56 protein-coding genes (2 of these 56 only partly in view) are annotated in these 56076 nt (G+C 58.9%); 30 read left to right on the top strand and 26 right to left on the bottom strand.

From position 1 onward, the window contains the following. On the bottom strand, positions 1-159 hold the beginning of the coding sequence (locus tag GA0061103_RS19835) for a hypothetical protein (protein ID WP_141694451.1). The gene continues 387 nt to the left of window position 1, outside the view; only the first 159 of its 546 coding nucleotides appear in the window; the start codon lies at positions 157-159; its stop codon lies beyond the left edge, outside the window. A 427-nt stretch (positions 160-586) separates the two neighbouring features. Here GA0061103_RS19835 and GA0061103_RS19830 point away from each other — a divergent pair, with 427 nt between their 5' ends. The 10 genes from GA0061103_RS19830 (at position 587) to GA0061103_RS19785 (ending at position 9433) form a co-directional block, all read left to right on the top strand. Next, positions 587-1633: a LacI family DNA-binding transcriptional regulator gene (locus GA0061103_RS19830; RefSeq protein ID WP_092714083.1), complete on the top strand. Its 1047-nt coding sequence runs from the start codon at positions 587-589 to the stop codon at positions 1631-1633. An 82-nt stretch (positions 1634-1715) separates the two neighbouring features. After that, positions 1716-3323 (top strand): ABC transporter substrate-binding protein, encoded by a 1608-nt coding sequence (locus GA0061103_RS19825; RefSeq protein ID WP_092714082.1) that lies wholly within the window; start codon positions 1716-1718, stop codon positions 3321-3323. 11 nt (positions 3324-3334) lie between these two features. After that, positions 3335-4303, top strand: a complete 969-nt coding sequence (locus GA0061103_RS19820) for an ABC transporter ATP-binding protein (protein ID WP_092714080.1) — start codon at positions 3335-3337, stop codon at positions 4301-4303. Continuing rightward, a complete protein-coding gene (locus GA0061103_RS19815; protein ID WP_092714078.1) occupies positions 4296-5162 on the top strand; it encodes an ABC transporter ATP-binding protein in 867 nt (288 codons plus the stop codon). The genes GA0061103_RS19820 and GA0061103_RS19815 overlap by 8 nt, the downstream gene beginning before the upstream one ends. 11 nt (positions 5163-5173) lie before the next feature. Further along, the gene (locus tag GA0061103_RS19810) at positions 5174-6100 is read left to right on the top strand and encodes an ABC transporter permease (RefSeq protein ID WP_092714076.1); all 927 of its coding nucleotides are present in this window, start codon (positions 5174-5176) and stop codon (positions 6098-6100) included. Positions 6101-6125: 25 nt separating this feature from the next. Further along, on the top strand, positions 6126-7016 hold the full coding sequence (locus GA0061103_RS19805) for an ABC transporter permease (protein ID WP_092714074.1): 891 nt from the start codon (positions 6126-6128) through the stop codon (positions 7014-7016). Between the two features lie 37 nt (positions 7017-7053). Then, a complete protein-coding gene (locus tag GA0061103_RS19800) occupies positions 7054-7851 on the top strand; it encodes a glycerophosphodiester phosphodiesterase (RefSeq protein ID WP_092714072.1) in 798 nt (265 codons plus the stop codon). Between the two features lie 83 nt (positions 7852-7934). Beyond that, entirely contained in the window at positions 7935-8258 is a 324-nt protein-coding gene (locus tag GA0061103_RS19795; protein WP_092714070.1) for an ArsR/SmtB family transcription factor, read from the top strand. After that, positions 8255-8686, top strand: coding sequence for an SRPBCC family protein (locus GA0061103_RS19790; protein ID WP_092714068.1), 432 nt, complete (start codon positions 8255-8257; stop codon positions 8684-8686). The genes GA0061103_RS19795 and GA0061103_RS19790 overlap by 4 nt, the downstream gene beginning before the upstream one ends. A gap of 126 nt (positions 8687-8812) precedes the next feature. Then, on the top strand, positions 8813-9433 hold the full coding sequence (locus GA0061103_RS19785) for a YdeI/OmpD-associated family protein (protein WP_092714066.1): 621 nt from the start codon (positions 8813-8815) through the stop codon (positions 9431-9433). Between the two features lie 182 nt (positions 9434-9615). Here the strand turns inward: GA0061103_RS19785 and GA0061103_RS19780 are convergent, their stop codons facing one another. After that, positions 9616-11175 carry a glycosyltransferase family 39 protein gene (locus GA0061103_RS19780; RefSeq protein ID WP_092714064.1) on the bottom strand — a complete coding sequence of 520 codons (1560 nt, stop codon included), beginning with the start codon at positions 11173-11175 and terminating at the stop codon, positions 9616-9618. A 929-nt stretch (positions 11176-12104) separates the two neighbouring features. Between GA0061103_RS19780 and GA0061103_RS19775 the strand changes: the two genes are divergently transcribed. Further along, complete coding sequence (locus GA0061103_RS19775) at positions 12105-13397, top strand: MFS transporter (protein WP_092714062.1); 1293 nt, start codon at positions 12105-12107, stop codon at positions 13395-13397. A gap of 62 nt (positions 13398-13459) precedes the next feature. Here the strand turns inward: GA0061103_RS19775 and GA0061103_RS19770 are convergent, their stop codons facing one another. Both GA0061103_RS19770 and GA0061103_RS19765 read right to left on the bottom strand, forming a co-directional pair. Next, positions 13460-14044 carry an IMPACT family protein gene (locus tag GA0061103_RS19770; RefSeq protein WP_167376618.1) on the bottom strand — a complete coding sequence of 195 codons (585 nt, stop codon included), beginning with the start codon at positions 14042-14044 and terminating at the stop codon, positions 13460-13462. Between the two features lie 532 nt (positions 14045-14576). Then, on the bottom strand, positions 14577-16673 hold the full coding sequence (locus GA0061103_RS19765) for a carboxy terminal-processing peptidase (RefSeq protein ID WP_092714058.1): 2097 nt from the start codon (positions 16671-16673) through the stop codon (positions 14577-14579). A gap of 282 nt (positions 16674-16955) precedes the next feature. Here GA0061103_RS19765 and GA0061103_RS19760 point away from each other — a divergent pair, with 282 nt between their 5' ends. Then, positions 16956-17156: a hypothetical protein gene (locus GA0061103_RS19760; RefSeq protein ID WP_141694450.1), complete on the top strand. Its 201-nt coding sequence runs from the start codon at positions 16956-16958 to the stop codon at positions 17154-17156. A gap of 66 nt (positions 17157-17222) precedes the next feature. Here the strand turns inward: GA0061103_RS19760 and GA0061103_RS19755 are convergent, their stop codons facing one another. Together GA0061103_RS19755 and GA0061103_RS19750 are read right to left on the bottom strand one after the other, a co-directional pair. Then, positions 17223-18272, bottom strand: a complete 1050-nt coding sequence (locus tag GA0061103_RS19755; protein ID WP_092714055.1) for a porin — start codon at positions 18270-18272, stop codon at positions 17223-17225. Positions 18273-18926: 654 nt separating this feature from the next. After that, the gene (locus tag GA0061103_RS19750; RefSeq protein WP_425349520.1) at positions 18927-20399 is read right to left on the bottom strand and encodes a nucleobase:cation symporter-2 family protein; all 1473 of its coding nucleotides are present in this window, start codon (positions 20397-20399) and stop codon (positions 18927-18929) included. Between the two features lie 343 nt (positions 20400-20742). Between GA0061103_RS19750 and GA0061103_RS19745 the strand changes: the two genes are divergently transcribed. From GA0061103_RS19745 to GA0061103_RS19735, 3 genes are all read left to right on the top strand, one after another. Then, positions 20743-21075, top strand: coding sequence for a hypothetical protein (locus GA0061103_RS19745; protein WP_245304807.1), 333 nt, complete (start codon positions 20743-20745; stop codon positions 21073-21075). Positions 21076-21367: 292 nt separating this feature from the next. After that, positions 21368-22996, top strand: a complete 1629-nt coding sequence (locus GA0061103_RS19740; RefSeq protein WP_092714051.1) for a thiamine pyrophosphate-binding protein — start codon at positions 21368-21370, stop codon at positions 22994-22996. 238 nt (positions 22997-23234) lie between these two features. Beyond that, the gene (locus GA0061103_RS19735) at positions 23235-23675 is read left to right on the top strand and encodes a Fur family transcriptional regulator (RefSeq protein WP_092714050.1); all 441 of its coding nucleotides are present in this window, start codon (positions 23235-23237) and stop codon (positions 23673-23675) included. 1 nt (position 23676) lies between these two features. Here GA0061103_RS19735 and GA0061103_RS19730 read toward each other — a convergent pair whose 3' ends face one another. Genes GA0061103_RS19730 through GA0061103_RS19715 form a run of 4 tightly spaced genes read right to left on the bottom strand, consistent with a single transcriptional unit; the run spans position 23677 to position 27195 of the window. Next, complete coding sequence (locus GA0061103_RS19730) at positions 23677-24522, bottom strand: metal ABC transporter permease (RefSeq protein ID WP_092714048.1); 846 nt, start codon at positions 24520-24522, stop codon at positions 23677-23679. After that, the gene (locus GA0061103_RS19725; RefSeq protein WP_092714046.1) at positions 24519-25376 is read right to left on the bottom strand and encodes a metal ABC transporter permease; all 858 of its coding nucleotides are present in this window, start codon (positions 25374-25376) and stop codon (positions 24519-24521) included. The genes GA0061103_RS19730 and GA0061103_RS19725 overlap by 4 nt, the downstream gene beginning before the upstream one ends. Then, a complete protein-coding gene (locus GA0061103_RS19720) occupies positions 25376-26281 on the bottom strand; it encodes a manganese/iron ABC transporter ATP-binding protein (RefSeq protein ID WP_092714044.1) in 906 nt (301 codons plus the stop codon). The genes GA0061103_RS19725 and GA0061103_RS19720 overlap by 1 nt, the downstream gene beginning before the upstream one ends. Then, positions 26278-27195 carry a metal ABC transporter substrate-binding protein gene (locus GA0061103_RS19715; RefSeq protein ID WP_092714042.1) on the bottom strand — a complete coding sequence of 306 codons (918 nt, stop codon included), beginning with the start codon at positions 27193-27195 and terminating at the stop codon, positions 26278-26280. Before GA0061103_RS19715 ends, GA0061103_RS19720 begins: the two co-directional genes overlap by 4 nt. Positions 27196-27368: 173 nt before the next feature. Here GA0061103_RS19715 and GA0061103_RS19710 point away from each other — a divergent pair, with 173 nt between their 5' ends. Next, entirely contained in the window at positions 27369-28673 is a 1305-nt protein-coding gene (locus GA0061103_RS19710) for an Nramp family divalent metal transporter (protein WP_092714040.1), read from the top strand. A 132-nt stretch (positions 28674-28805) separates the two neighbouring features. Here GA0061103_RS19710 and GA0061103_RS19705 read toward each other — a convergent pair whose 3' ends face one another. Further along, positions 28806-29090 carry an acyl carrier protein gene (locus GA0061103_RS19705; protein ID WP_092714038.1) on the bottom strand — a complete coding sequence of 95 codons (285 nt, stop codon included), beginning with the start codon at positions 29088-29090 and terminating at the stop codon, positions 28806-28808. Positions 29091-29188: 98 nt separating this feature from the next. Here GA0061103_RS19705 and GA0061103_RS19700 point away from each other — a divergent pair, with 98 nt between their 5' ends. Both GA0061103_RS19700 and GA0061103_RS19695 read left to right on the top strand, forming a co-directional pair. Continuing rightward, the gene (locus GA0061103_RS19700) at positions 29189-30403 is read left to right on the top strand and encodes a beta-ketoacyl-[acyl-carrier-protein] synthase family protein (RefSeq protein WP_092714036.1); all 1215 of its coding nucleotides are present in this window, start codon (positions 29189-29191) and stop codon (positions 30401-30403) included. A gap of 140 nt (positions 30404-30543) precedes the next feature. Further along, positions 30544-31185 carry a Pr6Pr family membrane protein gene (locus GA0061103_RS19695; protein WP_245304806.1) on the top strand — a complete coding sequence of 214 codons (642 nt, stop codon included), beginning with the start codon at positions 30544-30546 and terminating at the stop codon, positions 31183-31185. Positions 31186-31262: 77 nt separating this feature from the next. Here GA0061103_RS19695 and GA0061103_RS19690 read toward each other — a convergent pair whose 3' ends face one another. Beyond that, a complete protein-coding gene (locus GA0061103_RS19690) occupies positions 31263-32486 on the bottom strand; it encodes an MFS transporter (RefSeq protein ID WP_092714034.1) in 1224 nt (407 codons plus the stop codon). A gap of 135 nt (positions 32487-32621) precedes the next feature. Between GA0061103_RS19690 and GA0061103_RS19685 the strand changes: the two genes are divergently transcribed. Next, a complete protein-coding gene (locus GA0061103_RS19685) occupies positions 32622-33215 on the top strand; it encodes a TetR/AcrR family transcriptional regulator (RefSeq protein WP_167376617.1) in 594 nt (197 codons plus the stop codon). 16 nt (positions 33216-33231) lie between these two features. On the opposite strand, the gene GA0061103_RS19680 is transcribed toward GA0061103_RS19685, so the two are convergent. Both GA0061103_RS19680 and GA0061103_RS19675 read right to left on the bottom strand, forming a co-directional pair. Then, complete coding sequence (locus GA0061103_RS19680) at positions 33232-33882, bottom strand: glutathione S-transferase family protein (RefSeq protein ID WP_092714032.1); 651 nt, start codon at positions 33880-33882, stop codon at positions 33232-33234. 142 nt (positions 33883-34024) lie between these two features. Then, positions 34025-34948: a LysR family transcriptional regulator gene (locus GA0061103_RS19675; RefSeq protein ID WP_092714417.1), complete on the bottom strand. Its 924-nt coding sequence runs from the start codon at positions 34946-34948 to the stop codon at positions 34025-34027. Between the two features lie 131 nt (positions 34949-35079). Between GA0061103_RS19675 and GA0061103_RS19670 the strand changes: the two genes are divergently transcribed. After that, positions 35080-35790, top strand: coding sequence for an SDR family NAD(P)-dependent oxidoreductase (locus tag GA0061103_RS19670; protein ID WP_092714030.1), 711 nt, complete (start codon positions 35080-35082; stop codon positions 35788-35790). A 175-nt stretch (positions 35791-35965) separates the two neighbouring features. Then, positions 35966-36232, top strand: a complete 267-nt coding sequence (locus GA0061103_RS19665; protein ID WP_092714415.1) for a WGR domain-containing protein — start codon at positions 35966-35968, stop codon at positions 36230-36232. A 58-nt stretch (positions 36233-36290) separates the two neighbouring features. On the opposite strand, the gene GA0061103_RS19660 is transcribed toward GA0061103_RS19665, so the two are convergent. Next, complete coding sequence (locus GA0061103_RS19660; protein ID WP_047631453.1) at positions 36291-36494, bottom strand: cold-shock protein; 204 nt, start codon at positions 36492-36494, stop codon at positions 36291-36293. 141 nt (positions 36495-36635) lie between these two features. Further along, positions 36636-37751: a Fic family protein gene (locus tag GA0061103_RS19655; RefSeq protein ID WP_092714028.1), complete on the bottom strand. Its 1116-nt coding sequence runs from the start codon at positions 37749-37751 to the stop codon at positions 36636-36638. A 248-nt stretch (positions 37752-37999) separates the two neighbouring features. On the opposite strand from GA0061103_RS19655, the gene GA0061103_RS19650 reads away from it, so the two are divergent. Together GA0061103_RS19650 and GA0061103_RS19645 are read left to right on the top strand one after the other, a co-directional pair. Next, positions 38000-39658 carry an acetolactate synthase large subunit gene (locus GA0061103_RS19650; RefSeq protein ID WP_092714026.1) on the top strand — a complete coding sequence of 553 codons (1659 nt, stop codon included), beginning with the start codon at positions 38000-38002 and terminating at the stop codon, positions 39656-39658. Further along, positions 39648-41039 carry an aldehyde dehydrogenase family protein gene (locus GA0061103_RS19645; protein ID WP_092714024.1) on the top strand — a complete coding sequence of 464 codons (1392 nt, stop codon included), beginning with the start codon at positions 39648-39650 and terminating at the stop codon, positions 41037-41039. Before GA0061103_RS19650 ends, GA0061103_RS19645 begins: the two co-directional genes overlap by 11 nt. A 289-nt stretch (positions 41040-41328) precedes the next feature. On the opposite strand, the gene GA0061103_RS19640 is transcribed toward GA0061103_RS19645, so the two are convergent. Beyond that, positions 41329-42225 carry an MBL fold metallo-hydrolase gene (locus GA0061103_RS19640; protein WP_092714022.1) on the bottom strand — a complete coding sequence of 299 codons (897 nt, stop codon included), beginning with the start codon at positions 42223-42225 and terminating at the stop codon, positions 41329-41331. Positions 42226-42250: 25 nt separating this feature from the next. Further along, positions 42251-42889: a DsbA family protein gene (locus GA0061103_RS19635; RefSeq protein WP_092714020.1), complete on the bottom strand. Its 639-nt coding sequence runs from the start codon at positions 42887-42889 to the stop codon at positions 42251-42253. A 101-nt stretch (positions 42890-42990) separates the two neighbouring features. Between GA0061103_RS19635 and GA0061103_RS19630 the strand changes: the two genes are divergently transcribed. After that, positions 42991-43905 (top strand): LysR family transcriptional regulator, encoded by a 915-nt coding sequence (locus tag GA0061103_RS19630; RefSeq protein ID WP_092714018.1) that lies wholly within the window; start codon positions 42991-42993, stop codon positions 43903-43905. Between the two features lie 172 nt (positions 43906-44077). Here the strand turns inward: GA0061103_RS19630 and GA0061103_RS19625 are convergent, their stop codons facing one another. Together GA0061103_RS19625 and GA0061103_RS19620 are read right to left on the bottom strand one after the other, a co-directional pair. Beyond that, positions 44078-44821, bottom strand: a complete 744-nt coding sequence (locus GA0061103_RS19625) for an SDR family NAD(P)-dependent oxidoreductase (RefSeq protein WP_092714017.1) — start codon at positions 44819-44821, stop codon at positions 44078-44080. A gap of 24 nt (positions 44822-44845) precedes the next feature. Then, complete coding sequence (locus GA0061103_RS19620; protein ID WP_092714015.1) at positions 44846-45235, bottom strand: DoxX family protein; 390 nt, start codon at positions 45233-45235, stop codon at positions 44846-44848. Positions 45236-45387: 152 nt separating this feature from the next. Between GA0061103_RS19620 and GA0061103_RS19615 the strand changes: the two genes are divergently transcribed. Beyond that, complete coding sequence (locus GA0061103_RS19615; RefSeq protein ID WP_092714013.1) at positions 45388-45771, top strand: winged helix-turn-helix transcriptional regulator; 384 nt, start codon at positions 45388-45390, stop codon at positions 45769-45771. 108 nt (positions 45772-45879) lie between these two features. Here GA0061103_RS19615 and GA0061103_RS19610 read toward each other — a convergent pair whose 3' ends face one another. From GA0061103_RS19610 to GA0061103_RS19600, 3 genes are all read right to left on the bottom strand, one after another. Further along, positions 45880-46989, bottom strand: a complete 1110-nt coding sequence (locus GA0061103_RS19610) for an alpha/beta hydrolase (RefSeq protein WP_113349179.1) — start codon at positions 46987-46989, stop codon at positions 45880-45882. A gap of 98 nt (positions 46990-47087) precedes the next feature. Further along, the gene (locus tag GA0061103_RS19605) at positions 47088-47498 is read right to left on the bottom strand and encodes a cyclophilin-like fold protein (protein WP_092714411.1); all 411 of its coding nucleotides are present in this window, start codon (positions 47496-47498) and stop codon (positions 47088-47090) included. A 50-nt stretch (positions 47499-47548) separates the two neighbouring features. Continuing rightward, a complete protein-coding gene (locus tag GA0061103_RS19600; protein ID WP_425349519.1) occupies positions 47549-47953 on the bottom strand; it encodes a hypothetical protein in 405 nt (134 codons plus the stop codon). Positions 47954-48054: 101 nt separating this feature from the next. Here GA0061103_RS19600 and GA0061103_RS19595 point away from each other — a divergent pair, with 101 nt between their 5' ends. Then, the gene (locus tag GA0061103_RS19595) at positions 48055-48945 is read left to right on the top strand and encodes a LysR family transcriptional regulator (protein ID WP_092714011.1); all 891 of its coding nucleotides are present in this window, start codon (positions 48055-48057) and stop codon (positions 48943-48945) included. Positions 48946-48957: 12 nt separating this feature from the next. Here the strand turns inward: GA0061103_RS19595 and GA0061103_RS19590 are convergent, their stop codons facing one another. Continuing rightward, positions 48958-49530 carry a TetR/AcrR family transcriptional regulator gene (locus GA0061103_RS19590; RefSeq protein ID WP_092714009.1) on the bottom strand — a complete coding sequence of 191 codons (573 nt, stop codon included), beginning with the start codon at positions 49528-49530 and terminating at the stop codon, positions 48958-48960. A 144-nt stretch (positions 49531-49674) separates the two neighbouring features. On the opposite strand from GA0061103_RS19590, the gene GA0061103_RS19585 reads away from it, so the two are divergent. Both GA0061103_RS19585 and GA0061103_RS19580 read left to right on the top strand, forming a co-directional pair. Continuing rightward, positions 49675-50037 carry a DoxX family protein gene (locus GA0061103_RS19585; protein ID WP_092714007.1) on the top strand — a complete coding sequence of 121 codons (363 nt, stop codon included), beginning with the start codon at positions 49675-49677 and terminating at the stop codon, positions 50035-50037. 191 nt (positions 50038-50228) lie between these two features. Continuing rightward, on the top strand, positions 50229-50807 hold the full coding sequence (locus GA0061103_RS19580) for a flavodoxin family protein (RefSeq protein WP_162747808.1): 579 nt from the start codon (positions 50229-50231) through the stop codon (positions 50805-50807). 43 nt (positions 50808-50850) lie between these two features. On the opposite strand, the gene GA0061103_RS19575 is transcribed toward GA0061103_RS19580, so the two are convergent. After that, positions 50851-52023 carry an ROK family transcriptional regulator gene (locus GA0061103_RS19575; protein ID WP_092714005.1) on the bottom strand — a complete coding sequence of 391 codons (1173 nt, stop codon included), beginning with the start codon at positions 52021-52023 and terminating at the stop codon, positions 50851-50853. Between the two features lie 374 nt (positions 52024-52397). On the opposite strand from GA0061103_RS19575, the gene GA0061103_RS19570 reads away from it, so the two are divergent. After that, positions 52398-54152 (top strand): glucosidase family protein, encoded by a 1755-nt coding sequence (locus tag GA0061103_RS19570; RefSeq protein ID WP_425349524.1) that lies wholly within the window; start codon positions 52398-52400, stop codon positions 54150-54152. 23 nt (positions 54153-54175) lie between these two features. On the opposite strand, the gene GA0061103_RS19565 is transcribed toward GA0061103_RS19570, so the two are convergent. After that, positions 54176-54799, bottom strand: coding sequence for a GNAT family N-acetyltransferase (locus GA0061103_RS19565; RefSeq protein ID WP_092714003.1), 624 nt, complete (start codon positions 54797-54799; stop codon positions 54176-54178). A 236-nt stretch (positions 54800-55035) separates the two neighbouring features. Here GA0061103_RS19565 and GA0061103_RS19560 point away from each other — a divergent pair, with 236 nt between their 5' ends. Next, positions 55036-56076: the 5' portion of an extracellular solute-binding protein gene (locus GA0061103_RS19560; RefSeq protein ID WP_092714001.1), read on the top strand. The gene runs 294 nt beyond the window's last position; only the first 1041 of its 1335 coding nucleotides appear in the window; it begins with the start codon at positions 55036-55038; its stop codon lies off the right edge, out of view.

Below are 56076 nucleotides of genomic sequence, written 5' to 3'. Positions count from 1 at the left end.
GAGCGGGCTGAACCGTCGAACCAAAGCGCCGGCCCGCTGCCATCCTCTGACGGTCAGGAAATTTTCGTTCGGCGTGCCCTCTAGCCGGACGCCCTGGTCCTTGCCGCCGTCCACCGGACGTTCGGCATGGCGAATGATCATGATCTTATGTGGTGCCAAGGAAGTGCCCTCAAGAAAATTCGGATTTCGATGAAGTTTGATAGGCCTGGACGCTTTGTTGTCGATCGTCGACGCAGTTTTGGGAAGGCCAAATTTTGCAGCTTCGCTATGGGCATCACCAAGACAAATTGCCACCGCATCGGGAGCCGCAGCTTAGATCCAGAATGGAAAGGTCGGCAAAAGCCCGCACTTCGGTTTCCATCTTTGGTTGATCTTACGGCAATTTTCTTCTCGTTGTCAGCGTCCATTTTTAACATCGGCGGTTCGGCAAGTCTGAGACAGAGGCTTCCCATCTCGCTCTGTCAGTTTCCCCATCAAATTTCCCCCTGGAGCCCGAATGCGGCCTTGCGTCTCGAAGCAAGTGAGGCAAGAGTTCCGGAACCTCCTGGCGCCGGTGCGGCGCGGCGCGAAAATTTCGGCAGACCGTATGAAAGCACCCAAAAGAATCGGCATTCTCGACGTCGCCCGGCTGGCCGGCGTGTCCGCGACGACGGTGTCCCGCGTCCTGAACGGCCAGGCTGACAGCCGCATCAGTCCGGAGACGCAGGAGCGTGTCAGGGTAACGGCAAGCAGCGTCGGTTATGTCGTCAACCGTCTGGCAACATCGCTGAGGACCCATAGGACCGGCGTCTTCGGTGCTATCGTCAACAGCCTGTCGGGCCATTATCAGCCGCATCTGACAAGCCGCCTCCAAATCGTGGCGCAACGCCGTGGTGTGGAACTGCTGGTCGCGCAGGCCAAAGGAGAGGCTGGCGAGATCGCCGGCCAGCTGCGCCTGTTTCAGCAGGATTTCTTCGATGGCGTCATCATGGTCAGCGACCTTCCGGGCCAGCAGGCGCTCTGCGATCATCTCGATCTCATGGGCAAAGCGCATGTGACGCTTGGCGCAGGGCTGACAGGGCCGCTTCCCGCGGTTCTCACGGACGACCGACAGGGCATAAGACTGCTGTTCGATCACCTGGTGGAGCTCGGCCACCGCCGCATTTCTTTCGTCTACCGCGTCAGCCGCAGCGCGCTTCGCGATCGGCTGTCGATTTTCCAGGACGCCGTTGCCGGCAGCGCGGGCTTGGTCCTCGGCGACGTCATTTCCTTTGAGAAGGGCGAGCGCGACCGCAAGCTCTTTGCGGATCTCCTGGCATCGCCGCAACCCCCGACGGCGCTGATCTGCGGCAGCGACGGGCTTGCCATCGAAGTCGTCGCCTTCCTGCGCGATCTCGGCCTTCAGATCCCTGCCGATATTTCGGTTGTCGGCTATGACAACGTACCCGACACCGCCTATTGGACCCCGCCTCTGACGACAGTCGCACAGCCGACGGATGCGCTGTGCGAAGCATCGCTTGACCTTCTGATTGAGCTTTCGAATCTCCCGGCGGATCTGCGCGTTGAAAAGCGTCCGATCCGGTTCGTTACTCCCGAACTTGTCATACGTGCGTCATCGAGCTCGCCTAGCTTGCGGCCATTCTCCCTTGCGTAAAAGAAACGATGGTTCTGAACGTAAGTGGTCGTTTTTCATTTGCGCAAACGTTTGTGCAAAGCTTTAACAGGAAAGTGTGCCGATGTCCGAATATCTGCTCAGCGGCTTCAACAGCCCGGTTACCCGCCGCACGACCCTTCTGATGGGAGCCGCTGCCAGCCTAGCGGCTTTCGTCCCGGCATTGCCTGCCTCAGCTGATGACAACGCCGATAAAAGGCCGGAGCTTCGCATCGCCGTTCAGATGAATCCGGTCTCGCAGGAGCCTGTCGATGCCGCCAGCAACGTCGCCTTCCGCAACAACTATTCCATCCACGAAACAGTGCTCGCGCTCGACATGCGCGGGGATTTCTCGGTGAAGCCCAATCTCGCCACCTCCTGGACCTGGATTTCGCCGACAGTGCTCGAAATGAAACTGCGCCCCGGCGTGATCTTCCATGATGGCCGCGAGATGACCGCCGAGGACGTCGCTTTCTCCTTCGGCCCTGAGCGGCTCCTGAACAAGGACGCACCGGGCTATCCGACCTATCGCACCAATTTCACCAGCCTCGACCATGTCGAAGTGGTCGATCCGCTGACGGTCCGCTTCGTCACCAAGTTCCAGGACCCGATCTTCCTGCAGCGTCTTGCATCTTATGCGGCCGTTGTCATCAGCAAGGATGCCTGGCAGAAAAACGGCGGCAACTGGACGACCTGGCGGCAGAAACCGGTCGGCGCCGGCCCCTACAAGGTCGAAAGCTATACGGCCAATGAGAGCGTTGTTCTCGCCGCTCACGATCAGGCCTATCGCGGCAAACCGGCCGTCAAGCGCGTGACCTTGCGCATCGTGCCGGAGGTTTCCTCGCGCATTGCCGGCCTGCTGGCCGGCGACTACGACATTGCCACGGACCTGCCGCCGGATCAGCTTTCGGTCGTCACCGCCAGCACTGATCACGAGATCGTCGGCGGTCCGGTTCCGAACAACCGCATCCTGTTCTTCGACAAGAACAATCCGGCGCTGAAGGACCCGCGCGTCCGTCAGGCACTCATTCTCGCCATCGACCGTCAGGCGATCGTTGACACGATCTGGAATGGCCGCACGAGGGTGCCGAACGGGCTGCAGTTCGAGCTCTATGGTCCTGTCTATCTCAAGGATTATCCGGCCTACAAATATGATCCGGACCAGGCGATGCAGCTCCTGAAGGATGCCGGCTACAACGGCGAGGAGATCGAAGTCCGCTCGCAGAACAATTATTACACGGCGGAAAATCCGGTCACCCAGGCCGTCGTCGCCATGTGGCAGGCTGTCGGCGTCAATGCCAAGATGAAGTTCGTCGAATCGGGCAAGCTGTTTGACAACTCGCCAACCCGCGCCACCGGCAACTGGTCGAGCACCGGGCAGATCCCCGACCCCTATATCTCCTTCTTCACGCAGTTCAGCGCGGCCGGCTCGCTCACCTCGTTCAAGATCTGGCAGAACGCCGATTTCGATGCGCTCGGTGCGAAAATGGAAACGGCGGTCGATCCCGCCGACCGTGCCAAGATATTCCGCGACATGCTGCATCTGATCGAGTGGGAAGATCCGGGCGTGACCGTCCTCCACCAGAACGCCGTCTTCTTCGGCATCCGCAAGGGCATCAAGTGGCAGCCTCTGCCGGCCTTCCAGATGGATCTTGGCGCCGGCAGCCTTTCCTTCGAAGAGCAGAAGAGCTGAGCTGCGTCGCGATGGGCGTTCCCGTTCTTTCCGTCGACAATCTGAGTGTCTCGTTCAGAACGGGCGCCGGGCGGTTTCATCCGGTCAACAACGTGTCTTTCGACCTTGCCGAGGGTGAGATCCTTGGCATCGTCGGCGAGAGCGGATCGGGAAAGAGCCTCACCTGCCTGGCGCTTGCGGGTCTTCTGGGGCCGAGCGCCAGTGCCATGGGCTATATTTCCTTCCAGGATGCCATGTATGACGCAGCCGAACTCGGTCCGCGGTCGCGGGTAAAGCTGCCGCCGATCGGGCTGATCTTTCAGGAGCCCGTCTCCTGCCTCGATCCGGTCCGCACCATCGGCTCCCAGATCGCCGAGGCCGCGGTCAGCGCCGGCATGTCGGCAAAGGAAGCAAGGGACGAAGCGCTCCGGCTTCTGGCGGAGGTCGCCATTCCGCAACCCGAGACGCGCTACAATGCCTATCCCGCGCAATTCTCCGGCGGCATGTGCCAGCGCGTGATGATCGCCACGGCGCTTGCCATGCAGCCGCGATTGATCATTGCCGACGAGCCGACGACGGCGCTTGACGTGACGGTGCAGGCGCAGGTCGTCGCTCTTCTGGTCAAGGCGGTGCGCGAACGTGGCATCCCCATGATCTTCATCAGCCACGATCTCGATCTCGTCTCGGAGGTCTGCGACCGTATCGCGGTCATGTATGCGGGGTCGCTGGTCGAGATCAATCGCACGGACGATCTCTACGACAATCCGCGTCATCCCTATACAAGGTTGCTGCTGGAGGCCATGCCTGGACGGGGCAGGCCGCTGGAGAGGCTCGCGGACATCCCCGGCGAGCTGAAGCTGCATGACGACCTGCCGCAGGCCTGCGCCTTTGCGCCCCGTTGTCCGCGGGCGGAGCCGAATTGTGCAACGATGGTCCCGCCGTTGATTGCCGGTGCGGCAGCGCTTGCCTGCTTCAATCCATGGAGCTCCCATAATGCCTGACAAGCAGATGCCACCCGATGCGCAGATTGCTGGTGCGGCGCTTGCTGCCCGCGATCTGCAATTTTCCTATGCTCCGGGCTTTTCCCTTTGGCCGGGACGCGCGAAGGGATTTCATGCGATCAAGGATGTGAGCCTGGAATTGAGACCCGGCGAAACACTGGGTCTTGTCGGCGAGTCCGGCTGCGGCAAGTCCACTCTCGCCTCGCTGCTCTGCGGCGACCGCGAGCCGACATCAGGCGAAATCACGCTGTTCGGTCAGCCCTTCAAAAGCCTGATGAAGCCGAACCGGCGTGGTTTGGCAAAACATCTGCAGGTTATCTCGCAGGATACGATGGGCGCGCTCGATCCGCGCCGGAGCGTCGGTCATCAGATGGTGGAGACGCTGACAATTCACGGCATAGGCTATCCGGCAAGCAGGCTCGATCGCGCGGCAGAGGCATTTAAGGCCGTCAGCCTGCCGGTCTCCGCCTTGCAGAAATTTCCGCATCAGCTCTCCGGCGGCCAGCGCCAGCGTGTCGCGATTGCCCGTGCCCTCGTGGTCGAGCCGCAAATTCTATTGTGCGACGAGCCGGTCTCGGCGCTCGACGTTTCCGTGCAGGCGCAGGTGCTCAATCTCCTGCTCGAATTGCAGCGGGCACGCGGCCTGTCTTTGCTTTTTATCAGCCACGACGTGCGCGTGGTCCGGCACGTCTCGCATCGCGTGGCGATCATGGAGGCAGGACAGATCGTGGAAACCGGTCCCACGGAGGATGTCTTCGCAAACCCGGCTCACCCCTATACCGCCAAGCTCCTTTCTGCCGTTCCCCACGGGCGGCGCAGCAGGATGCGGCAGGCAACGGTCATGCTCGAAACGCTCTGAAGGAACAGGCAATGCTTCAATCCATCCTGCGGGCGTTTCTGCGAGCACTTGTGACCCTGTTCCTGGCGATGACCTTCACCTTCGTCATTCTGCGCGTCAGCGGCGATCCGCTGCATTCCCTGTTGCCCATCGAGACGCCGCCGGAAGTGGTAGCGCTGATGCGGCAGCAATGGGGTCTCGATCAGCCGCTCTACATCCAGTATTTTTCCTATCTCGGGCATCTCCTGCGCGGCGATTTCGGCACGTCGCTATTGAATGGGCAGGACGCGCTGACACTGGTCCTGTCGAAGGTTCCGGCGACGCTGGAATTGATGGGCGCTGCCTTGATATTAGCCTTCGGCGCCGGCGTGCCTTTCGGTATTCTCGCTGCACGCAACCGCGGCGGACTGATCGACCGCTTTGTCATGGCGCTTGCGGTGCTGATGCATTCGCTGCCGAATTTCCTGATCGCCATCCTGCTCATCCAGCTTTTCGCCGTCTCCTTGCGGATCTTGCCGAGCGGCGGGGGATCGACAATGGCACATCTCGTCATGCCCGTTCTGGTCATCGGTCTCTACAACGCCGGCATCATCGCCCGCTTCGTCCGCTCAAGCGTGCTGGAGGTGTTGGGCCAGCGTTTCATATTGGCAGCGCGCGCCAAGCGCATCGGCGAAAGCGCCCTTCTCTGGCGACACATCATGCCGAATGCAGCCCTGCCGCTTCTCACCATGCTCGGCTTCCTTGTTGGTGGCATGATTGGCGGCGCAGCCGTGGTCGAGAGCGTCTACGCCTGGCCGGGTGTCGGCCGCTTTCTTGTCTCCTCCGTCGCGCAGCGCGATCTGAACATCGTGCAGACCATCGTGCTGCTCATCACGGCAACGATGGTGACGGCCAATCTCATGATCGATTGTCTCTACATTCTCGCCGATCCGCGTCTGCGGCATCGCGCATCGGCCTGATCGGCCGCCTCGAAAGGTATCAGCCATGGCGAATGCAGCGACCGGCGCTGACGTTTCCCAAAAGACCAGATCAGAGAAAGCCTTCCGGCCCCACCTCCGGTTCGATTTGATGACGGCCATTTGCGCCATCGTGCTCGTGATCTTCATCATGGTCGCGATCTTTGCCAATGTGCTTGCGCCCCATGGTTTTGCACAGATCGATCTTCATGCCCGCAAGGCGCCGCCGATCCTGTTCGGCGGCTCATTCAAGCATATTCTCGGCACGGACGAGCTTGGCCGCGATATTCTGAGCCGCATCTTCTACGGCTTGCGCACCAGCCTGCTGATCGCGCTCGGCGCATCGGCGATCAGCCTGGCGCTCGGTACGGTGCTTGGGCTGCTGGCTGCTTTCGGCCGCGGATTTGCCGATATGGTGATCCGCGTCGCGGTAGACTTTCAGGCATCGATGCCGTTCCTCATCATTGCGCTCGCCGTTCTCGCCTTCTTCGGCGACAATCTCTGGCTCTTCATGGCGTTGCTCGGCCTCTACGGCTGGGAACGTTACGCGCGGTTGGTGCGCACCATGGCCGGGCTGGAGCTGGAGCGGGGCTATGTCGCGGCGTTGAGACGAAATGGTGCAGGAACAGGGCGCATCGCCTTTCTGCACGTGCTGCCCAACATTCTCTCCGTCGTCCTCGTCAACCTGACGATCGTCCTGCCGGAAATCCTGCTGCAGGAATCGGCGCTGAGCTTTCTCGGCCTCGGCATCCAGCCGCCGCTCGTCAGCCTCGGCAGCATGGTCGGTGCAGGCCGCGACTATGTGATGACCGAGTGGTGGATCGCGATCTTGCCGGGCATCGTGATCTTCATCCTGTCGCTGTCGATCAGCCTGATCGGCGACTATTTGCGCGACGTTCTCGATCCGACACTTCACTAGGTTGCTCCGTAAAGAACCGACTCCAAGGAGACTTGCATTGCCTTTGCCCCTTCATGCCGCTCGTCATGGTTCGCTCCGCATTGCCGCTCACCGCGGTTTCAGCCGACGTTTCCCGGAAAACACTATTCTCGCCTTCCAGGAGGGGGTGAATGCAGGCGCCAACGAGTGCGAAATCGACCTTATGCTGACGCGTGACGAACAGATCGTTGTGATTCACGACAGAACGCTTGATCGCACGACCAACGGCTTCGGCTTCGTTGCCGATCACGATCTCCAGCACATTCTTTCGCTCGACGCCGGCGCAAAATTTGACCCGCGCTTCGCCGGGACCCGTGTGCCGACGCTTGCCGATACCCTGCTGTGGGCCAAGCAAACGGATACGCGCCTTGCGATCGAGATGAAGGAGCCCGAGCGTGCCGATCGCCTCATCGATATCATGATCGGCACGCTGCGAGAGCTCGACGCTTTCGATCATGTCGCCATATCCTCCTTCGACCATCTTGACCTGCTGCGCGTCAAGGAGCTCGAGCCGCGCCTCCAGACGGAAGCGATCCTTCACCATCGTCCCGCGGACATCGTTACCTCGATGCGTGCCGGCGGCATTGACGGCGTCTCACTGGAATTGAACCGCTTTCACCGCGCCGACGCCGAAGCTCTGCAGGAGGCCGGCATTGCCGTGCGTCTGAGCCTGCCGCTGCCGGAAAAGCTTGCCATCCTCTGGCAGGGTGGCCGCGACCCGCTTCCTATGATCCGCAGCTGCGTCAAGGACCGGCTGGTCGATGCCCTTATCGGCGACGATGTGGATTTCCTCCGCATGCTGGGCACGGGCTCCTGAGAACAGGCGGCCGGTCGGCGCTTGACTTATTCATAGCCCATCAGCTATCGATCTAATCAATAGCCAAAGAGTTATGAATTGCAATGGCCAATGCCCATGATCCTATTTTCCGAGCGCTCGCCGATCCGACGCGGCGGGCGATATTCGAGCGATTGTGCCGTGATGGCGATCAGACCGTCGTTGCGCTCACGGCTTACGCCGGTGTCTCCCAGCCGGGCGTTTCAAAGCATCTTGCCGTTCTGAAACAGGCGGGGCTGGTATGCGACCGGCACGAAGGACGCCAGACGCATTATAGCGCACAACGAAACGCTCTTGCGCCATTGCTTGACTGGACAAGCGAAATGACCGGCTTCTGGGAAGACAAGTTCGACGATCTCGAAGACCTGCTCGATCGGATGGATCAATGAAGGCGGCATCGGGCGAGGTGCGAGCTGTCGTGGTCGAGCGCGAAATTGCGCATCCGCCGGCAAAGGTCTGGCGCGCACTCACACAGCCGCATCTGATCGCAGAGTGGCTGATGAAGAACGACTTCGTTCCCGTCCTGGGACACCGGTTCAGCTTTCGCAGCGACTGGGGCGGCGTCCTGGATTGCGAAGTGCTCGTCGTCGAGCCGGACGCCAGGCTGTCCTATCGATGGAATTTCGCACATGATGATCCGGCTTTCGATCTGAAGAGCGTTGTGACCTTCACGCTCACGCAGACGGATAAGGGGACCCGTCTGCGCATGGAGCAGGTCGGCTTCCGACCGGACCAGAAGCAGGCTTATGGAGGCGCCAAGGCGGGATGGCGGCAGTTCCTGGAAAGACTTGAACAGGTGCTGGCAGAGGTGAGTTGAGCCCCATTGCTGGCAAGCCCGGGATACAATCATGCGAGCATGGTCCGGCCACTTGCTTTCACCAGGCCTTGCTCGAGCTGACGGTGTCGATGCTTCGGATAGCCGGAATATGAAGTGGATGAGGAAATGATTACCGATATCGAGGACTTCTTTACCAAGGGATGCGGACGCTGCGAACGCTTTGCGACGCCGGACTGTTCGACGAGGCTGTGGATTGACGGTCTGAACGAACTGCGCCGAATCTGTCTGGAGGCGGGGCTCGTCGAGACGGTAAAGTGGGCGCATCCGTGCTACATGCATGAGGGACGCAACATCGTGATCATCGGTGCCTTTCGCGGCGATTTTCGCGCCAGTTTCTTCAACGCGGCACTGATGAAGGATCCTGAGGGCTTGCTCGAAAAGCAAGGGCAGAACACCCGGCATCCCGATATGATCCGCTTTGTGAGCAATGACGCCGTGGCGAAGATGGAGCCCGTCATCCGATCCTATCTGAAGGAGGCAATGGGTTATGCCGAGGCCGGCATCAAGCCGCCGAAAGAGCAAAGCGAAATCGAATTGCCTGACGAGTTGATCGAGGCCCTGGATTCCGATCCCGAGCTGGCGGAGGCTTTCCATGATCTGACGCCGGGGCGAAAGAAGAGCTATGTGATCAATCTGAATTCGGTGAAGAAGTCAGAAACGCGAAGCGCGCGGATTGTGAAGTTCCGCAATCATATTCTCGCCGGAAAGGGTGCGCTTGAGCGGTGATCGGCAGTTCGCAAGCGGCTCGTTTTCAAACCCGATGTGCGAGATATGCACCGCGCTTCATCGGCGGGTGATGCTTAGCCGAAACTACTCAAGATTGAGTTTGCCTGGGTGAATGCAAGCGGAACCTGCTGCCTCTCAGTCGTCTCTTCATCGATGAGGTCGCACGGCTGCAGTGCCGCAGGTCAGTTCGACTTCGGATAATACCACGCATAACCAAAATGATAGCGATCCGGGTCCTTCCCGTAATAATAGGGAAGGGCAATATCCTGCTGCGATGGCAATTGTGCCGCCGTTCCGTATTTCGACGTAAACCACAGCTTCAAGGCGTTCGGCATGGTTGACTGATGTCCGTCTCGCTCGTTCCAGACCAACAGGACCGGTCCATCTCCTATGACCTGCCGACTAAGGTCCGATGCGGGATATTCCGTTGATATCACGGCGGTATGCGGCATGTTCACACGAAGATTGCCCGCCTTGTGCCAGGTCGTCGTCACGACCGCCGAGGGTTGTTTTCCTTCCGCGGCAACGATTTTGTCCACGAAGGTCGCATAGGGCGTGTTCAGATGCTCATAAGAATGAAAAAACCGAGCGAAGAGGATGCCTCCACCCAGTATCAATGGCAGCGCCACCATCATGACGATGGGCACATAAAGGAACCTCTTTATGTCAGCTCCAAGTTGCTCGCCCGCGGCGTCGAGTTTCAGACAGAAGTAGGCCGGCACCAGAAACAGGAAGGGGAGCAGCCAGCGGTCGCGAAACTCCGTGAGCGTTATCACCAGTATCAACACCAGCAGGATCGCGACCGTGCTTAAAAGTATCCTTCCGACAAAATCGCTCCATTCGCTTCTGGCACGCAGCGAACGCAGGAATGATTGACGGAAGAACAGCAGAAAGATCACGCTCGTAGGGGCGACGATCGCAACGCTCGTCTTGACCAGTTCGAGAAGTCCGAAACCGATGTCGGAAAGTTTTCCGCCGGCGCCTTGCTCCGCCATGGTGTGGACCGTCGTTGTCAGGACACGGTCCATGTTGGACACCATCCATACGGCATGCGGCAGGAACACGAGACCGGCGATCGCGAGCGTCAGCAGAAGGCGCCAGTCCGAAAGTCTTTTTCGCCCTTCGGGATGAAAGAAGGTCGCGGCGAGAACGCTGATGATCACCAGAGCGAAATTGTACTTGGTGAGCATTCCAAGCCCGGCCCAAAGGCCGATCAGCGCATAGGAGATGACCGTCGGGCGACGAATGGTCGCAACGACGAAGTAGATTAGCATCAGCACCGCAAGCAGAGTGCCGACGGTATGCGTCAGGTCTCTCTGCGCCTGCCAGAACATCTGCGGCATCGTCAGGAGCGATAGCGTTCCGACCGCCGCCAGCCTTTTGTCAGCCACGAGCAGCCTCAGAAGCTTGTAATAGGCGAGGTAGACGAGGAAGAGCAGAAGATTCTTCACGATGACGAGCGATGCGACACTCGTGCCGAAAATTTCGAAGACGCCGTACTGAATCCAGTTGTAGAGCGGTGGCTGGGCGTCATATCCCCAGGCGAGCCATTGGCCCACGAGGAACTGCTGCGCTTCATCGATCCGCAGCGAGTTGGAGATGGCGATGCGGACGGCTGCCTGCACGATGAAATATATGGCCAGGCTCCCAGGCACCCACCAATATTCGGAGGATGACCTGTTGTCGATTGACGCAGCCTGCCGATGCGCACCCGCAAAACTGTCTTTTCCCAGAAAGTTCATCCGGTTCTCCCAGCGATTGCCACTATCGTCGCACGCGCCATGTCATAGATGTCGCGACGGCACAATCGTTTTCAGTAGGATTTCAAGGGGCGGCATATCGAGGGCAGATCTGATTTACCAGATATCATTCCTTGGGTAGCCAGGTCGGCAAAGCATCCTCGTTGTTCTTCGCATTCAGCGCTCCCGTATTACGCTGGGCGAATCTGCCTAGTCAAATATCTGCCTATGGCTGCGGGAATATGAATGCCGTGGCACGTGCCAACAACAATTTTTTTCCAGATGCCGCCTTAATCCGCATCGAACTTGTTGTCAAACATACCGAATGTATGTATACAGGGGTCAAGCTTGGGCGAGGGGGCACTTTCAAACTCCGAGTCCGACCGCCATCCGACACGCTGTGTCGGTAGCCGCAGCCCATCGTTCCAATCCGATGCGGCTGCCCACCCCGATCGGTTGACCTCCGATCAAGACGAGAAGGATTCGGCTTTCCCTCCGAATCCTTCTCTTTTTCAGCTGATTGGACTTTCGGCCTTCCGTATGGGTGCGGAAATAGGCTCCCCCTCGAAACACTCGATCCTGTCGAGTTCGATCCGAGCGGACATGCTCCTCGACTTTATAGAGGTTTGCCGCCTGCGGTTCATGCCGCCGGCTGCAGTAATTTCTCGATCTGCCCGCGGAGCCAGCGATGCGCCGCACCCCGATCGCGGCGGCGATGCCAGGTCCGGACGAATGGAAAGCTCGGCAGGACGAAGGGCATCTCCAGACATAGACCGATGGCAATACGCCTGAATTGTCCTTCGGCCAGCAGATCGCGTTCGCGACGGAGCAGTTGAGAGCACAGGCTAGGCCTACATCTATTCAAATGTCGCGGAACTTTTTCCCATCCAGCGCTTTTCATTTGACGATTTCAGGAACCATGTGGTTGTCACGTGTCGCGCTCATCCCCCAACGACCAGCAGCAAGCCCGAGCTCTCGTCCCACTAGGATTTCTGAATTTCTTCATGGCCGATGTTCAGGCGGGTATCGGACCCTTCCTCGGGGTTTTCCTTGTCGCCCATGGCTGGCAAAGCGGATCGATCGGCTCGGTCATGACGATCGGTGGGATTGCTGGGATGGTGATGATGGCGCCCGCAGGAGCCTTCATCGATGAGACGACGCATAAACGCACATGCGTAATCGTGCTTGGCATCTGCACCGTCCTCGCCTCCACGATCCTGTTGGTGTCGCAGCTCTTCTGGGTCGTGGCCTTGTCGCAGGTTGCGACCGCTATTGCCGGTGCCGCGATCGGGCCTGCCCTCAATGGCATCACTCTCGGCATTGTCCGGCAGGCGGGCTTCAATCGGCAGAATGGCTACAATCAGGCATTCAATCATGCCGGCAACCTGGTCGGCGCCGGGCTGTCGGGATGGCTCGGTTGGATGTTCGGGCTTACCGCCGTGTTCTGGCTGTCAGCCGTCTTCGGCGTGCTGACCATCATTTCCGTGCTGATGATCCCGTCTGATGCGATCGACGATGACGAAGCGCGTGGCGCGACCCTTGCCGCCGTTGGTCCGCTGGGGGAGGCGGAGCCTGCCAGACACCGAAAACCGAGCGGCTTCAAGGTGCTTGCCGAGTCGAAGCCGCTGCTCATCCTGGCTGGTGCCCTTGCATTGTTTCATCTTGGCAACGGCGCGATGTTGCCATTGTTCGGGTTGGCTGTCGTCTCCGCCGGGCAGGCCGATCCTGCGGGTTTCGTCGCCCTGACCGTGGTGGTGGCGCAGGGCACGATGATCATTACCTCCTTGATCGCGATGCATATGGCGGAAAGGAGAGGGCAGTGGCTCGTGCTGCTGATCTCGTTCGTCTCGCTGCCGATCCGCGGCCTCGTGGCGGCGCATCTAATGACGTCCTGGGGTGTCTATCCCGTTCAGCTTCTCGATGGCATCGGCGCGGGCCTGCAAAGCGTTGCCGTGCCAACGCTCGTCGCCCGCATCCTGAACGGGACCGGCCGCATCAATGTCGGCCAGGGTGTCGTCATGACGATGCAGGGTGTCGGTGCATCCCTGAGCCCGGCGATCGGCGGCTGGCTGGCGCAGGAGATCGGCTATGGCACGATGTTCATGATCCTCGGCAGTTTTGCACTCGGGTCGATTGCGCTTTGGGTCGGGTTTCATGGCGTGCTGCGCGTAGCCGCTTCCGTGCTGCCGGAGCCGTCCCAGGGCGCTGTATTCTCCGGCGATTGATTGCCTATCTCCGCCCTATCACGGGGACAAGACATCATCCTTCGTATCTCTGCGTGTTCTGATCAATCCAACTTTATAGTTGCTCGACCGCTTGTGAGATCCTGGATGTTGTCAACGACCCGTTCGACCATCGAGGCGGCGATGGTCACACCGAGCACGGCTCCGGATTCGGTGAAGCGTTCCTCCACAAGCTGCACGCCTGCCTCGGCGAGAAGTTTCGCCTTTACGAGAGCGAGATGGGAAAACTGCACATCGATCGTTGCCGCGACGGTCGGGAGTATTTCTCTCTTCTCCGCGCCTTGCAGACATATTGCGGCGGTGCCGCCATAGGAGCGGATCAATCCGCCAGCGCCCAAAAGAGTGCCGCCGAACCAGCGTGTCACGACGACGGCGATCATATCCAATTCGAAGCCGTCGATAGCCTGGAGGATCGGCTTGCCGGCAGTGCCGCTCGGTTCGCCATCATCGCTGAAGCGATAATTCTGTCCGATACGCCAAGCCCAGCAATTGTGATTGGCATCCATGACCGAGTGCTGTGCGACAAACAACTTTGCCGCCTCGGTATCGGCAATCGGAGCGGCCGTCGCAACGAACCGGCTTCGCTTGACTTCCTGATTGGCGGTGGCGATCGAAACAAGCTCAAACATATGGCCTCTTAGCCAATTTCGCGCGCCATGCGAAGAGGCAGTCGCGGCCATCCGGAAAGACATGCGATGGCGCGCTGTGGGGGATGAGACTAGTCCTGACCGCCTTTGCAAAGGTGAATTAGGATCGCCGACGAACGGTATCCAAGGCCTTCGATCGCACGGTCAAGGCTCGCTGAGCGTGATCCGGGCGACGGGAGCTCTGCCTCATTGGCATGAGGCAGAGCAGAGAGCCTTATCGGCGCCTCGTGCGAGACTTTGTTGGGGGCGCAAGTATCGCACGCGCATAGCCTACAACGAGTAGCTGAAACGTAGCTGAGGCCCTGAAGCTGGATGATTTCGGGTCTATTCGATCTAAATCTGAATTCGCTCTGAAATCAAAGAAATAGAGCATGAGGTTGTCCGAAAACCGTCCACACTTTTCCTGGAATTACTCTAGCCGCGGGTCTTATGCACCAGCAGCCAGAGAGCCGGATCGACGTCACGGCAGCGACGTCGATCCCTCGGTCGTGAGGGGCGCGATGCAGCTTCGTGACTACTTTGCCGCGGCCCTCGACATGCCGGCCTGCAGGTCCGCCTCATCGGCAACGATGGAGGCAGCCTCGTTCTGCAGGATATCCTTCGCGCTCTTGCGGGCCTTTTCGATGGCGATATCGGCGCTCAGGCTGCGCTCATTGGCCTGCAGGCCATCATCTTCGCCGGTATCGATGCCATCATTCACCTGTCCGCGCGACTTGAGACGGTTTGCCTGGGCAGTCAGCTCGTTGCGGCGTTCGGTTTCGTTGAGAGAGATGACCTTCTTGTCGCGCTGCTCCTTCAGCGTGGTGACGTCTTCCACGAAGCGCTGGTATTCCGAATCATCCTTCACCCGCGCGTCATGGCGACTTTGCAGCTGCGGCAGCAGCGCCTGGATGTCACTCCAGGGCTTGTAGTTCGCGGGCTTTACCTGCGTCCACGGCAGCGCGTTGTCGTAGCTCGACTCGCCGAAGGTCTTGAGGTCCGAAAGCCCCGGCAGGCTGATATCCGGCGTCACGCCGCGCAACTGTGTCGTGCCGCCGTTGACGCGGAAGAACTGAGCGACGGTCAGTTTCAGCTCACCGAATTTCGGTTTCTGATTGTGGGCCACCTGATCGAGATTGACCACGGTTTGCACCGTGCCCTTGCCGAAGCTCGGTTCACCGATGATCACACCGCGACCGTAATCCTGGATCGCCGCGGCAAAGATCTCGGAGGCTGATGCCGAGCCGCGATTGATCAGCACGCCGACCGGGCCGGTCCAGGCCGGGGCGGCAAGATCATCGCTCTCGACCTCCACTTCGCCGCCGGCATCGCGCTGCTGGACGACCGGACCCTTGCCGACGAACAGGCCCGTCAGGTCGATCGCTTCGGCCAGCGAGCCGCCGCCATTGTTGCGCAGATCGATCAGGACGCCATCGACCTTCTCCTGCTTCAGTTCACCGAGAAGCTTGGCGACATCGCGGCTGGCGCTGCGGTAATCCTTGTCGCCCTTGCGCCGCGCTTCGAAATCTTCATAGAACGCCGGCAGCGTGATCACGCCGATCCTGCGCGTCGTGTTGCCGTCCTTTACCGACAGGATCGTCTGCTTGGCAGCCTGTTTGTCGAGGCTGATTTTGTCACGTACGAGACTGATGACGTGATGCTTGCCATCCGGCCCGGCATCGGCCGGCAAGATGTCAAGGCGCACGACCGAGCCCTTGGCGCCGCGGATCATCTGCACGATTTCATCGAGCCGCGTGCCGACGACTTCCTTTATCGGGCCGTTTTCGCCTTGGCCGACGCCGATGATGCGATCGCCGACCGCAAGCTTGCCGGACAGTTGTGCCGGGCCGCCAGCGACCAGTTCGCGGATCGTGGTATAGTCGTCCCTTTCCTGCAGGACCGCGCCGATACCGACCAGCGAGAGTTTCATCGAAATATCGAATTCGGCCGAGGCGGTCGCGCCGAAATAATCGGTATGCGGGTCGACCGACGTCGTATAGGCGTCCATGAATGTCTGGAAGACATCGTCGTTTTTGTATTTATAGGCGCGCTCGAGGGAGTTTTCGTAGCGCTTGTCGAGCGTATCGCGAATGGCGGCATCATCCTTGCCGGCAAGCTTCAGGCGCAGCCAGTCGTTCTTGACGCGCTTGCGCCAGAGATCGTTGCTTTCCGCTTCGGTTTGCGGCCAGGGCTCCTTGTCGCGCACCAGCGAGTAGTCTTCTTTGGTGGTGAAATCAAGCTTCTGATTGAGCAGGCTGCGCGCATAGGTCATGCGGTCGACGACACGCTGCTCGTATACATTGAAAATGGAAAACGGGATATTCAGGTCTTCCTGATTGATGGCGTCATCGATCTTGGTGCTGCCCGCCATGAACTTGTCGATATCGCTCTGCAGAAAGATGACCCGATCCGGATCGAGGGACTTGATGAAGCGATTCATGATCCTGGCAGACAGGACATCGTCCAGGGGAACGGGCTTATAGTGGAAGCGCTGCAGAAATTGCGCTGTCAAATGAGCGGCTTGCGCCTGCTGCGGCAGCGGTGTCAAAACTGGCGGTGAACCGGCTTCCAGAGCATATGCCGATGAGGCAAATGCCAGGAACAGGCAGAGGAAACCATATTTCGTACGCATCAAGTCTTGGCCCGATTCTCAACGTTAAATGTTCAATCTATAATCTAGGTGGAACAATTATGGTTTTTTGGCAACCAGACAGATGCTTTCCTTCGGGAAAGATTCTCGAAACATTCGTGTTGCGCCAGTTGCGGGGATCGTCAACACAGCCGTGAATACGGAGCTGGACTACCGGATTGGGCCTTGAGGTGCCGTAGAAGATGCTGCGCGAAACGTTTCTTGGCCATGCGGAGGTGTGTCGGGCGGTATCGTCTTCGGATCTTGAGGGTCGGAGGACCTTTCTTGGATCTCGCGATGGACAATGTGCGGCAACGGGAGCGTCGCGAAAACAGTCTTCACTTCCAGCGCGCCTTCATCGCAGTGGCGCAGGCCACCAGGCTGGAAAGTTTCGCCTCGGTAACGCGTGCGTTGCCTCTCGCATTGCTGGGGGACGCGTGTCATGCGGATTGGAATGGCAGCCGGAACACGGTTTTAACGAATTAAAGAAGAAGACCTGGAGGGAAACCAGGTCTTCTTCCGTCTCTGATCGGAGGTCTAGTTCAGATCAGATTAGAACGAACGCTCGAAGCGGAGGATACCAGCCCACTGGTCCTTGTTGATGGAATCCCAGTTGGTGTAGGTGACTTCCGGCTCGATGAGCAGGTTCTTGACCGGCTTCCACTTGACGTTCGTGGTTGCCGAGAAGGTCTTGTTGTCGGTGTAGGCAAGCTGCAGGTTCCACTTCAGCTTTTCGTTGACCGGAACGCCAACGCCGCCCCAGACAGCCCAGTCGCCCCAGCTCTGGCCGATCGAATCGCCAGGCGCATACTTGTTGAGCTTCTTGCCATCGGTGTTCCAGCCGCCCATCAAGAAGGCGTCGAATACGCCGAAGTCAGCGTCGATACGAGCCTTGATAGCGCCTTCTTCAACGATCGAGTCGTAACCACCGACGACCTTGAAGGACCATGCGCCAGCCTTGTAACCAGCACCGGCAACAACGTCCGGAGCGTAATGGTTGTGACTGTCTTCGCCGTTTGCACCCGTCGCGCCCGAACCGGAGTTCGAGTCCTCAACCGAGATCACAGCCGTGAAGCCGTTGCCGGCGTCGTAGTTGTAGGTGATCTGGTTCAGTTCGTACGGGCCATCAGCGATCACGTCGTCGTTGATGACGTCGCCGGCGTAGCCGGTGAAGACGTTGAACTGAGAATCTTCCTTACCGATGGTGAAACCGCCGAGGCTGATGCTGGCGTGCAGCAGGTTGGTCGCCGTAGCGCCGCCGTCATTCCAGTCCCAACGCAGCTCGGTGTTGGTCTTCAGCGGACCGTATTCGGTGTCGGTTGCCGTCTGCAGCTGCAACTCGGCACGAGTGTGCCAGAGAGTGCCATAGTGAGTGTCTGGGCTGTAGGCGTCGTACCACTTTCCTTCGGTACGAACCTTACCACCGATCTTGAGGCAGGTTTCGCTGCCCGGGATGAAGAAGTAGCCTGCGCCGTATGCGTCGCAGATGCGGACATATTCCAGTGGCTCCGGCTCGGCTGCGACGATTGCGTCAGCCGCGTGAGCACCGGATACTGCTGCCAGAGCAGCAGCGGAGCCGAGAAGAAGGCTCTTGATATTCATTTTTTCTCCAATCGATTTGCCGGATCGGAACGCAGCCGGAGGTTTTCCGCCACGTTCATCAATTCGGGGTTCCCTCTTACCGAAAGCCCGAAAGACTTTCGTGCTGGCACGCTAGCGAGGCTTTTGATGCATCGAAATAGAATAATTCGAAGTTATAAAGTAATTATCGTCATAAATTCGTCAAAGATGCAAAAATACACCAGAAAATCACGCGATCTTAGTATGTATATGAAGTATATTAGAAATCTATACGTAATAAACGTACGAAATGTATGTTGTTAATCGAAAATTTCGTAAAAGTAATAAGTAAAGAATACAAACTATAAAATAATTACTGAAGGGTGCGTGTAGCGCGAATCCTGGCTCAATCTTACTCAAGTCAGTTAGATGAATTGCGGAGGGATCGGAGGTCGTGGTTTACGACCTGCCAATCTACGGGTGGAGAGGGGAACGTGCTGCTCGGCAGCGCGTCTTGAGCCGAACTCAGTGCAGGCCACTTGCGCACTCGGGCAATGCTTCAGCGGCAGATGTCCCCGGCCAAATGGCTGGATTACGAGACCGGCGCAATTGTGGGGCCGCCGGTCCACGGGGTTTGGCAGGCGGACTCAGCCGTGCGGAATGATTTGCAGCCGCCGAAGCAGGTCCCTCTGTGTTTTAATGGGCTTCCGCGGGGACCAATGGAACTTCCGCACCCTTGGCGTCATAGAGCTTGCCGTTCAGGAAATAATCGCCCTCATGCAGACCGGCGATATCCTGATACCGGATCAGGCGTTCTGTTCCGGCGACGAAGACCGATTGCTGATCCGAGTTGCCTGTTGTCAGGTGGTTGAATAGCAGATTCAGTGTGATCGCCATCAGAGCGGCAGAGCTGATGCCGGAGTGGAAAATGGTGATGACCCAGGCCGGAAAATGCTCGTAGAAGCCCGGCGAGGCGATCGGAATCATGCCGAAGCCGATCGAGGTCGCCACGATGATGAGATTCATGTTGTTCTCGTAGTCGACCTTGGCGAGCGTGCGGATACCGCTTGCCGCGACCGTCCCGAACAGGACGAGGCCTGCTCCTCCGAGGACGGAACTCGGAACGGCGGCGACGATGCGGCCCACGATCGGCAGCAAACCAAGGGCAACAAGAAAGAGGCCGCCGGTTGCGACGACAAATCGGCTCTTGATGCCAGTCACGGCCACGAGGCCGACATTCTGGGCAAAGGCACTCTGGGTGAAGGAGCCGACGACGGGAGCGAGAATGCTGGAGAGCATATCGGCGCGCAGGCCATTGCCGAGCCGGCGCGCATCGACCTTGGTGCCGACTATCTCGCCGACGGCGAGGATATCGGCTGAGGTTTCGACCAGCGTCACCATGATGACGATGCACATCGAGATGATCGCCGCCATATCGAACACGGGATAGCCGAAATGAAAGATCTGTGGCAGGGCGACGAAGGGGCCGCTCATCACCCGTGAGAAGTCAGCTATGCCGACCGCATAGGCTATGCCCGTGCCGATAATGATGGCGAGCAGGATCGATAGCCTCGATATGGCGGCACTACCCAGCTTGCTGAGCAGCAGCACGATCATGAGTGTTACCGCCGCAAGCAGAATATTGGCCTGGCTGCCGAAATCCGGTGCGTTCCTATTGCCGCCCATCGCCCAGCCTGCCGCAACCGGCATCAGCGTCAACCCGATGGTCGTAATCACGATGCCGGTGACGATCGGGGGAAAGAAGCGGGTGATGCGTGAAAAGACGGGCGTGATGAGGAGCCCGATGAACGACGCCGCAATGACTGCGCCGAGAACGGCCTGGATGCCCCCATGTCCGGTAATGGCAATCATTGTCGCGACGCCGGAAAAGGATACGCCCTGTACGAGGGGGAGGCGGCTGCCGAAGAACGGTATTCCGATCGTCTGCAGGATGGTTGCGAGGCCGCCGGCAAACAGCGATGCGGTCACGAGCAGGCCGACGTCGCCCGGCGTCAGGCCCGATGCCTGGCCGATGATCAGCGGAACGGCGACGATGCCACCATACATGGTCAGGACATGTTGAAGGCCATAGGCCAGATTGGCACCAAGGCTGAGCTTTTCATCTTCAGGGGATGGGCGTGCGGTATTTTCCTCTGCGGCTGTTGCCAAGGTAATCTCCTCCATACCTTTGCGTTTCTCGTTTCCTCCAAACGAGCCTTGCACGTTACGGTGTGTGCCGTCTGATGACTTTATAGAAAAATGCGAAACACCTTACCAGAAGGCCATGCCCGCGCTGGTCTGGTTGGCGGACCGCGATCTTTCGCCGGTGGAATTGGGAGGTGGGAAGACCCCATGCAGCCGAGACGGAGCAGCAACTTTATGTCGGCTCGTATCAAGGCAACTGACGGTGCGGCCATTGAGGCCGGTTCAGTCTCGCGAAAGAATATATGGGCAGAAACATATAGTCCTTTTTCCGGTTCGAGTATCATTCAGAAGATTTGGGTGGGGTATAATGAGCGAATATCAAAACAAGGCAGTCAGGCTGCTGGCTTCGAGTGTCGGCGATGAGTCCCTGCTGGATCTGAATGATCGCCGGGATGCGTTTTTGTATCGAGCTCTGGAGCTCTACTTCGCAGCCGATGGGGCCGAAGATGCAATCCAGCCGATCGTCGCGAAAGTCTATGCGCAGAACAAGCCGCGCGTGGATATAGCCGTTGGCCATGTGCTTTATAAATTGGCCGGCATCGGTCACGCAGCCGATATCGATATCATACAGGCCGCTTATAATAAGCTTGATGACACGAAGCAGAAACTTGCAGGCGAGAACCTCCATCTTTCCCGATAGGAGAGTTGGTCTGCCTTGTCAGCGGCTGCAGAGTTGGGACAAAACTCGTTCGGTCCCCTTGATACCTCGCGTCCTAAAACCGCCTGTCCATCTCCCGATGAATCGGCAGGTCTCGACGGTGCCATGAACTCTTGATATGTTGACGCACGTATCGTGCATTTCTTTCCGCATTATGGAAATTATCTTGCGCTTGGATAGGGTTCTCATCCGAAACTTGCGCACCCCTTGTACGCTCTAGCTGATATTCTGAGCATCAACGGCTCGAAGTGCTACGGGAGGGAAAATACTCGAGATGACCGAGAATGCGATCTATGTGTACCAGTCGATTGCGCATGCGGTTTGCGATCATGATGTCGGCACGATGTTCGGCCTCATGGGGGATGCCAACCTCTTCATGATCGACCACTATGTGCGTGGATGCGGCGGCCGTTTCGTGCCCGCGGCGCATGAGGGAAGCTCGGTCCTGATGGCGCTCGCCTATGCCCATGTCTCCGGAAAGGTCGGTGTGGCGAGCGTGACCCACGGCCCGGCATTGACCAATTGTGTCACGGCGCTCACCGAAGGCGCCCGCGGCTCCATCCCCATGGTGCTTCTGGCGGGCGACACGCCGGTCGTCAACCCGCACCATCTGCAGAGCATCGATCAGCGCGAGGTCGTCAAGGCCACCGGCGCCGGCTTCGAGCAGATGCGCTCGCCGGAAACCGCAACCCGGGACGTTGCCCGCGCTTTCTATCGTGCCCGGGTCGAGCGGCGTCCGATCGTCTTGAACATGCCGGCCGATTTCATGTGGTGCGAGCAGGCTCATGTGCGGGCTGTGTTCGAAGTCTTCGATGCTCCCGGATATGTGCCTGAGGGCGATGGGCTGGACCGGGCCATCGGCATCATCGCTTCGGCAAAGCGCCCGCTCATCCTCGCGGGCGGCGGGGCTTGCGGCGCGCGCGATCAGCTTATCCGCCTGGCGGACCGGCTGGAAGCGCCGCTTGCGACGACCTTGAAGGCAAAGGGACTCTTCGGCGGCCATCCCTATAATATGGACATTTTCGGCACGCTCAGCACGCCTGCCGCCTATGATCTGATTGCCAAGACGGATTGCCTGATCTGTTTCGGAGCGGGATTGCATGATTTCACCACTGACAGGGGCAAGCTCCTGAAGGGTAAACGTGTCGTCCAGATCGACATGGATGCACGCGCCATCGGCAAGAACATTCATCCGGATGCGGCCCTGGTGGCCGATTCGGGCCTGACGGCAGACAATTTCGTCCATTGGCTGGATGCCGCGGAGATTTCGCCGAGCGGTTTCACGCACGAACTGGATGTCCCTTCGCTCACCACCCATCCACGCGATCAGCGCAGCAAGACGAATGCCGGATATGTGAACTACATCTGGGCGCTCGAAGAGCTGGAAAAGGCCTTGCCGAAGAACCGGGTACTTGTGACCGACGGCGGGCGTTTCATGACCGAGGTCTGGTGCCGGATTTCCGTCAGCGACCCGCACAGCTTCGTCGTAACGGCAAATTTCGGCTCGATCGGTCTTGGATTGCAGGAGGCGATCGGCGCAAGCGTTGCCGCGCCGGATCGGCCGGTAGCGCTTTTTACCGGGGATGGCGGTTTCATGATGAGCGGCGTCAACGAATTCAACACCGCCGTGCGTCTCGGTCAGGACCTGATCGTCATCGTCTGCAACGACTCGGCCTATGGGGCCGAACACATCCAGTTTCGCGATCGGAAGATGGATCCGGGTCTCACCCAGTTCAACTGGCCCTCATTTGCCGAAGTGGCGACTGCGCTCGGCGGACACGGCGTTGCGGTCAGCTCGGCTCATGAGCTTGAAAGCGCTCTTGACGCTATCAGGAACCGCAATCGCCCGGTACTGATCGAGCTGCGCCTCGATCCCAACGACGTGCCGCGAATGCGCATCTGACGATCTCTTTCGTGGTCGCCAGAGGCAAATCGCCTTCAAGGGGCAGGGTGAGGATCAGCCGGTGATCCGGCGGTGGGCTGCCGCGTGCGCCGAGGCGATTACTGAGACGTCTCCGGCGGATCGTTGCGATGCAGTGTTGATGACTGTAAAGCAGAAAAGGTTGCGCCGGGGCTTGGCGTGGAATATCGCCGCAGAATCACGATAATTGCGATGTGCCGATGTATTTGGGTTCTGATCCATGAATGAAAAGAAAGATATTGCCGGGCTTTGCAAGGAGAAGGGGCTGCGCCTGACAGCTCCGAGGCAGGCAATAGCCAAGGTTTTGTCCGAGGCGTCGGATCATCCGGACGCGCTGGAAATTCATCGCCGCGTTACGGCGATCGATCCCGGCATCGCGATCGCCACCGTTTACAGAACGCTGAGCATCCTTGAGGAAAATGGCATTCTCGAGCGTCATTCCTTCGGAAACGGTCCGGCGCGTTTCGAAAGTGCCGATCAGGAGCATCACGACCATCTGATCAATCTGGAGACCGGCACGATCACTGAATTCCGGTCCGATGAAATCGAGCGCCTTCAGGAAGAGATTGCGCGAAAGCACGGTTTCGAGATCGTCGGGCACAAGCTTGAAATCTATGTCAGACCCTTGAAAAGAGCGCGCAGCCGCAAAAACATCGGGTGATCTAACTCATGTCACCTGCCTCGATCGATGCCGCTTTGCGGGTGGCGCGGACAAAAGCAAGGATGAAGACCATCGCAAGCAGAAGCACGATGGTCGGCGCCGGTGCGCTGTCGATGAAGAAGGACAGGTAGACGCCGGCAAAGGAGCCGATTGCCGCGATCGCCATTGCCAGAACGAGCATCGTGCTGAACTTGCGGGCAAGCAGAAAGGCGATCGCTCCCGGCGCGATCAGCATGGCAACCGCAAGGATGAGGCCGACCGCCTGCAGGGCACCGACAATGGTCAGCGAGATCAGCCCCAGCAATCCATAATGCAGCAGCTTCACCCGCAGGCCGACAGCGCGCGCTTGGGCGGGATCGAACGCATGCAGCAGGAAGTCTTTCCACTTGATGCCGATGACTGCCGCCGTGATCGCGGCGATGACGGCCGCCATTGCGATATCGTGCCGGGAGACGCCGAGCATGTCGCCGAACAGGATGTGATCGAGATGCACCTCGGAGCGGACTTTGACGTAAAGAACGAGACCGAGGCCGAACATGCCGGAGAAGACCACGCCCATCACGGTATCCTGCTTGATGCGGCTATTGTCCTTCAGGAGGCCGGTGGCGACGGCGCAGAACATGCCGGCAGCGAATGCGCCGACGGCAAAGGGAAAGCCGGCAATATAGGCCATGACCACGCCGGGGAAGACCGCGTGGCTGATCGCATCGCCCATCAGCGCCCAACCCTTGATCACCAGGAAACAGGAAAGAAGCGCCATCGGCACGGCAACGAGCATCGAGATCGCCAGCGCATTGACCATGAAATCGAACTTCATGGGGGAAAGGATGGTGTCGATCAAGCTCATCGTCCATCCTCCAACGCTTGCGCCGCCCGTCGGCGTGCCGCCAGCATGCCATGCTTGGGTGCAAGGAAGAACGCGATCAGGAAGATCGCCGTTTGCAGCACGACGATGATGCCGCCGGTCACGCCGTCGAGGAAATAGCTCGCATAGGCACCGATGAGGCTCGTCAGCGAGCCGATGAGGACAGCGATCACCAATAGTTTCGGGAAGCGGTCGGTCAGCAGATAGGCCGTCGCGCCGGGCGTCACCACCATGCAGATCACGAGGAAGGCACCGACCGTCTGAAGGGCCGCGACCGTCGAGGCCGAGAGCAGCGTGAAGAACATCAGTTTGAGTGCGGTCGGATTGAGCCCGATGGAGCGCGCATGGCTTTCGTCGAAGAAGGTAACCATCAGGTCCTTCCATTTCACCAGCAGGATGGTCAGGGAGACGAAGCCGATGATCGCGAGCTGCAGCGTATCACCGGGCGTAATGGCGAGAACATTCCCGAGAACGATCGTCTGTATGTTCACCGCCATCGGCTTCAGGGACACCATGAATAGGCCCAGCGCGAAGAAGGACGAGAAGGTCAGGCCGATAATGGCGTCTTCCCGCAGCCTGGTTCGCTGGTTGAGAAAGAGCATCGCAGCGGCGGCGAGACCGCCGGAGAAGAAGGCGCCGAGAGAGAAGGGGAGTCCGATCATGTAGGCTCCTGCGACACCCGGCACGATCGCATGCGAAAGCGCGTCGCCGATCAGCGACCAGCCCTTGAGCATGAGATAGCAGGACAGGAACGCGCAAACGCCGCCGACAAGGGCGGAAACCCACATGGCGTTCCGCATGTATTCATAGGCAAAGGGTTCGAGGATGCCGGTCATTATTCGCGATATCCTCCGTCGACTTCGGCTCGTTGGATGGCCACCCTGCCATCCTCGAGAACTAGCGGGCGCTCATCGTCGCCGAGCACGCGAACCGCCGCCTTCCCGTCATCTTGTGTCCTGTTCAGCACGAAATGACGCAGCACGCCGCCGAAGGTTTTCTCCAAATTCTCCTGCGTGAAGGTGTCGGCCGTCGGCCCATAGGCGAGCACGGTGCCTTTGATGAGAATGGTCCGGTCGCAGAATTCCGGCACGGAGCCGAGATTATGGGTCGATACCAGCATCACGCGGCCCTCATCCCGCAGCTCATGGAGGAGCTTGACGATCTGTTCCTCGGTCTTGACGTCGACGCCGGTGAATGGCTCGTCCAGAAGGATCGCGCGGCCGTCCTGCGCCAGCGCACGGGCTAGGAAGACCCGCTTCTTCTGGCCGCCGGAGAGCTCTCCGATCTGGCGCTTGCGGAATTCGCCCATGTTGACGCGGGCAAGCGCGGCGGCGACGGCTTCATGGTCGGCCGCCTTGGCGATACGCATCATGCCCATGTGCCCGTAGCGGCCCATCATCACCACATCCTCGACCAGAACCGGGAAATTCCAGTCGACCTCCTCGGCCTGCGGCACATAGGCCACAAGATTCCGGCGCAGCGCATCTTCGATCGGCATGCCGAGCACGCGGATTTCACCCCTCGCAAGCCGGACAAAGCCCATGATGGCCTTGAAAAGGGTGGACTTGCCCGAGCCGTTTACTCCGACCAGCGCGGCGATCGTCCCTTTGGGAATGCGAAAGCTGGCATCCCGAAGGGCCGTATGCCCGTTGCGATAGGTCACGGCGGCATTCCGGACCGTGATGCCGGAGCCCGCATCGTCAGATGCGGGCGAATTAAAGCCATTGCCGGAAGCGCTCATTGCGACAGACCTTCGCTCAGACCATTGGCGAGTGTCTCGGACGTCACCCGCAGAAGGTCGAGATAAGTCGGCACAGGGCCGTCAGCTTCGCTCAGCGAATCGACGTAAAGCACGCCGCCATAATGCGCGGCGGTTTCGCGGGCCACCTGACGGGCCGGCTTGTCCGATACGGTGCTTTCGCTGAAGACGGCAGGAATCCGGTCTTTCCTGACGGTATCGATGACCTTGCGCACCTGCTGCGGTGTACCCTGCTGGTCGGCATTGATCGGCCAGAGATAGAGCTCCTTCATGCCGAAATCGCGTGCGAGATAGGAAAATGCGCCTTCGCTCGAGACCAGCCAGCGCTTGTCCTGGGGGATCTTGTCGAGCATTTCGCGGATCGGAGCGACCGTCGCCCTGATCTTTTCCTTATAGGTTTCGGCGTTGGCCTTGTAGGTATTCGCGTTTCCCGGGTCGTATTTGACGAAGGCGTCGCGGATATTGTCGACATAGATGATTGCGTTCTCGGGCGACATCCAGGCATGCGGGTTGGGCTTGCCTTCGTATGGGCCTTCGGCGATGCCCATCGGCTCTATGCCGGTCGAAACGACGACGTCAGGGACCTCCTCGAGGTTTCGATAGAATTTCTGGAACCAGAGCTCCAGATTGAGGCCGTTCGAGAAAATGAGCTTTGCTCCCTGTGCCCGCTGGATATCTCCTGCCGTCGGCTGATATTCGTGGATCTCCGCGCCGGGTTTGGTGATGGATTCGACGGTTGCGGCATCGCCCGCAACGTTCCTTGCCATGTCGGCGATGATCGTGAAGGTCGTGACCGCCTTGAATTTTTCTTGAGCAGCGCTTGGGGCCGCTGCCAGGACGACGGCAAATGCGCCCGCCATTCCGGCCAGGATAGACCGTCTCATCTTGTCGAACATACTACCTCCGGATTGATATTAAGACCTAGTTGCATCTATCGGACGTCCCGTTCTCTTTGCAATTGATACTGATTTGCAAAAATGGTTGACGCACGCGCGATTTCCCATATCTTGCAATTAAGAATGAGTTGCAAGTAAAAATCTACGGCGGACCCCCAGGCTGGAGAAATGCGATGACGGAAATAGTGAGGCAGCCGACATTGTCGGAGCGGACGGATGAGCAGATCCGAGAGGTGCTGGCCGGACGGCGGCGAGGCGTGCGTGCGATGCTGCTCTTTGCCGGCCCCGCCATGATCGCCTCCATCGCCTACATGGACCCCGGCAACTTCGCGACGAATATCCAGGCAGGCTCCAGCTATGGCTATTCGCTTCTATGGGTGGTGCTGATGGCGAATCTGATCGCCATGCTGTTCCAGGCGCTGTCGGCCAAGCTCGGCATCGTCACCGGCCGCAATCTTGCCGAGGTATGCCACGATCAGTTTTCGGCGCCGGTTCGCATCGCGATGTGGATCGTCAGCGAGGTCGCGGCCATGGCGACCGATCTTGCCGAGTTCCTCGGGGGCGCCATCGGGCTATCGCTGCTCTTCCAGATGCCGCTTCTGGCAGGGATGGCGGTGACCGCCATCGTCACCTATGGCGTCCTCTTGTTCGAGGGTCGCGGCTTCCGGCCGATGGAGCTCATCATCGGCGCGTTGGTGGCCGTTATCGGCCTTTGCTATGTCATCGAAATGTTCATCGCGCCGGTGGCCTGGGGACAGGTCGGCTTGGGGCTCGTAACCCCATCCATGCCTGACATGACTGCGCTGACCATCTCCGTCGGTATTATCGGTGCAACGGTCATGCCGCATGCCGTCTATCTCCATTCCGGCCTCACGCAGCATCGCGCGCCGGCCCGCAATGATTTCGAGCGGCGCAAGCTGGTCCGTTTTTCGAATTGGGAATGCATCATCGCGTTGGCAGTGGCCGGTGCCGTCAATATTGCCATGGTGGTCATGGCATCGGCCGCCTTTCATGCCGGCCATCCCGAAGTCGCCGAGATCGAGACCGCCTATCACATGCTGACACCGCTTCTCGGCGGTGCCGCTGCGGCCGTCTTCCTCGTGTCGCTGATGGCGTCAGGCATTTCGTCATCGGCCGTCGGCACCATGGCCGGCCAGATGATCATGCAGGGCTTCGTCGGCTTCCATATCCCGATCTGGGTGCGCCGTCTCGTGACGATGCTGCCGGCCTTCGTGGTCGTCCTCTTCGGCGTCAACACGACCGACGCCCTGCTCTACAGCCAGGTCGTCTTGTCCTTCGCGCTGCCGGTTCCGATGATCGCGCTCGTCATGTTCACGCGTAATCGCGCCATCATGGGGGATTTCGCAAACGGCCGGATGACCGATATCGCCGCCATCGTCGGAACGATCGTCATCCTATGCCTGAACGTGGTCCTGCTTCTCCAGACCTTCGGCATTCCGATCCCTGGGCTCGGCTGAGACCGCCGCGTCTGGCATAGAAAACCAGCTCGAAAACATCACATCATCCGACGGGGAAGGGCGGCAGGCCGATAGCTCGCCGCTCGATGACGCTGCGCACTGCTCGGCGTCGCTCCTCAGTCGAAGGATTTTTCAGCCGTTCGATGCTTGCTTTTGATTTGCCGCAATCGCGTATTCTTCTGCGAGACGATAGATGTCTCCAATACAGTCGATCTTGCCGCGGAGTTCGGTGGGGCTGGCGGAGATTTCAAGGCCTGTCTTATCTTCAATGAGATACAGAATTTCGATGAAATCGAACGAGTCGACATTGAATTCTTCCAGCCGCCGCTCCGGCGTCAATTCAGCAGGCGGAACACCGAGAAAATCCGCGATCAAATCGCGCAGCTTGTCGGCGATGGCGGGATGTGGCTCAGTCATTTATCTCTCCACAAAAACTGGATTGCGGGAAGCCGGTTATTCCATCGCAAGATTAAGCTGGGCTGAAATATCGATGTCGAGACGCTGAGGAGAATGGCATGCGCAGGGTCGTGATTACCGGAATGGGCGTCGTCGCCGGAACGGGCAATGGAGTTGAGCCATTCTGGCAGGCCGTCAAAAGTGGGCGGCATTGCTTCGGTCCGCTGGAGGGGTTTGACGAGAACCGCCTCAATATCCGCCATGGCGCCGTTGCGCGTGATTTTCAGCCGGACCAGCAGATCAATCGCAAGAAGCTCGGCTATCTCGATCGCTTCGCACAACTGGCGTTGTCGGCCGCTCACGAGGCGATAGGGGATGCGGGGATTGAGTGGACCGAGACGCTCAAGCGCAATACGGGCGTTATTACCGGCTCGACGATCGGCGGGCAGGCGACCCAGGATGAAGCTTTTCTGAGGCTCTATGGCAGCACGGCGCGGCCCGTCAATCCGGTCACCATTCCGAAAGTGATGCCTTGCGCCGCGACGGTTGCGATTTCGATGGACTTCGGCCTGACCGGGCCGTCCTACACCCTTTCGACGGCATGCGCTTCATCGGCCCATGCGATCGGTCAGGCCTTCTGGATGGTGCGCCAGGGCACGCTCGATCTGGCCATCGCAGGGGGAAGCGAAGCGCCTTTCAGCTTCGGCTATCTGAAGGCATGGGATGCGTTGCAGGTCGTCGATCCCGAGCCTTGCCGACCTTTTTCCAAGGACAGGGAAGGCCTGAACCTCGGCGAGGCCGGCGCAATACTGGTGCTGGAGCCTCTTGAAACCGCCATAGCGCGCGGAGCGAAAATCTATGCGGAAATCGTTGGCTTCGGCATGTCCGCCGACGCGCATCATCTCACCCAACCGCAGCTGGACGGGCCGGTCAGGGCAATGCACTCGGCTCTGAAGGATGCGGTGCTCCAGCCGGCGTCCGTCGATTACATCAATGCACATGGTACCGGCACGCCGACGAACGACGCGATGGAATGCCGCGCCATCCGCACCGTTTTTGACAGCCGCGCGGATCGGATCGCGGTCAGCTCGACAAAGGCGGTGCACGGCCATGCGCTTGGTGCCGCCGGAGCGCTGGAGGCGATCGCCACGGCGCTGGCCATAAGGACCGAAACAATACCGCCGACCGCCAATTTTACCGTGCCCGACCCGGAATGCGATCTCGACGTCGTACCCAATACGGCTCGCTTTCAGCCGCTCCGTGTGGCATTGAGCAACTCCTTTGCCTTTGGCGGATTGAATGCGGTCCTCGCTTTCAAGCGGTATGACGCCTAGCTTCATAGGAGATCGGTTCAGATGAAAATGCTGGATTTGCAGAAAGTATGGAGATTTGTCGCTCTGCGACATGCGGTGCATCATTCAAGCAACAAGCACAGCAGGAAGTACAACCCGGCCAAGTTCGACAGAGGAACTTCATGGCAGGCTTGATCCGCGTCTATCGTTGCCTGCTTGCCCTGCTCGCTTTATCGGGTATCGCGGTCTCATATGCCGCCATCGTACCGGGCGCGCACGTTTCACGGCTGACGATGACATTGAATTTCTTCAGCTATTTCACCATACAATCCAATCTCCTGCTCGCGATGGCACTGCTTTGCGCGCAAATTGCGCCGCTCTCGTCCATTGGTCAGTGGGCGAGCAAGCCGTCTGTGCGAAGCGCCCTTTTTCTTTACGTGGGGATTGCCGGCATCGTTTACGTTTTGATGCTAAGGGACGTTTGGCATCCTCGCGGTTGGCAACTGCTAGGAGACCAGATACTTCATTATTGCGTTCCGCTGCTCTACGCCGTGGATTGGATTTTTCTGAGTGAGCGCGGCAAGCTTTCCTGGCGCGATGTGCTCTGGTGGCTGGCTTTTCCCGCGGCCTATTCCGTCTATACGCTTGCGCATGGGTATATCTCGCGCTTCTACCCTTACCCATTCCTGGATGTCCGCGATATCGGCCTTGAAGCTGTCCTGCTGAACATAGGGTTCCTGGCATCGGCCCTGCTGGCTTTGGGTGGAGTGCTGACTTTTCTCGACTGGGTCGGTGCCAGGCAACGGACCATGCGGCGCGCATAGGCAATGTTGTCACGAAGGCAAATTCGTCACTGACCAATATGCCCCCGCGCGGCTCTTGTTCGAACTGGGCGGCCCGCTCATTCCGCCAGTTGCGTGACGGCGGCTGAGCTGGGCGCGCGCGTGCCGGAAAGGCTTGTCTGGCCGAGCGCCACGACCACGACCGTTGTGATGCTTGCCGCGACCGAAACCCAGAAGCCGTTTGCAGGCCCGAAATTGTCCACCACCCAGCCGGAGACGAAGGCACCGAGTGCCATGCCGATACCGATGCCGGTCATCACCCAGGTCACGCCTTCGGTCAGCATGGCTTCGGGTACGCGACGTTCGATCAATCCGAAGGCGGTGATGAAGGTGGGGGAGATGGCAACGCCGCTGAGGAAGACGGCAAAGGCAAGCAAAGCGACGGAGGTGCTGGCAACAAGAAGCGGCAGGGAGGTCAGGGCGAGAACGCTGACGGCCACCAGCAACTGGCGCTGCAACGGCATCTTGAGGTTCAGCGCTCCGATGATGAGACCGACGACGAAGGAGCCGAGTGCATAGACGCCGATGACGATGCTGGCGGCGCCCGGCTCGCCGAGCTGCTTGGTGATGGCAACGGCACTCACTTCCGCCGTGGCGAAGGTGGCGCCGACGAAGATCAGGGCGAGCGTGATGATCTGGACCGGCCGCAGCCGGATCGCCGAGTGCTGCGGGCCTTCGGTGCCAGCCGCGCGCACTTTCGGTTCCGTCGATCGCTGCATCAGGAAGGCTGCCGATCCAAGCGCCAGGAAGATGGTGCTGGCGACCATCCCGGCTTCCGGGAACAGCGAGACCGCGAGCCCGACGGAAAGGGATGCGCCCATGATATAGACGAGCTCGTCGGCTGCGGATTCGAAGGCGAAGGCCGTATTCAATTCGGGCCGGTCTCGGAAGATCTCCGTCCAGCGGGCGCGGACCATGGCCGGTATGCTCGGCATGGCGGCCGCGAAGAAAGCCGAGGCAAACAGCGTCCAGGCCGGCCAGACCTGATTTGTCGCGATGACGAGAATGATGAAGGCGATGACCGAGACGATGGTGGTTGGCGTAACGACCGCACGCTGGCCGAGCCGGTCGACAAGGCGCGATATTTGCGGCGAGATGAAAGCATTGGTCAGGGCAAAGGTCGCCGAAACGGCGCCGGCCAGCCAATATTCACCACGCGTTTGCGACAGCATGGCGACGATGCCGATAGGAGCCATGGCAAGGGGAAGGCGAGCAAAGAAGGCTGCGGCCGAAAAGCTCTTGGCGCCCGGTGCGCGGAAAATCTCTCTGTACGGATTGGACATCGGAACATTCCCTGTATTGAACGAAATGGCCGCAGACATACGCAGCGTATGTGAATGAAGTAATTGCATACGCCGCGTATGTCAACTAATATACGCAGCGTATGCAAATTAATGTGGGTGATCGACGGAGACGCAATGCGCAAACCTCGCAGTGAAATGATTGCGGAGACGCGAGCCAAGCTGCTCGCCGCCGGCCGTAAGGCATTCGGTAGCGTCGGCTATGCCGAGGCATCGATGGATGACTTTACAGCGGCCGCCGGACTGACGCGGGGCGCACTCTACCACCATTTCGGCGACAAGAAGGGGCTGCTGCAGGCCGTCGTCAATCAGATCGACGCGGAAATGACCGCAAGGCTCTGTCAGATCTCGTCGAAAGCGCCGTCGCGCTGGCAGGCATTCGTCGACGAGAATGTCGGTTACGTCGAGATGGCGCTGGAGCCGGAAATCCAGCGCATCATGTTTCGTGACGGCCCGGCTGTGCTCGGCGATCCCTCCGGATGGCCGAGCGCCAACGGTTGTATCGCCACGATCACGGAAAGCCTTCGTTGCCTTCGTGAGGAGGGTATCATCGTTGATATCGACGCGGAAGCCGGCGCTCGCCTCATCAATGCGGCAAGCAGCTGTGCCGCGCAGTGGATCGCCAATTCGGACGATCCCGAGACGACCTCGAAACGGACGGTCGGCGCATTTCGGACCTTCCTTGAAGGTTTGCGGGTCGAGAAGGGTTGATCGGTCTGTCGTTCGCTTAGTTGGCCGATGCGGCGGTGAAGACTGCCAGCTGAGCCTCGAAAGCCCGCTTGTATGCAGGCCGCGCTTCCCCACGGGCGACATAGGCGGAAAGGTTCGGATATTCCTGCAATAGGCCCGAGTCCTTCAGCCTGAGCAGGACTGATATCATCAGAAGATCGCCGGCACTGAATGCATCCTCGAGCCAGGCGGCACAGCCGAGGCGATCGGAAAGTTCGTTCAGCCGCTGGCGGATGCGCTCATCGACCATGGAGAGGCGCTGCTGATACCAGCTCTGATCGCGCTCCTGGATTCTTGCGATTGCGCGATCGATGATCGGCGGTTCCACTGTGGAGAGCGCAGCAAACATCCATGTGATCGCCCGTGCCCGCGCCTTGGCGTCGTCCGGCAGTAGCCCGGCATGGCGCTCCGCGATATGGAACACGATCGACCCCGATTCGAACAAGGCAAGGCCGTCCTCTTCATAGGTCGGGATCTGCCCGAAGGGATGAAGGGCGAGATGCGCAGGCTCCTTCATCGCCTTGAAGGAGAGGAGGCGCACTTCATAAGGCTGGCCGACTTCTTCGAGCGCCCAGCGAACGCGCATGTCGCGCGCCAGACCTCTGCCGCGATCCGGCGATTTTTCAAAGGCGGTGATCGTTATCGTCATTGCTGCTCTCCATGGCTTTGTCTGCCTTAAAGACGATCGGCTGAACGAGAATCCGACACTCCATTTTCGAGATAGTTTCCAGGGTCTGGGGACGGCCTGGGCCAATGATCCCCATTTTGCAGCTCGACTGCCTGCGATCAATTCATAGATAGGCCGCGCGGCAGACGCGCGTGATGATGTTGCGCAGCCATCTATGGGCAGGGTCGGCGTCGACGCGCGGATGCCATATGACGGCAATGAGTATTTCCGGCGTTTCGAACGGCAATTCAAAGCTTCGAATGCCAAACTCACCCACCGGTTCGTTCAGCTTGCTCCTGCCGAGGCAGGAGAGGGGGACAGCCGCGATGAAATCCGTCGAAGCTGCGATCCTCATTGCATCCGGAAAACCAGGCACCACAACGCGGATTTCCCGCTTCAGACTTTTCCTTTCCAAGGCCTCGTCGATCGTCTCGGCGAATTCTCCCTTTCTGGAAGCGGCGATGTGACTGCAGGCTGCATAGCGCTTCGCCGTTACCGCCCCGCCCGTCAGCAGAGGATGGCCTTCCCGCGCCACTCCAACCAGCCGATCGCGAAGCAGAAGTCGCGTGCGCAGCTCCGGCGCAGGCACGCCTAAGACGCCGATTTCGAGATCGATCAGTCCTTCCCGCAGCATATGCGGCTCCTTGTCCCGCTTGAGCACGAAGCGGATGCGAACGCGGGGCGCCGCCTCCGTGATGGCCGCGACGAGGGGCGCAGACAAGAGCTCGAGAAAGGCTTCACTCACGCGGATCGAAAATGTGGCGTCCAGTGTGGTAACATCGAGTTCGCCGGCCGCAGGCCGAAGAATGGCGCGCGCATCCAGTGTGACGGCATGAACACGATCCCGAAGGATCTCGGCAAAGCGTGTCGGCACGAGGGATCTGCCTGCCCTGACAAGCAACGGATCACCCGTCACGGCACGCAGCCGCGACAGTGTTCGGCTCATGGCGGAGGGGCTCAAGCCAAGACGCTTTGCCGCTTCCGTCACGCTCCCTTCGGCAAGCAGGACGTCGAGGGCGACGAGAAGATTGAGGTCTATGTCTTCCATGGCAATTGGGTAGACCAGATCGATCGATATGCCTAGCGTATGGCGCAACTATTCTTTGCGTTCTGTGCGTCTGGAGAAATCCGGGCCGGGCTTTCATATTGGGCTCACAGCAAACAAAGGAGACGTGCCCCATGCCGTCATCATCACCGTCCGCCGGCAGCATCCTGATCATCGGCGCATCACGCGGCCTCGGCCATGCCATGGCCGAAGAATTCTTCAAGAAGGGCTGGTCCGTCGTCGGCACGGTGCGGGCCTCGCCGGCGAGGACGAAACTGCACGATCTGGCAGACCGCTCCGATGGCCGCGTCGCCATCGAAACGCTCGATATCAACGAGCCGGAACAGCTCGCCTCGCTGCGGAAGCGCCTTGACGGCCGCGTCTTCGATATGCTGTTCGTCAATGCGGGAACGACGAATGTCCCAACCGAGACGATCGCGGAGGTGACGACGGATGAGTTCGTGCGCGTCATGGTGACGAATGCGCTGAGCCCGATGCGGACCGTGGAAGGGTTGCAGGACCTCGTTTCGCCCATGGGGCTGATCGGCGTCATGTCGTCGGGGCAGGGGAGCGTCAGCAACAATACGACGGGTATGCGGGAGGTCTATCGCGGCAGCAAGGCGGCCTTGAACACGTTGATGCGCAGCTATGCCGCCCGGCATGCGGATGATGCGCGTACATTGGTGCTCATGGCTCCCGGTTGGGTCAAGACCGATCTGGGCGGCCCCGACGGGCGGCTGACGATCGAGGAAAGCATTCCAAACCTGGTGAATGTGCTTCTCGGCCAGCAGGGAAAGCGGGGCCTGGAATATCTGGACTATCTCGGCCGAACGGTTCCCTGGTGATCCGTCGTCAACGTAGCACATGAGCCTTGAGGCATCGCCAGACCGGAGGCCGCACCCGATTCGGCTGACGATTGTTCGGCGGATCGCCGAATACATAACGGAAATGAATCGAAGCTGGCCGACCGATTCAAAACACTCGTTGGACCGCAGCCGCGCGATCGACGATTCTTCCGGAATGCTTACTCAGCCCTATCAACTCTATATCGAGCGCACCAATGCCGCGAAGAACATGGCCCGCTATTATGCACTGGAGATATCGACGACCCTGTTCGGCGACACGTGTCTTACGCGACGATGGGGCCGCATAGGCTTCAGCGGACAGACGATGGCGCATCATTTCGAAGATGAAAGGGATGCCGTCAGACTGTTTCTCGCGCTGATCCGGCAGAAACGGGCAAAGGGCTACCGCCCATGCCCTCTGCGAGGCAGGGCGCTCACATGATTTCCATTGCGCCCGAGTGCACTACCCGAGATCTCGGGTAGTGACGTGTCCATAATGATTAGAGAGGCCTGACGTTTTCCGCCTTTGACTTGCCCGTCTTCCGGTCCTGACCCAGATCGTAGGAGACGGATTGTCCCTCCCTGAGCACGTTGCCGTATTGCAGGGCGGAGACGTGAACGAAAACGTCAGGTCCTCCGCTTTCCGGCGTAATGAAGCCAAAGCCCTTGTCGGTGTTGAAAAACTTAACCGTGCCAGTTGGCATGAAATCCCCATGTCTTTGCAGTTGATCGCGGCGGCAACCTAGCGGGCAACTGCTGTCAGATCAAGCACATCTGCTACAGGCGCCCAGTTGTCCAGTCTTTGGCGCCCGCCGCGTGAAGGGCGAAGTCAGCAGGCGAACCTTTTATCGCTCCGGCTCCGGCATGTTCAATGTGTACCGAGTGTGACGGCGCTCACCGCTCCGATTCAGCGCTCCCTTCCCGACCATATCGTGAAGGTCGCGCGTTGCCGTCGCTCGGGAGGCCCCTGTGATCGAGATGTAGTTTTCCGCGCTCAGGCCACCTTTGAAGCCTTCAATGCCTTCGCGGAAGATGCGGGAGACGACTTTATCCTGGCGTTCGTTGAACTGGCCACGGAACCGGTCATAGAATTTCGTCTTACGGATATGAAACGCGACACGGGCAAGGGTTGCCTGCTGTGCGTCCAGTACGGTTTGCGAAAAGTAGACAAGCCATTCGGTTATATCGAGCGTGCGCTGGCTTCTTTCGAGCTCTCCGTAATAGGTCTTGCGACCCTTCCCGATCGTATAAGCAAGTGAGATCAGACTTGGCTGTCCGATATTTTGGGCGAGCGACTTCTCCGCCAGCGCCCTGCCGATCCGACCATTGCCATCTTCGAAGGGATGTATGCTTTCGAAGTAGAGATGACCTATAGCGGCTCGCGTCAGGGGGGGGAGAGGGTTTTCGCTCTTCGGCGCCGATCTGTTGAACCAGGACACATACGCGTCCATCTCGACCGACACTTGCCTCGAAGGCGGCGCCTCGAAGTGAACGATCGGCTTGTCGACGCGGCGAGACACGATTTGCATCGCATCCTCATGCGTCCGATAGCCGCCGATCGTGGCAAGATGGCGGTTTCCGGTCATCAGCATGGAATGCCAGCGGAAAAGGGTTTCATGATCGAGCGGCTGAGACCATGTTTCGAAGACGTCGATCATCATCTCGGCGATTCCACGCTCCTGCGGCCCGATTGCTCTGATGTCGGCATCGAGGCCGAACTGCCGGCGCAAGGACGACTGCACGCTCAGTCGGTCGAGCAGCTCGCCCTCGATCTCGGAAGTCTTGACGGCTTCGTCGCTCAAAAGCTCGATCCGAAGCACCTTGCAGTCCTCTTCCTCAAAGTGACGCACGGCACCGATGATCTCTCCTGAGGACCGCAGGAATTGTCGCTCGAATGGTTCGAGCGCTTCACGATCATAGATAAAGTGTGGCCAGCCGGGCTGTGTCCAATTCCAATGCATGAGCGATAGCCATTTCTTCTATAACTCAGTTTTGCCGATATTTGTGAGTTATAGCAAGAGGGTTCTATCGCTCATGATTTCGATGAGGCCTGCCTTGATCGGGCATTCACGCACAACGCACGTCATTGGCGGTCACCGGAATCTGATACAAACTGTGATGGACTAGCCTGCAAAAGGATCTATTCTTGCGGCCTGCCTCCCAGTTTTGGAGGCATCAATCGATCTGCCAACAAGCACGAGCTCCATCCATGACCAAAGGCTCCGATCTCCTGGTGGCCGCACTCGAAAACGAGGGTGTCGACCGTATCTTCGGTATTCCAGGCGAAGAAAATCTCGATGTTGTCGAGTCTATCCGCAAATCGTCCATTCAGCTGGTGCTGACCCGGCATGAGCAGGCGGCCGCGTTCATGGCCGCGACCTATGGTCGCCTGACCGGCAAACCGGGCGTCTGCCTGACGACGCTCGGGCCGGGCGCCTTGAACCTTTCGACGGGTGCGGCATACGCGCTGCTCGGCGCCATGCCGATGGTGATGATCACCGGACAGAAAGGGATACTTTCGTCCCGGCAGGCCCGGTTCCAGGTGGTCGACGTGGTGGCGTCGATGAAGCCGCTCACCAAGCTTGCCAGACAGATCGTTTCGCCGCAGATGATCCCGACGATGGTCAGGGAAGCCTTCCGGATCGCGCAGGAGGAACGGCCGGGGCCGGTCCATCTCGAACTTCCGGAGGACATCGCTGCCGAAGAATGCGCGCCGGTCGCTCTCGTCGCGCCGCATCAGCTGGAGCTGCCGATCGCAAGTGACGCGGCCCTTGATCGGGCAGCCGCGCTCATCACTGCGGCAAAACGCCCGCTGCTCATGCTTGGGGCAGCAGCCTCGCGTCCTCGCTCGACGTCGGATATCGCGCAGTTCGTCATCCGCACCGGTATCCCGTTCTTCACGACCCAGATGGGCAAGGGAACGGTCCCGGGCGGAACCGAGCTCTACATGGGCACCGCCGCACTGTCGGAACGGGACTATGTCCATGAGGCGATCGAGCAGGCCGATCTCATCATCACTATCGGCCATGACACGATCGAGAAGCCGCCCTTCATCATGGGCAAGGGCGGTCCGAACGTCGTCCATGTCGGATATCAGCCGGCGACGGTCGAACAGGTCTATTTCCCGCAATCGGAAGTCATCGGCGACATCGGCCCATCGTTGAAGGCGCTGGCGGATCGCCTCGAAGGCAAGCTGCCGAACGCGCAAGCCCTTCTTCACCTGAGGGAACGCATCCTCGAGCGCATTGCCGTTCGGGCGACGGAGGATCGCTTCACGCCGCAGCGGCTGGTCCATGACATCCGGGAAGTCATGCCGCATGACGGCATCCTGGCGCTTGACAACGGCATGTACAAGATCTGGTTCGCACGGAACTATCGGACGCGCATGGCGAACACGCTGCTGCTCGACAACGCCCTCGCAACGATGGGCGCAGGGCTCCCTTCGGCCATGGTCGCCTCGATGCTCTATCCCGAGCGGCGTGTCATGGCGGTCTGCGGGGATGGCGGCTTCATGATGAACTCGCAGGAGATCGAGACGGCCGTCCGGCTGAAACTGAACCTCGTTATCCTCGTCATCGAGGATGACGCTTATGGCATGATCCGCTGGAAGCAGGCGGTGGACGAGTTCCCGGACTTCGGAATGACGTTCGGCAATCCGGATTTCGTTAGATATGCCGAGTCCTACGGCGCCAAGGGAACGAGGGTCGACGACATCAGCCAGTTCAAGCAAGCTCTCGAAGATGCCTTTTCCGGCGGCGGCGTTCATCTGGTGAACGTCCCGGTCGATTATTCGGAAAACGAACGTGTGCTGGTGAAGGAATTGCGCGAACGGCTTCCCGCCATCCTGGAGGATCAAGATGACGCTTAATCTGAAGGTTTATCAGGCATTCGATCGCGCGCTCATTGCGGAAATCCCGGCCGATGACGCCGCTGCTCTCGAGCACAGGCTCGACGTTGCCGCGAAAGCCTATGCCGATCGTAGCGCCTGGCTGCCGACGCATCGCAGGATGGCTATCCTCAGAAGGGTGTCTGAGCTTCTCTCGGAGAACCGTGACCGCTTTGCCATCATGATCGCCCGCGAAGGTGGCAAGCCGCTGACGGATGCGATCATTGAGGTCACGCGCGGGATCGATGGTCTCGTCAACGCGGCAGACGAGTTGCGCAATTTTGGCGGCAAGGAAATCCCGATGGGCCTGACTGCTGCCAGCACCAACCGATGGGCCTTCACCACCAAGGAGCCGATCGGCGTCGTGGCGGCGATATCGGCGTTCAACCACCCCCTCAATCTCATCATCCACCAGATTGCGCCCGCGGTGGCCGTTGGCTGCCCCGTCATCGTCAAGCCGGCGGCAACGACACCGATTTCCTGCGTCGAGATCGTCAAGCTGTTCTGGGAGGCGGGACTGGACGAGCGCTGGTGCCAGACCTTCATCACGGAGGATAATGCGCTTGCCGAGAGCTTTGCCAGGGATCAGCGCGTCGCCTTCCTGAGCTTCATCGGCTCGGCGAAGGTCGGCTGGTATCTGAAGAGCAAGCTGCCGCCAGGCACGAGATGCGCGCTGGAACATGGCGGAGCAGCACCTGTCATTGTCGATCGCAGCGCCAGCATCGACGCAATCGTCGGGACGATCGTCAAAGGCGGATATTATCACGCGGGGCAGGTCTGCGTGTCGGTGCAGCGCCTCTTCGTGCACAATGACATTCTAGCCAACTTCACCGACGCGCTCGCCGCCAAGGTCGCAAGCCTCCGCGTCGGCGATCCCACGTTGAAGGAGACGGAGGTCGGGCCGCTGATCCTGCCGCGCGAGACGGAACGTGTCGCAAGCTGGATCAAGGAAGCGACCGATGCGGGAGCAAGGCAATTCGGAGGAGGGCGACTGTCCGAAACCACGCTCCTACCCTCTGTCCTGCTCGATCCGCCGGCAGATGCCAAGGTGTCGCGGCTCGAGGTCTTCGGACCGCTGACCTGTGTCTATGGCTATAGCGACGTTGACGAGGCGATCCGTATAGCCAACTCGCTGCCCTACGCATTCCAGGCGAGCGTGTTTTCCACCGATATAGCCGTCGCACTCAAGGCGGCAAGACATCTCGATGCATCCGCGGTGCTCGTCAACGATCATACGGCCTTTCGAACCGACTGGATGCCTTTTGCCGGACGCAGGCAGTCGGGATACGGTGTCGGGGGTATTCCATGGACCATGGAGGAGATGGCCGACGACAAGATGGTGGTGTTCAACGGCGTCAGCTAGGTGAGGCCCGGCAAGCGTCATCCTCGAACTATCCGGCGATGGTCTTGCCGCAACTGATCGAGTGCTAATTCAGAATGACAGGAACGCGGTCAGCGTGACCGCGTTCCCTGATTTTGAAGCCTGACGGTCTTTCGCGGGCTGGCCGACTCCTTTGGATTAGACCTCCATCTCTGCGAGGCGATAGTCTACACGGGCGAATGGCATCGCCTACGAAAAGAGATCAATCAGGCGCGCCAGAAGTACAGGGCTGCCATTTGAGAAGACCCGAACTGCTCGCGGTGAGTGACGCTCATCCCCATTTCATCTCACCCTTTGCGACCTTGGCACCCAGTTCGAGGGAACCAACGTCGGCGAGATTGGGATATCGCTCGGTCATCGCGGCGATCAAAGCCGCACTATCCTTGGCCTTTTCTTCTTCTTCGTGGAAGGCGACCAGATAGTCGCGTGTGAACTTCACGGCATCGAGACCTTGCGGTGCGCCTTCGGTCTGGTGGGCGGGGATCACTATCTTCGGCTTGCGGGCTGCCAGTTCGTCGAGCGCCTTAATCCACGCCCGCCGCTTTTCAGGGGTGGCCTCGTCGGCGATCCAGACGTGAATGCCCGAAGACACCAGGACGCCGCCGAAGACGGCCTTGAGTGACGGGACCCACAGATAGCGCCGATCGTGCATGTCGGAAACTTCGACGATTTCGATCTTCTCACCGTCGAGATCGAGCGCTTTCAGATCCGACGCTGCCGGAATGACGACGTCGGCCAACGTCTGCGGACCGTTTTCTTTCAGTTGCGGTCCCCAGGTGGCAAGCTTGCCTTCGACGTTGGCATGGATAGCCGCAACCGTGACCGGCTTGGCGATGACCTTGGCATCGGGGAAGGTGGCGACAATCGGCCGGAGACTGAAGTAATAGTCCGGATCGTTACAGCTCACATAGATGGTGCTGAGACGCTTGCCCGTCGATTTGATGGCGTCAGCGACCGCCCGACCATCCGAAAGGGTGAAGCCGCCGTCGATGAGGATCGCCTCTTTCTTGCCGGTGAGCAGCACGGGTGTGCGGCGGAATCCAGTCTCGGGCGCCTGGAAGTATTGCCAGTTGAGTTTCGAGCCCGCGGCCCCGGCGGCGGCCAGGGGGATAATCGAGATGGCACTGGCGGCCAGGGAAAGTTTCAATGCGTCGCGTCTGGTAAACATGCTGGTTCCTTTGTCGTTCTTAGGATCATGCGGCTTTCAGATGCGCCATGAGGTTGTCATAGCTGCTGAAGAGGGCACTGGCATCCAAAAGGCGCTGATGCCCGTTTCTTTCGATCACCAGGGCCGGAACTCCGTTCGCGCCATGTCGGCGGAATAGATCCTGGCCCTGCGCGACGAGCTGGCGATTGCCGGCAAGCAATTCATCGGAGCCTTCGATCAAGAGGCTGGCTGCTTCTCCGAATCCTCCTGAAGAGAGCACCTCGGCGAGGACAGGCACATTGGTGATGTCCAGCCCTTTCACATACCGGGCATGCTGGATGAGGCGCAGCGCATCGAAGCGCTTGCGATGATCCATATGGCCCGCTGCTGTGATGGCGAGGGTGGCCGCGCCCGAGTCGAATAGCGAGCCCGGCTTGTTCAAGACATTGGAGCGATAGTCCCCGGAGAATGGCTGACCGCTCAGGCGCTCGATGCGCTGATCGTTCGACCAGGCATAGGCTGCGAAGGACGCATCCATCTCGCGCGCGCCGGATCCGGAAAACAGACCCGTCGGAAGGAGGCGGACGTCGACGCTCGCCGACAGCAGGCGTTCGATCATCGGGCTTGCTCCATAGCACCAGCCGCATAAGGGGTCGAAGAGGTAGGTGGCTGATAGTTCCTGCATGGATCGTGTCCTCTGTTTACGAAGTCAGATCATCTCAGCTCTTGCTCTGTAGAAAAATATCGGCCAATCATACAGACTGTATGAATTAATCAGACAATGACATGAGCGAACTCCTCAATCTCAACAGGCTGGCTTTCTTCACTTCCGTCGTGGAGACCGGATCGTTCACCGCCGCCGGCGAGCGGCTTGGCGTCGCCAAGGCCGTGGTCAGCCATCAGGTAGCACGCCTGGAGGAGGAACTCGGCGTTTCATTGTTGATGCGGACGACGCGGCGGTTGCATGCGACGGAAGAGGGCCGAATATTTTACGACCGCTGCGTGATCATCCTGCGGGAAGCGGAAGCCGCCTACGGAGAAATGGCCCTTCACGCGAGCGAACCGGCCGGTACGCTGACCCTGACCGCACCATTGGACTACGGCGCCGCGGTCGTTGCGTCCGTGGTCGTCGCCTACCGGGAGCGCTTCCCGCAAATGCGCGTCGATCTCATCTTCGATGACAGCGTCATTGATCTCGCCAGTGGTCAACTGGATCTGGCGATCAGGGTCGGCTGGCTGAACGATATGAGCAACAAAGCCCGGCGCCTGGGCACGTTCCAGCAATATCTGGTAGCGACACCGAAACTGGCGGCAAGCTTCCCCAAGGCCATCGAGCCCTCCGATGTGTCGGCGCTGCCCTGGATCGAGAACGCGGTCCTGCGCCAGCCGCTGCGCTGGGTGTTTTCTCGAGAAGGGCGCCAATCCGAGATCGTCGAGATGCATTCCGCCGTGCGGACGGACAAAACACCGTCAGCCTATGCTTGCGTAAAGGCTGGCATGGGCGTTTCCGTCTTTCCCGACTACATGGTCGTTGACGACATCGCGGCCGGGCGACTGCAGCGACTGGTTCCGGAGTGGACGCTGCCTGCCGGCGGCATTCATGCGGTGCTGCCGATCGCGCGTTTTCGCCCAGCCAAGGTCACGCGGTTCATCGAGATGATGCAGGCCGCCGAACGGCGCCGGGGAGCCGCTTCGAAATAAGCCTTCATGGCAATCCCAGAAGATCGGGTGCATATCTTTTCGCAATACAACCGATAAACGCAGCATGCTGACATCTGATGTCACAAGGTCAAATTAGAACCGTTTCAGCCGACCGATGATCAGAAAGGACAGCACATCTCTTGCTGAGATTTACGAAGCGCTCCAATGGGAATTATCGGGCGCTGTCGATGATCTGCCCGCCGTCAGGCGTCAGACTTGACCCCGTGATGAACTTCGAATCGCTGCTGGCGAGGAACAGGGCGACCGGAGCGACGTCGTCTTCGGGCGAGCCAAAGCGGCCGAGAGCATTCGCCGGCGGGGGAGTGTCTGGTCCTGCTCCCCAGGTGTCGGCCACGGGCAGAAGGTTGTTGACGGTGATCTTGTCCGGACCCCATTCCCGTGCGGCGGATCGCGTTAGGGCGCGGACGGCCTCTTTGGCAAGGTTGTACGGCCCGTAAGGCGACATGCCGAGAACGCCGGCCAGAGACGCAAAGTTGATCACCCGGCCTTCCCCACTGGCTTTCAGGTATGGGTGGCAGGCCTGCATGGTCCGCAGGTATGCAATCGGCCCCATATCGAAGTTGCGCTGCAGCTGTTCGATGGAGAGATCGCGGATAGAGGATTGAACGACGGTCGGGTCGAATGCGACATTTACAAGGATGTCGATGCCGCCGAATGTCTGCACGACCTTAGCCACTGCTTCTGCAATCTGCCCGCCGTCACTCAGGTCACAGACCACGCCGAGTGCGGTGCCCCCCTTGGATTGAATATGATCGACGACCGCATTCACGTTGGCGCGGGTGAGCGACAATACGGCCACTTTCGCGCCTTCGGCAGCAAAGAGTTCTGCCGTGGCGCGTCCGATGCCTCTGCCGGCACCGGCGACGATAGCCACTTTTCCGGTTAGCTTTCCCATTTGGTTTCCTTTCGGGTTAGGCAATTAGAGCGCCTGCGCGAACGCATATGGTGAGGGAACTTGGCGTCCCGCGTTCTGTGTCGCGAAAGAGGCGACGAGCAATGCCAGTCCTATGACGGCCGGCAATGCGCCCAGAGGTTTGCGAGCGCCCATGTGGGCAAGCCCGGAAAGCAGGAGGTGAAACAACATGCCTGCATATGCCAGATCACTGACGGCAACGTTGAACCGCAAGACGATAGCGGCGACGGCAGCGAGTTTCACGAAGGTCAGAAAGTGCACAAGATAGCTGGGGTAGCCGAACTCGAGGATTGTTTGCCGCACCCACTCGGTCTTGACGACATAGGTCACGGCAGAGGCCAGGTACAATAAGATAAGCAAGGCCGTCGCGGCCCAGTAAATATAGAATTCAGACATAGGATATCCGTTGCCGCCGGATGGCTCCGGCAGCTTGCTCCGTTGAAGATTTTCGATGTCCGGAATAGCGATCCGCTATCTCTCCGGTGCGTGGATTGAAAATGTGGTATTAAATGAATGTACGCAAGTAGGATGAATTCGGTGCTGTAAGTATGAAAAACCAGACTAATGAACCAGCAAACATCAACATGCATGAAGAGATGCGCCGTGCCTTCGCTTTGCTTTCGGGAAAATGGAAGCTGGAAATCATGTGGCTTCTTAACCAACGGGTCTATCGGTTTAATGAGTTGCGCAAAGCGATCCCAGGCATCACCCAGCACATGTTGACCGCACAATTGCGGGAGCTGGAGGCCGATGGCCTTGTGTCGCGCACTGTCTTCGCCGAAGTTCCGCCTCGCGTGGAGTACGAGATCACCGCGAAGGCGAGAGGGCTCGGACCGACCATGGAAGCCCTGACGGCGTGGTGGAACGAGTATGGGAGAAGCGTGCCTGAAAGGACGACAACCCGCGGACGAAAGCAGACCGCGAAAAGGTAGCTGATTGAAGAGCAGCCGAGGGGGGTGTCGGATGGCCGACGTCGGCGTTTCTGTGTCACCAACGCTCCCGGCCCAAAGCCGTTATGACCTTGGGCCGAGCATGCGCGATCAGACAGCGAGATGCTGACCGAAGAAGTCGCCGAGCTTCTCGAAGGGGATCAGATCGACCCTGTCGTAGAGATCGACATGGCCGGCGCCAGCGACCCAGACCAGTTCCTTCGGCTCTGCTGCACGATCATAGGCGTTCTGACTGAACTCTTTCGAGTGAGCGCGATCGCCGGAGACAAACAGCATCGGACGCGGGGAGATCGTCTCGATGTCGTTGAATGGATAGAAGTTCATGAACTTCACACTGCTGGTCAGCGTCGGCTTCGTCGTGGTTTGCCTGGTTGCGCCCTCCGGTGTGAATTCGCCGCGTGGAGTGCGGTAGAAATCATAGAACTCGCGCTGCACCGGATCTGTGTCGGCCGTCAGTTCAAGAGTTGTACCGCCGACATATTGGATGTCGCCACCGCCGAATTCCGACCAGCGCTGCTCGGCCGCCGTGGCGATGAACTGTTTGCGCTGCTCTACGGTCTGCGACTTGTTCAGCGCATCGCGGAAGGCCGCGCCCATATCGTACATGCTGACGGTGGCGATCGCCTTGATGCGGGGATCGATCTTTGCGGCGCTGATGATGAAGCTGCCACTTCCGCAGACACCGATACCGCCGATACGTCCACGGTCAACGTAAGTCTGACTGCCCAGGAAATCGACGCCCGCGCTGAACGCCTCAGCATAGATGTCCGGCGAGACGAGGTTGCGGGATTGACCTTCACTCGATCCCCAGAAGGGCAGGTCGATCGACATTGCGACGAATCCTTGCTCTGCCATCTTGGTTGCATAAAGATTGGCGCTCTGCTCCTTCACGGCACCCATGGGGTGGCCGACGATGATTGCGGGGTGCTTGGCCGCACGGTCGAGGTCGTTGGGAAGAAAGAGGTTCCCCGCGACATTCATCTGGTATTGAGTTCTGAACGTGACTTTTTGAAGAGTCACCTTGTCGCTGGTGTAGAAGTTGTTTGCACCGTTGGACATATCCTGTGCCTTTGCGAATTGAGTGTCGAAGAATGATGCAGCGCCGAGAGCCGCGACGCTTATGCCTGTCAGCTTCAGCATTTGGCGTCGGTCGATGCCCTGATCGAATGCGGGAATCTTATGTTCATGCTGGTCAGTCATCCGTGGTCTCCATGGTAGTGGACGCGTAGCGCAGGGAGAGACGATCCACGCAGGCGTCCGGTCTCTGCGCGATCGAAATTTTAGTGACTGGCAGATCTTCAGATGCGTTCGATGTGCACTGGGTATTCACCTCGAACGCGCAGGGGTTCGAACCCGCCCTCAAAACGCCCGAGCCGGATCAGCCCATCCCATTTGTAGTCGCCATAGAACAGCGCCAGGTTGCCCCATGGCTTGAAATAGCAGAGGTCGCCTGGACGCTCGTTGCCGAACGGTCCGCTTCCATCCTCCGTCAACTTGCGAGGCAGGCGGACGATTTTTTCGTTGTTTGCATAGTCCTCGATCCTGAGGTTGAGCGGCAACATGGATACGAGGTCTCGCGCCGACGGATTGTCGTAAAGGGTCGCGGTCAGGACAAGGTCATTGAAGGTCAGCCTGATCCTGAGGTCGGTCGGTTTCTGACTGTTCGGATCGCGCCCCTGTTGGGCGCGACCTATTCCCGGCAAAATCATGGAGGCACCTATTCCTGTGAGCAGCGTTCGGCGGTGGATTGTGATGGTCGTCAATGCGGTTTCCTCCGGATTGAACGCCGGGCGAGGACTGCGAGCAGCGACGATCCCGCCAGGGCAGCGGCCGCAAAGGAGAAGCTGGTCTGCCAGCCGGCTCCCTCGGAAAGGCCGGAGGCGACAAGTATCAGGGAGAAAGACGACAGAACGAGACATCGATCGATCAGACGGGCCAGATTCGACACCGAGAGGCTGATCAAAACGGCGAATGTGCCGGAAATCGAAATAGCTTGGCCCATACGTCCTTCGGTCACGCCGAGATCAGTGGCAATTGGCGACAGGAAGCTGACCGGCATGAATTCCGCCACGCACAGCGCTGTTGCGGATACGGCGTCCCATGCCGCCAGAACGGCGCGTGAAGGTTGCAGGACATCCGGGTGCGTAAGGTCTCGTTGCGTCATGCATGAAACATAGATCGAGCCGACTTCCATTATTAGCCATTGCAATTTGTTCGAACTTATCGACTCCTGACATTAATCGATCAGAATGTGAGGCGCGGCCGATGAAGCGGGAAGATTTGAACGACATGCTATGGTTCTTGGCTGTTGCCGAAGAGCGCAGCTTCACGAAGGCCGCAGCGAGGCTTGGCACATCACAATCAACGATCAGCCATACGATCAAGAAGCTCGAGGTGCGCATGGGCCTGCGGCTGTTGACGCGCACCACGCGCAGCGTCTCGCCGACAGAAGCCGGAGAGCGCCTTATCCGCTCGCTGGCGCCCCGCATCAAGGAACTTGAGCTCGAGATCGACGAGCTTATGGAGATCAGGGACAAGCCATCGGGGACGGTCAGGATCACCCTGTCGGATCACGCATTGCAGAGTGTCGTCTGGCCGAAGCTGCGTCCGGTTCTGCGGGTCTATCCGGACCTAAGATTGGAGCTCGATACCGACAATGGTTTTCGCAATATCGTCGAGGATCGGTTCGATGCAGGTGTGCGCCTCGGTGAGAGCATAGACAAAGACATGGTCGCGGTAAGGATAGGGCCGGACTGGCGTCTCGTGGCTGTTGCATCTCCTGATTATCTCGCCACCCATCCAGCGCCGCAGATCCCGCAGGATCTCGTCGACCATGATTGCATCAATCATCGCCAGTCGCGCTCAGGCGGCCTGTATGTCTGGGAGTTCGCCAAAGGGGAAAGGGAACTGCGAGTTCGTGTCGACGGACAGCTTACCTTCAGCACCAGTTACGCGATGATAGACGCAGCGGCGAACGGGTACGGGATCGCCTACGTACCGGAAGACATCGTCGCGCACGAGATCACATCCGGCCGTTTGGTGCAGGTTCTCGACGACTGGTCCCCAGCCTTTTCTGGCTATTATCTCTATTATCCCAGTCGGAAGCAGAATTCACCTGCCTTCAGGGTCGTCATCGAAGCCTTGCGACAATCCTAGACGTAGAATCTCTCAGATCCGGCCCGACACCATCTGCGTGATGAGGGTGATGCGGCGAGACCGGAAAGCGGGTCTTATTCTGCCGTGGCGCTCAAGCTCCGCCAATCCGTGAAGTCCAGCCCAGAAAGTCTCAGTCGCGGTATCCACATCCTGGGCGAACGGCGCGATCACCGTCGCCATGGCTCCAAAACCCTCACGCAGCTGCGCCGGCGTGTCGGACCTGGCGAAGCGGAGGCCCGTCGGAAGGATGAACATCGCCTCATACATCGCGGGCCGGGCGAAAGCGAAATCGAGATAGGCGGTCGCAACCTCTTCCACCGACTCCTCTGGCGTTGAGGATGGTCTGATGGCGGCACGGAGTATCGTAGCCAATTCGCCGAAGCCCTCAAGAGCGACCGCTCCGACGATTTCGTCACGATTTTGGAAATGCGAATAGAGAACGGGTTGGCTGTATTCTATCTCGTCAGCGAGGCGCCGGATGGTGACGGAAGCCCAGCCGTCGCGTTCTGCAATCGTCCTTGCAGCAACCACGATCTTGCGGCGACGTTCGTCCTTTTCCCGGATCTTGCGTTCGCTGATGCCCACGTCGTTCCTCTATTTTCGGTCGCATGATTTCTCTTTCGCAAAGGCTATCAAAAAGAACATCAGTTGACAAACTAGCATTGCTAGAATAAATGATAATGATATGAGAATTTATGGCGCTACTGGCCGTTACAGAAGAGAAAATCGATGAATCTTCCAATTCAAATTTTCACGGGCGCAACGGTGCTCGAAAACGTCCTCGTCTGGCTGGCTGCTGCGGCGTTCTTCGTCGGCGGTATCGTCAACATGAGTGGCCATCAAAAAATCCGCGCGGGCTTCGTACAGCTCGGATTTCCATCCTGGTGGTGCTGGGTTACGGCCGCGCTTGAACTCTTGACGGCAGTGTTGTTGGTCACAGCCGGCGTCCGATACATCGGGGTCGCATTGGGCGCCTGCATCATGCTCGCTGCAATTGCGGCCATTGTCCGTATCCGGAACTATAGGGAACTCCCACCGCCAGTGGTGTTCCTACTCTTGCTGGTACTGGTCACCGTCGGCGGCCACGCTTGAGCATCTCCCAGTAAAAAGGGCTCTTTATCCAGAGAGCCCGCGCGAAACCGGCTGGATAGGGCTTTCCATTGCCAAGGCATTGGGCGTCATCCGAGCTCCAGCCATCAATCCCTCCTGAAAGAAGACGCCGGATGGAGCGCAATCGCCTCCGGACAGCGCAATGCAACGGCCCGAAGGAGGCCAGAATTATCATGTCAAATCCTACAGCAAGCACGGTCGTCGTCTATCATTCCGGCTACGGTCACACCCAGCGGATGGCGGAAGCCGTTGCGGAAGGTGCGGGCGGCGCGCTTTACGCAATTGACGCCGACGGCAATCTTTCAGATGACGGATGGGCCGCGTTGGATGCCGCGGACGCCATCATCTTCGGATCGCCAACCTACATGGGCGGTCCGAGCTGGCAGTTTAAGAAGTTCGCGGACACTTCCTCGAAGGCTTGGTTCACCAACAAATGGCAGGACAAGGTTTTCGGAGGCTTCACCAACAGCGCCAGTTTAAACGGCGACAAGCTCAATACCCTCGAATACCTCGTGCTTCTGGCGGGACAGCACGGCGGTCTTTGGGTCAGTCTGGGGATGAAACCTGCAAATGTGAAGGCGTCGAAGCGAGACGATGCAAACAGGATGGGGTCGTACATCGCGCCCATGGCGCAGTCCGATGCCGACGCAGCCCCAAGCGAAATGTCGATCGGCGACCTGGAAACCGCCCGCGTCTACGGCGAGCGCGTGGCACGAGTTGCGCAACGGTTAACATTGGCTCGGGCAGCCTGACGCATGTCTTCAAACAATTCATTTGCGCGATACGATGCCCATCTCACGAATCTTGCAAATCAACACCGAACAGCTCTTGATGCATGTGCTCGACTGCGATGCCGATGCCGCCGACCAGAGCCGCCCGATTGCCAAACTGGCTGATCTCGATGCGGGGTGGGTAAGGCGTGCAACGTGGCAGATACCTGCGAATGGCTTCAACAAGTTCGGGGCGCGCGCCGATACTGCCGCCCATGATCACCAGCTCTGGATCGAGCGTTGCACCGATCGCGGCAATGGCAAGTGCAATCGATCGCGAAGTTTCCTCGATCACCGCAACAGCGGCTGGCTCGCCAGCCACCAGAGCCGAAAAAAGATCCGCTACGGTTGCCTCGCTTTGCCCACCATATCCGGAATAGCGCCGCACCATTGCCGCACTACCCACGGCGCTTTCAAGAGTGCCGAGGGTAAAGCCGCCCGGATCAAATGGCTCACCGCCGAGAGGTAGATAGGCAATCTCCCCGGCGGCACCGCGCGCACCGCGCATGAGGCTACCATTTGCAATAATGCCCATGCCGATACCGGTGCCTACAGCCACGAAGGCAAAATTATCCGATGTGGAGCCGTGCCCTCGCCATCGCTCTCCTTGCGCAGCAAGATTAACGTCGTTCTCAATGATGACCGGGATTGCCATCCGGTCGCTCAAGAGTCGGCGCAAGTCAATTGTTTCGACTCCCGGAATGTTCGGGGCGACATTGATATGTCCGGTGGCCGGATCAAGCACGCCTGGCGTAGCCAGCGCTATGACGCGTAATTTGGAGAGATCGATGCAGGCGCCCCGGGCAAGGTCCTGTATAATGGCGTGGAATTGATCAACGAGATGAACTCCGCCGCGCGAGCTTGTTGGCACTTTCGTTTCGGCAACGATATTGCCAACCAGATCGCAGATGACAGCCGCGATTTTGGTTCCACCTAGATCGATGGATGCAGCGAAACCGGCACTTGCATCGAGCTCGTAGGTTATTGCGGTTCGCCCCAAGCGCCCATCGGTATATCCGGTCGGCTTCAACCAACCATTGTTCTCCAAATTGCGAACAACGTCGGAAATCGTCTGCTTGGACAAGCCGGTTTGCTTGGCAATATCCGCGCGGGAAATAGGACCTTTTGCAAGTATGGTCCGAATGACGGAATTTGTTGAAATTTTTCGCGCTATCGGCGTCTGGGTCGCATTTGGCATCAGTGCTGGCTCGCGTTCCGCCTCTAATTAGTTCGGGACCTTTTCCTAATTCATCCAATCTCGCGCTGTGGCTGTGCCAGCTTCAAGTGAAAAATCCCGGAATTCAAGTGAATCTCGATCATTTGGCTAAATCAAATCATTTAATTTGTCCATGTCATTGACAAATTAAGCGCCCAATTTGTAGACTTGCCCAATGGCTGAGCAAATTGCGGAGGGGTAATGAAAGCGAGGTCAAAGGATGGGAAAGATAGTCCTGCATTCGCCGCAGACTTCATAGCGCTCCATTCCGGCGAGAATGCCAGGTGCCGCAACCTTGATTTCACACGTAAACTCATCCCCGATAGCGCACAGTGATGGGTGCTCGATTTGCCATGATGACCCCTACGTCCCAAGGCGAAATCATAACCAGGCACCCGGTCATTCTGCCGATCATGGCGCCTCGACTGCAGGCGGACGCGCATCCTGACGGGTATCTTGATCTCGCTCTTTGGGGAAGCGGTCGTCTGGGACGCATACGTTTTTCCAAGCTTGCCGGACCTTACGTCTACGGTCCAAACAGAATCACTGCCGAAGCAGGCGGCATCTTTGTCGCCCAATCAAAGCCCATCCTCCTGATCCGCAATGCCCGCCTGGAAGGAATCTATCCGGCTCGTCGTGGTGCTTGGTGGCATGAGACGGACAAGGACAGTCCGCGGGCCAAGATCATCAAGCGCAATAATCGCCGTATCGTCGTGAGCGGCTGGGGTGTGATGATCGTCGAGGTCGGTGACGGAGATATCCGCGTCGCGGCCGGAGCTTCTGAAGAGGAGGCTGAAGCCGCATTTAGCCTCGCCAGCGACGCTATCGTGGCAGAAGCCGCAAATTATGTCGCCCGGTGCGACGTCGCGCCCAAGGCCGATCCGGTGATGCGCAGCATGGTGATTCAAGGCGCGCATGCCGCGCTTTCCAGCATTCGGCTGGACGAGAACGGTGTGTTTGCCGGCCTAGCTGCAGGGCAGGCCTATAGCGCGCCCGCGCGCACCTATTATCGCGATGGCTACTGGACGATGCAAATGCTGTTGAAGCTTGCGCCGGAAGCGGTACGCGATGAAATCCGACTCTTGGCCAAGGGAATTCAGCCTGACGGAGAGGCGCCAAGCGGCGTGATATTGACCGGACCGGCGCAATCTCGTGCCTGGCAGAGCTTCGTTCTCGATTGCAAGCTCAATCCCGAGAAATATCACGGGAAGGCCGTTCCGGAGCATCACAATCGCCCGGAGGACTGGTGGAGCGATCATTTTGACAGCCCACTTTTCTTCACCCTCTTCCTAGCCGACTATGTGGAGACCACGGGAGATACGGCGGAAGCGCTGCTGCACTGGCCGCTCGTCACGGCTATCGTCGAACGATATCTGGGTTTCGCAGGTCCTGGCAGCGTGCTGCCGCTCAAGCCGCGAAACGACAGGGACTGGGCAGACAATGTCTACCGGGAAGGTCTCGTCTCCTATAATCTCGGCCTTTTCGTCGGTGCACTGGATGCGGTGGCTAAACTGGGAGCCGGACACGATCCCGCGTTGGCACAGAAAGCAAGCGAAACAGCGCTGTCCGCTCGTGCCGAAATCGAGGACAGGCTTTTTGTCCCGAGCAGAAACGGTTACGCCGATTTCGTCACTCCTGATGGATTTGTCGAGGACCATCTCGTGCTCGACAGTCTGACGCTCTCCCGTTATGGGGCGATTTCGCAAACGCGCGCGATTGGTCTCCTGAAGGCGATGGAAGGGGCTCTGGAGACTCGAAACAATACGAAACAGCCCTATGGGGATTGGGGCGTCCTTTGCGCGTATCCACCATTTAAACGGGCAAGTGACGTAAGATCGAAGACCGCGTTTCCCTTTCGCTATCACAATGGATCGGATTGGCCCTATTGGGACGGCGTCTATGCGGAAGAAAGAATACGCCACGGCCTCGGTGGAGCGCGTTATGCGCTTATACGCTGGTGGGAAACCTGCTTGGCTAACGGCTGGGCAGGCGCGGTGGAATATTTCTCGCCGCCCTACGGACGCGGCTCTCTGCTGCAGGGATGGAGTGCGATGCCGGCGGCTGTTGTTCTCAAATATGGCCTAGAGGCTGCGAACGCGGAGAATAGGTGATGAGCGGATGGGCCGGATTTCCCTTAGACTGCCGGCTTGCCCAATCTCATGACGAAGGCGAGGTGACCGTTTTGGCTGAGTTCTTCGAAACCGAGATGCCTGTAAAATCCCTTGGCGCGCTCGTTTGCGGGGCTGACCCCAAGATGGACGCCAGGTGCGCCATACTCCGTGAGGGCTTCGAGCATGGTTGCGATCATAAGCCGTCCCCATCCGCCCGATTGGGCTTCAGGCAGAATATTGATGTGAAGGTGCGCGGGATAGGTCATGTCAAGACCCGGCGTGCCGCTGTGAGGATTGGCTATTCGCTCCAGAACATCGGCGTCTTTTTCAGTGCTGGCTATCAGACCGGTGATCTCGCGGCGAACAAGCGGCCACCAATTTCTGTCGAGCGCTTCGTCAAAACCGGCGGTATCCGGCGTACCGACAACATAGCCGATGACACTGTCGTGTTTGGCAAGAACGAACGCAAAATCCGGAGCGAATTTGAGATAAGGCACCGCCCATACGTAACCGGGAAGGCGCGGATTACTGTAAAGCGCACTCGCGTCGGCTCCGGCGTCAGCCGTCACCAGGCAAATGTGAAAGAGGGCGTCAACGTCGCTCTCTGTGGCCGGACGGATGAAACAATCGTCGATCTTAGGAGGCATAGCATCATCGATTTGCTGGCCGCTGCTCGGTGCGAACCGACGTCAGGCGGCGGTAAAGCTGGGAAGGTTGAGGGACTGCATCTGAGGGCTAAGGACCCGCAGATCTTTAGGAAAGAATAAGGAAATTCGTCGGTCCAGTAAAGGCCTGACAATGCAAGACATTCGGCGCGTCTTAGTAAGATCAGCCGGTTGGAATCGATAGAAACTGCCAAAACGCAGCTAGAGGGAACCAATCAATGTTTAGCGATTTCATTTCTATCAGCATAGCATCCATTCTGAAGAAGGCAGGTATTTTGGCGGGCGCCACTTTTGTGGGGCTCGGCATATCAACGACTGTCTTTGCCGAGACGCTCACGGTATGGGACGACCACGATTCGGAGTCGAGAGCCGCCGTGATGACCGAGCTCAACGCCAATTTCCAGAAGGCGCATCCCGACGTTAAGCTTGACCATACCGTACGCGACTTCCAGGATCTCAATCTTACGCTCAAGCTCGCCGTTTCGTCCGGCGATGGTCCGGTGGTGACCAAGGTCAACCAGGGAGCCGGCGCCATGGGCGCGATGGTGAAGGAAAACCTTCTCGTTCCTGTCGATAATTACCTCAAGAAATATGGATGGGATAAAAACCAGTCCGATAGCCTCTTGGCGCGTGACCGCTGGTCAAGCAAGGGTGAGTTCGGTGTCGGTGAGACCTATGGCATCTCGTCGCTCGCCGAAATCGTCGGCCTCTATTACAATGAAAAAGTTTTGAAAGCCGCTGGCGTCGAACTTCCGATCAAGAACTTCGACGATTTCCTTGCCGCCCTCGATAAGGTCAAGGCCGGAGGCACTGCACCGCTGACGATCGGTACGGCCAAGGGCCACCTGGCGCTCCATATGTTGGCCGGGATCAGCCAGGCGCATATCGATGCATCCGATCGAAAGGCGCTCGATGATCTGATTTATGGCCGTGGTGGAACCTGGAATACGCCCGGTAATCTGGAATCGGTCAGTCTTGTCCAGAACTGGGCGAAAAACGGGTACTTCTTCGATGGTTACCAGGGCATCTCGGGTGATGATGCCGTCCAGCTTTTTGTCGCTGGTCAAGGGGCCTTTCTGATTTCGGGAACCTGGTACTTCGGCGATATGCAGAACAATCCCGATATCCATTTCATGCCAATCCCGGCACCCGCCGGCATCAAGCACCCGCTTTCGGTTGGCGGTGTCGACCTTGCCTGGGCGATCACGGGGCTGGCCAAGAGCGACAAAATGAAGGATCTCGCAGGCGAGTATATCAAC

Source organism: Martinezella multihospitum, assembly GCF_900094585.1.
Lineage (GTDB): Bacteria > Pseudomonadota > Alphaproteobacteria > Rhizobiales > Rhizobiaceae > Rhizobium > Rhizobium multihospitium.
The sequence above is the reverse complement of the archived record's forward strand: the minus strand, read 5'-3'. Positions and strand labels throughout refer to the sequence as shown.

Coding starts and splice junctions, on each gene's coding strand:
- GA0061103_RS19820 (WP_092714080.1), top strand. CDS start 3,335: ATGGGCGTTCCCGTTCTTTCCGTCGACAATCTGAGTGTCTCGTTCAGA.
- GA0061103_RS19625 (WP_092714017.1), bottom strand. CDS start 44,821: ATGGGAAAGCTAACCGGAAAAGTGGCTATCGTCGCCGGTGCCGGCAGA.
- GA0061103_RS19675 (WP_092714417.1), bottom strand. CDS start 34,948: ATGGAAGACATAGACCTCAATCTTCTCGTCGCCCTCGACGTCCTGCTT.
- GA0061103_RS19655 (WP_092714028.1), bottom strand. CDS start 37,751: ATGCATTGGAATTGGACACAGCCCGGCTGGCCACACTTTATCTATGAT.
- GA0061103_RS19670 (WP_092714030.1), top strand. CDS start 35,080: ATGCCGTCATCATCACCGTCCGCCGGCAGCATCCTGATCATCGGCGCA.
- GA0061103_RS19580 (WP_162747808.1), top strand. CDS start 50,229: ATGTCAAATCCTACAGCAAGCACGGTCGTCGTCTATCATTCCGGCTAC.
- GA0061103_RS19735 (WP_092714050.1), top strand. CDS start 23,235: ATGAATGAAAAGAAAGATATTGCCGGGCTTTGCAAGGAGAAGGGGCTG.
- GA0061103_RS19715 (WP_092714042.1), bottom strand. CDS start 27,195: ATGTTCGACAAGATGAGACGGTCTATCCTGGCCGGAATGGCGGGCGCA.
- GA0061103_RS19700 (WP_092714036.1), top strand. CDS start 29,189: ATGCGCAGGGTCGTGATTACCGGAATGGGCGTCGTCGCCGGAACGGGC.
- GA0061103_RS19595 (WP_092714011.1), top strand. CDS start 48,055: ATGAAGCGGGAAGATTTGAACGACATGCTATGGTTCTTGGCTGTTGCC.
- GA0061103_RS19765 (WP_092714058.1), bottom strand. CDS start 16,673: ATGCGTACGAAATATGGTTTCCTCTGCCTGTTCCTGGCATTTGCCTCA.
- GA0061103_RS19730 (WP_092714048.1), bottom strand. CDS start 24,522: ATGAGCTTGATCGACACCATCCTTTCCCCCATGAAGTTCGATTTCATG.
- GA0061103_RS19680 (WP_092714032.1), bottom strand. CDS start 33,882: ATGACGATAACGATCACCGCCTTTGAAAAATCGCCGGATCGCGGCAGA.
- GA0061103_RS19795 (WP_092714070.1), top strand. CDS start 7,935: ATGGCCAATGCCCATGATCCTATTTTCCGAGCGCTCGCCGATCCGACG.
- GA0061103_RS19665 (WP_092714415.1), top strand. CDS start 35,966: ATGCTTACTCAGCCCTATCAACTCTATATCGAGCGCACCAATGCCGCG.
- GA0061103_RS19740 (WP_092714051.1), top strand. CDS start 21,368: ATGACCGAGAATGCGATCTATGTGTACCAGTCGATTGCGCATGCGGTT.
- GA0061103_RS19645 (WP_092714024.1), top strand. CDS start 39,648: ATGACGCTTAATCTGAAGGTTTATCAGGCATTCGATCGCGCGCTCATT.
- GA0061103_RS19650 (WP_092714026.1), top strand. CDS start 38,000: ATGACCAAAGGCTCCGATCTCCTGGTGGCCGCACTCGAAAACGAGGGT.
- GA0061103_RS19705 (WP_092714038.1), bottom strand. CDS start 29,090: ATGACTGAGCCACATCCCGCCATCGCCGACAAGCTGCGCGATTTGATC.
- GA0061103_RS19695 (WP_245304806.1), top strand. CDS start 30,544: ATGGCAGGCTTGATCCGCGTCTATCGTTGCCTGCTTGCCCTGCTCGCT.
- GA0061103_RS19565 (WP_092714003.1), bottom strand. CDS start 54,799: ATGCCTCCTAAGATCGACGATTGTTTCATCCGTCCGGCCACAGAGAGC.
- GA0061103_RS19710 (WP_092714040.1), top strand. CDS start 27,369: ATGACGGAAATAGTGAGGCAGCCGACATTGTCGGAGCGGACGGATGAG.
- GA0061103_RS19825 (WP_092714082.1), top strand. CDS start 1,716: ATGTCCGAATATCTGCTCAGCGGCTTCAACAGCCCGGTTACCCGCCGC.
- GA0061103_RS19770 (WP_167376618.1), bottom strand. CDS start 14,044: ATGTTTGAGCTTGTTTCGATCGCCACCGCCAATCAGGAAGTCAAGCGA.
- GA0061103_RS19725 (WP_092714046.1), bottom strand. CDS start 25,376: ATGACCGGCATCCTCGAACCCTTTGCCTATGAATACATGCGGAACGCC.
- GA0061103_RS19805 (WP_092714074.1), top strand. CDS start 6,126: ATGGCGAATGCAGCGACCGGCGCTGACGTTTCCCAAAAGACCAGATCA.
- GA0061103_RS19610 (WP_113349179.1), bottom strand. CDS start 46,989: ATGACTGACCAGCATGAACATAAGATTCCCGCATTCGATCAGGGCATC.
- GA0061103_RS19830 (WP_092714083.1), top strand. CDS start 587: ATGAAAGCACCCAAAAGAATCGGCATTCTCGACGTCGCCCGGCTGGCC.
- GA0061103_RS19780 (WP_092714064.1), bottom strand. CDS start 11,175: ATGAACTTTCTGGGAAAAGACAGTTTTGCGGGTGCGCATCGGCAGGCT.
- GA0061103_RS19685 (WP_167376617.1), top strand. CDS start 32,622: ATGCGCAAACCTCGCAGTGAAATGATTGCGGAGACGCGAGCCAAGCTG.
- GA0061103_RS19755 (WP_092714055.1), bottom strand. CDS start 18,272: ATGAATATCAAGAGCCTTCTTCTCGGCTCCGCTGCTGCTCTGGCAGCA.
- GA0061103_RS19585 (WP_092714007.1), top strand. CDS start 49,675: ATGAATCTTCCAATTCAAATTTTCACGGGCGCAACGGTGCTCGAAAAC.
- GA0061103_RS19745 (WP_245304807.1), top strand. CDS start 20,743: ATGAGCGAATATCAAAACAAGGCAGTCAGGCTGCTGGCTTCGAGTGTC.
- GA0061103_RS19790 (WP_092714068.1), top strand. CDS start 8,255: ATGAAGGCGGCATCGGGCGAGGTGCGAGCTGTCGTGGTCGAGCGCGAA.
- GA0061103_RS19815 (WP_092714078.1), top strand. CDS start 4,296: ATGCCTGACAAGCAGATGCCACCCGATGCGCAGATTGCTGGTGCGGCG.
- GA0061103_RS19620 (WP_092714015.1), bottom strand. CDS start 45,235: ATGTCTGAATTCTATATTTACTGGGCCGCGACGGCCTTGCTTATCTTA.
- GA0061103_RS19630 (WP_092714018.1), top strand. CDS start 42,991: ATGAGCGAACTCCTCAATCTCAACAGGCTGGCTTTCTTCACTTCCGTC.
- GA0061103_RS19605 (WP_092714411.1), bottom strand. CDS start 47,498: ATGATTTTGCCGGGAATAGGTCGCGCCCAACAGGGGCGCGATCCGAAC.
- GA0061103_RS19785 (WP_092714066.1), top strand. CDS start 8,813: ATGATTACCGATATCGAGGACTTCTTTACCAAGGGATGCGGACGCTGC.
- GA0061103_RS19720 (WP_092714044.1), bottom strand. CDS start 26,281: ATGAGCGCTTCCGGCAATGGCTTTAATTCGCCCGCATCTGACGATGCG.
- GA0061103_RS19635 (WP_092714020.1), bottom strand. CDS start 42,889: ATGCAGGAACTATCAGCCACCTACCTCTTCGACCCCTTATGCGGCTGG.
- GA0061103_RS19810 (WP_092714076.1), top strand. CDS start 5,174: ATGCTTCAATCCATCCTGCGGGCGTTTCTGCGAGCACTTGTGACCCTG.
- GA0061103_RS19570 (WP_425349524.1), top strand. CDS start 52,398: ATGACCCCTACGTCCCAAGGCGAAATCATAACCAGGCACCCGGTCATT.
- GA0061103_RS19615 (WP_092714013.1), top strand. CDS start 45,388: ATGAAAAACCAGACTAATGAACCAGCAAACATCAACATGCATGAAGAG.
- GA0061103_RS19575 (WP_092714005.1), bottom strand. CDS start 52,023: ATGCCAAATGCGACCCAGACGCCGATAGCGCGAAAAATTTCAACAAAT.
- GA0061103_RS19640 (WP_092714022.1), bottom strand. CDS start 42,225: ATGTTTACCAGACGCGACGCATTGAAACTTTCCCTGGCCGCCAGTGCC.
- GA0061103_RS19660 (WP_047631453.1), bottom strand. CDS start 36,494: ATGCCAACTGGCACGGTTAAGTTTTTCAACACCGACAAGGGCTTTGGC.
- GA0061103_RS19600 (WP_425349519.1), bottom strand. CDS start 47,953: ATGACGCAACGAGACCTTACGCACCCGGATGTCCTGCAACCTTCACGC.
- GA0061103_RS19690 (WP_092714034.1), bottom strand. CDS start 32,486: ATGTCCAATCCGTACAGAGAGATTTTCCGCGCACCGGGCGCCAAGAGC.